We start from the raw sequence: 57,671 nt of genomic DNA, 5'->3' as shown, positions 1-57,671 counted from the left end.
GCGCCCGGCAGGACCTGCCCGCCGGGACCGTCCTGGCCATGGGCGGGCACCACCACGACGTGACCGGCGTCCAGGCCGTGCTGCTGCGCGACGAGGACACGCCGGACGACGTCGCCCCGCTCTACCTCGCCGCCCACTGCACGCTCGCCCACCCGGTCGCCGCCGGTGAACTCGTCCGGCTCGCCGACCTCGCGGACCCCGACGAGGACCTGCTGCGCGCCTGGACCCTGGGCCGCGCCTCCCGCGCCACCGCCACCGCCACCGAGAAGGTCCGCTGATGGACACGGACATCCAGCATCTGCTCCTCGGCGCTGCCGCCGTCGTCGTGCTGATCCTGCTGATCACCAAGGCGAAGCTGCACCCCTTCCTGGCGCTGAGCATCTCCGCGCTGGGTCTGGGGCTGGCCGCCGGGATCGGCCCGGGCAAGACCGTCGAGTTCTTCCAGAACGGTTTCGGCGACGCGCTCAGGAGCACCGGCCCCACCATCGGGCTCGGCACCATCCTCGGCGGCATCCTGCTGGGCTCCGGCGGCGCCGACCGCATCGCGACCGTCTTCATCGGGGCGCGGCCGGTCAAGTGGATCCCCACCGCGATCACCGCGGCGGCCCTGCTCATCGGCATGCCGCACCTGTTCGACGTCAGCTTCGTGATGCTCGTCCCGCTCGTGTACGCGGTCGCCAAGCGCACGCACACCCACCTGCTGTACGTCGGACTGCCGATGGCGGCCGGTCTCTACATCTCGCACGGCCTGCTGCCCCCGCACCCCTCACCGACGCTCGCCGTCTCCGCCTACGGCGCCAACACCGGCCTGACCATCCTGTACGGCCTGATCATCGGCATCCCGATCGCGGTCGTCAGCGGCCCGCTGCTCACCAAGGTCGCCGGCCGCTGGTTCGGGCCCGCCCCCGACCTCGACAAGGGGCCCGTCCCCGAGCCGGAGCCGCTGCCCGACAGCCGGCGGCGGCCCGCGTCCTTCACGCTCGCGCTGATCACCGTGCTGCTGCCCCCGGTCCTCATGCTGATCGGCACGGTCGGCACGTCCCACACGGCCGAGGGCACGCTCCCGTACGCGTTCTTCGAGGCCTGCGACTCCTCCGTGCTGTCGCTGCTGGCGGCGGTCGTGTTCGCCTTCTTCGCCCTGGGCGTCCGCTCCGGCTTCGGACTCGGACAGCTCCAGAAGATGGCCGGCAAGGGCCTCGGGCCGGTCGGCGGCATCGTCCTGATCCTCGGCGCGGGCGGCGGCCTCAAGGCCATGCTGACCGCCACCGGCATCGACAAGCTCATCTCGGACTACGCCGTGGACTGGTCGATACCCCCGCTGCTGCTGGCCTGGCTCGTCGCCGCGCTGCTGCGGATCTGCCTCGGCTCGGCGACGGTCGCGACCGCGGCGGCCACCGGCATCGTCGCGCCCCTGCTCGGCGCCTACCCGGGGCTCTCCCCGGAACTGATGGTGCTGGCCTCCGCCTCCGGCGCGGTCATGCTGTCCCATGTGAACGACTCGGGCTTCTGGCTCTTCAAGGAGTACTTCCAGCTCTCGGTGTCCCAGACCTTCCGCACCTGGACACTGATGCTGTCCCTGCAGTCGCTGCTCAGCCTCGGCGGAGTGCTGCTGCTCAGCACCTTCGTCGGCGGCTGACCGCCCCGGGCCGAGCGGGGGACGCCCGAACAGGGGCACAATCGCCAGCGACGACCTGGTGAGAGAACGGAAAGGACCACCGACGATGGCCGAGGAACGCTCCCTCCCGCTGATCCCCGACCAGCGGCGCGAGCAGTTGCTGAAGCACCTGCGCCGTGACGGAGTGCTCAGCGTCCAGCAGATCACCCAGCTCCTCGGCGTCTCGCACATGACGGTGCGCCGCGACATCGCCGAACTCGAGCGCCAGGGGCAGGTGTTCTCGGTGCCGGGCGGCGCCAGGATCGCCAGCCACCTGCAGAGCGAACCCACCCACCAGGCCAAGACGCTCATCGAGCAGCCCGAGAAGCACGCCATGGCCGCCAGGGCCGCGCGCCTGGTCGAGGACGGCATGACCGTCTACCTCGACGCGGGCACGACCCTGTCGGCCATGGTTCCCTTCCTCGTGCACCACACCGCGCTGACCGTCGTCACCAACGACTTCACGACCGTGGACCGGCTGATGACCGCCCCCCACCTCGACGTCATCCACGTCGGCGGCAAGGTGGAGCCCGCCAACCGGTCGAGCGTCGGCCGGCTGGCCGCCACCGTCCTGCGCCAGCTCGCCCTGGACGTGGCGTTCATCAGCACCAGTTCATGGGACCTGCTGCGCGGCGTGACCACCCCTTCCGAACTCAAGGTGGAGGTCAAGCAGGCGGCCATGGAGTGCACGGGTACGTCCGTACTCGTCGCGGGATCCTCGAAGTACGGCACCTTCGGCAAGTACCGGGTGGCCGCCCTCGGCACGTTCGACACGGTCATCACCGACAGCGCGCTGGCCGAGGCGGCGGCCGAGGGCGTACGCGCCTGCGGAACCGAACTGCACCAGGTGGATCCCCGGCAGGACGGCGGGTCCCCGGCCCCGTGACGGCGGAGCCGGGGACCCGTGGTCCGGTGGTCCGGCCGGTCAGCGGTTCATCCGGGCGGCCGACGCCCCGACGGGTGCGCCGCTGACGGTGAACTGCGACCCCGGCTCGATCAGTACGCTCCCTTCGGCCGAGTCGGTGATCGTGACGTTCGTCAGGGCGGCGCTGCCGCGCGCCCCGCTCATCGCGAGGATGCCCGAGCCGTTCCTGGACCCGTCGATCCGCACATCGGTGATCTTCACGCCCGGCATCGTGCCGCCCCCCGTCTTGAACTGGATGCCGTCGTACGTCGAGTCGAGGATCTCGGTGTCACGGATGGTCACCCCCGGGATGTCCTGGCCCTGCGCGAAGAGCGTGATGGCGCCGAACTCCTGGTCCTCGTTCCAGAACGCGCCGCCCGTGCGGTGCAGGGCGTTGCCCGCGATGAGGGTCTGCCCGGAGAACGGCAGCGGGTCGTGGTCCGTGGCCAGCATGATGCCCGGGTAGTTCATGGTGTCGGCGACGACGTTGTTCTCGATGGTGTTGCCGTAACCGCCGTACACCGCGATGCCGTTGGCCCGCCACGGCAGCTGGATCGTGTTGTTGCGGAAGTGGTTGTCGTGGCCGACGTCCACCGAGGTGTCCTTGACGTACTTGCTCGACCAGACGGCGAGCGCGTCGTCGCCGGTGTTGCGGAAGGACGAGTTGTACACGGTGGAGTTGCGGGTGCCGTTGGCGAAGTTGACGCCGTCGGCGTAGGTGTTGCGGATGCGTACGCCGGAGAACTCCAGCCCGTCGCCGGGGCCCCACAGTTCGGGGATGTTGGAGTAGTCGCGGCCGGCCCACACGCCGACGTTGGCGTGCTCGATCCACACGTTGGTGATCTTCGTGCCCTTGCCGAAGCGGCCGTTGAGACCCACACCGCCCTCGGCGTTGCCGTCACCGCCGCGGATGGTGCCCGAGCCGAAGATGGCGATGTCGGAGATCTGGGTGTTGTGGTCGATGTCGAAGCCGAAGTTGCCCTCGTGCGGATGGTTGATGCCGCCCGCCTGGTGGGGCGGGGTGAGCGTGTAGAGCTGGGAGTGCCACATGCCCGCGCCCTTGACGGTGACGTCCCGGATGCCGACCTGGTTGTACTGGCCGCGGTTCAGCGGGTCGTCGGTGAGGATCTTCTGTTCCTGGCGCCACTGGCCGGACGGGATCCACACGCAGGAGATCTGGCCGTTCTGGTCGGCGGTGACCGCCCGCTGGAGGGCGTCGGTGTCGTCGAGTCCGTCGTTCGGGACGGCCCCGTACTCGGTGATGGACGTGCAGTTCGCCGGCTTGTCGGCCGCGGGCGCGACCTGCTCCAGGTCGACCAGGTCGATGACGTAGAACGCGGCCGTGTCACCCGCGTCCCGCTGCAGACGGAACCTGGTGCCCGCGGGGTAGGTCTGCGTCAGCAGCGCGTGCGACTCGTCGAAGAGCCGCCGGGCGTCGCTGCCGGGGGTGTTGGTCAGCCCTTCGGGGTCGTCGGTGGTCCCGTACAGCCAGCTGTGCTTCGACGACAGGTCCAGCTTCCGTACGAAGGTGTCGTCGGCGTACAGGCTGATGGTGGCCGACGCCCCGCCACCGCTCGCGGCGTCCGGGATCGAGTTGCGCACCACGAGGGAGTTGGAGGGTGTGGTCGAGGTGAACTCGACGAACTGACCGGTGGAGTTCAGGCGGACGGACCTGCGGCCCGAGGACTCGGTGGCGAAGTTGGTGTGCCCGAAGGTCCGCTTGGCGTCGGCGGTGAGGAGGGTGCCCTGGTAACGGCCGTCCTCCGCCTCCAGTTCGGTGTACGGGACGGCGGCGCCGCGGCCCACCACGAGGGACTTGGCGAACACGTTGTTGTTCTCGTTGGTCTCGTCGACGACGCCGGTGGCGTCGGCGGTCGCGCTGAGAGTAGCCCCGCCGCCGGTCGCCGTCCACGTCCCGCTGATCGCCACGTTGGCCGTGGCTCCGGCCGCGATCTGGCCGGTGGTGCCGTTGAGCGTGGTGGAGCCGACCTGGAGCCTGGTCACGGAGCCGGCCGCGGCGGTGGTGCCGCGGTTGTGCACGGCCACGGTGAAGGAGACGGACGAGCCGACGGCCGGGTTGGCCGGGCTGGTGGTGATGCCGCCGACCTCCAGGTCGGGGCCGGGAGCCCGCCCGACGACCAGCCGGGTCGCGGCGGTGCGGCTGTTGTTGCCGTCGTCGAGTTCGGCGACCGTGCCGCGCGGGTCGACCACCGCGGAGACCGAGTAGTCACCGGCCGGACGGGTGTCCGCGGCGACGGCCACGGTGGCGGACGCGCCCGCGTCGAGCGCGGGTACATTGCCGCTGCCGGCGACCGTGCCCTCCAGACTGGCCTCGACGGTCGTGGCGGCCGAGCGTGCCGTACCCGCGTTGCGGACGGTGGCGTTCACGGTCACCGCGTCCCGCTCGGAGGGGGAGGCGGGCGTCCAGTCCAGTCCCGTGACGGTCAGGTCGGGCGCGGGCGCTGCGGTGCCGACGACCTGGAACTCGGCGACCTGGCCGCCGGGCGCCCCGGTGTTGGAGAAGAACCGCAGTCGTACGTCGGACACGCGGCCGGTGACCGGGACGGTCACCGAGTTGTTGTCCCTGGACGGGCTGAAGGCGTAGTCGGCGCGGTCGCGCAGCGAGGTGAAGGCACTGGCCGAGTTCGCCCGGCCGAGCACCTGGACGGCCTGGGTGCGGGCGCCCCACGCCTGGTCCGGATTGAGCTTGACCACGACGGCGCTGACGTCCGCGTCGGAGCCGAGCTTCACGGTCAGGTCGGAGGGGTGGCCCGCCGCCTCCCAGTAGGTGGAGGTGGAGTCGTCGGTGGCGTTGGCGGCGACGTACGACTGGACCGACGAGGTGGCCTCGACCGGCTTGTTGCGGGCCAGGTTGGTGCCGGTGGGCGGCGGGGTCGTGCCGCCGTCGTCGCCGATCACCTCCAGCTCGGAGAGCTGCGCGGCGTTCCAGCCGGTGTTCCCGGTGATGTTCACCCGGACGTAGCGCGCCTCGGCGGGGGAGGCGAGGTCGATCGGGACGGTGTTGGCCTGTGCGGGGCCGAACGCCCGGCCGGCCGAAGCGGCGAGGGTGCGGAAGGCGGAGCCGTCGGTGCTGCCCTGCAGTGACAGCGTCTGGTTGCGGCTCTCCCAGGCGGCGGGAAGCTTGAGCACCACCCGGTCGACGGTGCGGGTGGCGCCGAGGTCGACCTGGACCCACTGCGGGAAGGACCCGGTCGGCCCCTCCCAGTAGGACGCCTGGGCGCCGTCGGTGACGTTCCCGGCGGTGTACGGGCCGTTCGCACCGCCCGCGGTGGCCGGCCGCCCGAGCGCGAGGTTGACGGCGGCCGCCGCCTTCGGCCGCTCGGCCCCGGCCGGAGCGGCCGCCAGGGCGTTCGGCGTGAAGGCCAGCGGTATCAGCCCGGTCGTCATGAGCGCGGCGATGACGGCGCCGGTCAGTGACCGGCGGCCTGGGGGTCTCCATCTCATGGGGGTCCTCTGTTCCGTGGGGGAGCGGGAGAGCGTCGAGCGGGCCGGGGCAGGCACGGGGGGAAGGAGGGAGCGTCCGTCGAGGAATGCACCGGCGTTGCGCGCAAATTGAGCTGCTCAGTCGATTCTTTGCGGAAACTGTGCCAACAGAGTTCTAGTCCGTCTCCGCTTTGTCAACGGTCCCGGTAGCAGCGGTAGTTGAGGTGAAAACGGCTTGCATCACTTGCGGCCCCACTTGCGCTTTCATGACGATCCGCACGCAAGTGGCCGATGCGGTGCCGTGCCTGCTGAAGCAGGGTGGACGGACCGCGATTTAGGCGTGTTCACGCCATAGACGTATCGGCAGGTGTCTGCAACTCTCTGATCGATCGTCGCAAAAGATGGCGCCACTTCCGCACATTAGAGCGCGACGGACACCCACTCACACAGTCGCCCCGGCGCCGCCCAGACCCGGACCGGGACGGAGATCGGGGACACATGAGACCTCAACGCCGGGGATGGCGGGGGATTGCCGCCGTCCTCTCGACCGCCCTGTTCCTGCTCGGCCTGCCCGTACTGACCGCCGCCGCGGCCGCCGGGCCCGACCTCGCCGCCGGACGGCCCGCCACCGCCAGCAGTTCGCACGCCGAGTACGCGGCCCGCAACATCACCGACGGCGACCAGGGAACGTACTGGCAGAGCGCCGGGAGCAGCCTGCCCCAGTGGGTCCAGACGGACCTGGGCACCACCGCCCGGGTGGACGAGGTGGTGCTGAAACTGCCGACCGGCTGGGAGAGCCGCAGCCAGACCCTGTCCGTGCAGGGCAGCGCGGACGGCACCAGCTTCAGCACGCTGAAGTCCTCAGCCTCGTACGCCTTCAGCCCCGGCAGCGCCAACACCGTGACGGTGGCCTTCCCCGCCACGCAGACCCGGCACGTACGCATCGAGATCACCGCCAACACCGGCTGGCAGGCCGCCCAGCTCTCCGCACTGGAGGTCCGCGAGGCCGGTGACTCGTCGGTGAACCTGGCCCGTGGCCGCACCCTCACCGCCGCCAGCCACAACGAGACGTATGTGCCGGCCAACGCGGCCGACGGCAACAAGGCCAGCTACTGGGAGAGCCGCAACAACGACCTGCCGCAGTGGATCCAGGCCGACCTCGGCTCCTCCGTGCGCGTCGACCGGGTCGTCCTGCGGCTGCCCGACGGCTGGGGAGCCCGCAGCCAGACCCTGAAGATCCAGGGCAGTGCCAACGGCGCGGACTTCTCCGACCTGACCGCCTCCAAGGCCTACGCGTTCGCCCCGGGGAACGGCAACTCGGTGACGGTCTCCTTCGACGCGACCACCACCCGGTACGTGCGGGTCCTGGTCACCGCCAACACCGTCCAGCCCGCCGCCCAGCTGTCCGAACTCGAGGTCTACGGGCCGGCGACCGGCGACACCCAGGCGCCGGGCGCGCCCGCGGACCTCGCCTACACCGAGCCCGCCACCGGGCAGATCCGGCTGACCTGGAAGGCGTCCGACGACAACACCGGCGTGACCGGCTACGACGTGTACGCCGACAACGAGCTGCTCACCAGCGTCGCGGGCACGGTCACCACGTACACCGACAACCGTCCCGCCGGTGCCACGGTCTCCTACTTCGTGCGCGCCAAGGACGCCGCCGGCAACGTCTCCGGCAACAGCAACACGGTCACCCGCCGCGGGGAGAGCGGTGACACCCAGGCACCCACGGCCCCCGCGAACCTGGCCCTCACCGAACCGGCCGCCGGGCAGATCAGGCTCGCCTGGAACGCCTCCAGCGACAACACCGGCGTCACCGGCTACGAGGTGTACGCCGACAACAGCCTGCTCACCACGGTCGGCGGCGCGGTCACCACGTACACCGACAACCGTTCCGCGAGTGCCACGGTCTCCTACTTCGTGCGGGCCAAGGACGCGGCCGGCAACGTCTCCGGCAACAGCAACACCGTGACCCGCAACGGCACGTCGGGCCCCGGCTCCAACCTCGCGGTCGGCAAGCCGATCACGGCCTCCTCGACCGTGCACACCTTCGCCGCCGAGAACGCCAACGACAACAGCACCTCCACCTACTGGGAGGGCTCCGGTCACCCCGCCACCCTCACCGTGAAGCTCGGTGCGAACGCCGACGTCTCCTCGCTCGTCCTCAAACTCAACCCGGACAGCTCCTGGGGCGCCCGCACCCAGAACATCCAGGTCCTCGGCCGCGAGCAGGACGCCACCGGCCACACGAGTCTGGTCGCCGCCAAGGACTACGCCTTCAGCCCGTCGAGCGGCAACACCGTCACCGTGCCCGTCACCGCGCGCGTGGCCGACGTGCAGCTGCGCTTCACCTCCAACACGGGCGCGCCGGCCGGGCAGCTCGCCGAGTTCCAGGTGATCGGCACCGCGGCGCCCAACCCGGACCTGGAGGTCACCGCGCTGACCGCCGCGCCCGCCTCACCGGTCGAGTCCGACGAGATCACCCTCACCGCCACCGTCCGCAACAGCGGCGAGGCCGCCGCACCCGCCAGCTCCCTCGCACTGCGGCTGGGCGGCACCAAGGTCGCCACGGCGGCCGTCGCCGCCCTCGCGGCCGGCGCGACCCGGACCGTCAGCGCCTCCATCGGGGCACGCGACGCGGGCACCTATCAGCTCAGCGCCGTGGCCGACGAAGCCGGAGCGGTCATCGAGCAGAACGAGACCAACAACACCTACACCAGCCCCACTCCACTCGTCGTGCGGCCGGTCAGCAGCTCCGACCTGGTGCCGGTCCCGACCACCACACCGTCCGGCCCGGCGGACGGCGACACCGTCACCTTCAAGGTCGCCGTGCGCAACCAGGGCACCACCGCCTCGGCGGGCGGCGCGCACGGTCTCACCGTCGCGCTCGTCGACTCCAAGGGCGCCACCGTGCGGACCCTGACCGGCTCGTACGACGGCACGATCGCCGCGGGTGCCACGAGCGGGGCCGTCACGCTCGGCACCTGGACCGCCGCCAACGGCTCGTACACGGTACGCACCACCGTCGCCGCCGACGCCAACGAACTCCCGGTCAAGCGGGAGAACAACAGCGCCACCCAGTCCCTGTTCGTCGGACGCGGCGCCGACATGCCCTACGACATGTACGAGGCGGAGGACGGCACCACCGGCGGCGGCGCGGCCACCGTCGGGCCCAACCGGACCGTCGGCGACCTCGCGGGCGAGGCGTCGGGCCGTAAGGCGGTCACCCTCGACAGCACCGGTGAGTACGTGGAGTTCACCACCAAGGCCGCCACGAACACGCTGGTCACCCGCTTCTCCATCCCGGACTCCGCGGGCGGCGGCGGGATCGACGCCACTCTCGACGTCTACGTCGACGGCACCTTCCGCAAGGCGCTGCCGCTCACCTCGAAGTACGCCTGGCTGTACGGGGCGGAGTCGGGACCGGGCAACTCGCCGTCCGCGGGTGCCCCGCGCCACATCTACGACGAGGCGCACCTGATGCTGGGCGAGACCGTCCCGGAGGGCGCGAAGATCCGGCTGCAGAAGGACACGGCCAACACCTCCCGCTACGCGATCGACTTCGTCAGTCTGGAGAAGGTCGCGCCGGTCGCCAACCCGGACCCGGCCGCGTACGCCGTCCCGGCCGGTTTCGGGCACCAGGACGTGCAGAACGCCCTCGACCGGGTCCGCATGGACACCACCGGCAAGCTCACCGGGGTCTACCTGCCGCCCGGCGACTACGAGACGTCGAGCAAGTTCCAGGTCTACGGCAAGGCCGTGCAGGTGGTCGGCGCCGGGCCCTGGTACACGCAGTTCCACGCCCCGTCGGGCCAGGACAACACCGACATCGGCTTCCGGGCGGAGAACTCCGCCAAGGGGTCCGCGTTCAAGAACTTCGCCTACTTCGGCAACTACACCTCCCGCATCGACGGGCCCGGCAAGGTGTTCGACTTCGCGAACGTGTCGGACATGGTCATCGACAACACCTGGACCGAGCACATGGTCTGCCTCTACTGGGGAGCCAACACCGACCGTGTGACGATCAGCGATGCGCGCATCCGCAACACGTTCGCCGACGGCGTCAACATGACCAACGGTTCGACGGACAACCGCGTGGTCAACAGCGAGTCCCGGGCCTCAGGCGACGACAGCTTCGCGCTGTTCTCCGCGATCGACGCGGGCGGCGCCGACATGAAGGACAACCTCTACGAGAACCTGACCTCGATCCTCACCTGGCGGGCCGCGGGCGTCGCCGTCTACGGCGGTTACGACAACACGTTCCGCAACATCCACATCGCCGACACCCTGGTCTACTCGGGCATCACGATCAGCTCGCTGGACTTCGGCTACCCGATGAACGGGTTCGGCACCTCTCCCACGACCGTCGAGAACGTCTCGGTGGTCCGTTCCGGCGGCCACTTCTGGGGCAACCAGACCTTCCCCGGCATCTGGCTGTTCTCCGCCTCGAAGGTCTTCCAGGGCATCCGCGTCAACGACGTGGACATCGTGGACCCGACCTACAGCGGGATCATGTTCCAGACCCAGTACGACACGGGCGGGCGGCCGATCAACCCGATCAAGGACACGGTCCTCACGGACATCTCGATCACGGGGGCCCGCAGGAGCGGGGACGCCTACGACGCGAAGTCCGGCTTCGGACTGTGGGCCAACGAGCTGCCGGAACAGGGTCAGGGTCCGGCGGTCGGTGAGGTCACCTTCAACGGCCTGAGGTTCGGCGGCAACGCCGTGGACGTCCGCAACACCACCTCCACCTTCAAGATCAACGTCAACCCCTGACACCGGCCGGAAGGAGGCTCCAAGGTTGGCGCAAGCCGTTTGCGCGGCTTGCGCTAGCCTTGCGCTCATGACGCGACGACTTGCTCAGGTAGCCAAGAAGGTGGGAGTCAGCGAGGCCACGGTCAGCCGGGTCCTCAACGGCAAGCCCGGGGTCTCGGACGCCACCCGGCAGTCCGTGCTCACCGCGCTCGACGTCCTCGGCTACGAGCGTCCCACCCAGCTGCGCGGCGAGCGCGCGCGGCTGGTCGGCCTGGTCCTGCCCGAGCTGCAGAACCCCATCTTCCCCCTGTTCGCCGAGGTCATCGGCGGCGCGCTGGCCCAGCAGGGGCTCACCCCCGTGCTGTGCACGCAGACCAAGGGCGGCGTCTCCGAGGCGGACTACGTCGAACTGCTGCTCCAGCAGCACGTGTCCGGTGTGGTGTTCGCCGGCGGCGGCCTGTTCGCGCAGGCGGATGCGCCGCACGACCACTACCGGCAGCTCGCCGAACGGCGCATCCCGGTCGTGCTGATCAACGCCCCCATCGAAGGGCTCGACTTCCCCTGCGTCTCCTGCGACGACGCCGTGGCGGTCGAGCAGGCCTGGCGCCACCTCACCCTGCTGGGGCACGAGCGCATCGGCGTGGTCCTCGGTCCCGGCGACCACATTCCCTCCCGGCGCAAGCTGGCCGCCGCCCGGGCCGCCGCCGAAGCGGCCGGCGGATCGCTGCCCGACGCGTACGTGGAACGGTCGATGTTCTCCCTGGAGGGCGGCCAGGCGGCGACGACCCGCCTGCTGGGGCGCGGTGTCACCGGCGTCATCTGCGCCAGCGACCCGCTCGCGCTCGGTGCCATCCGGGCGGCCCGCAGGCGCGGCCTCGCCGTCCCCGAGCAGGTCTCCGTCGTCGGCTACGACGACTCCGCCTTCATGAACTGCACCGAACCCCCGCTGACCACGGTGCGCCAGCCCGTCGAGGCCATGGGGCGGGCCGCGGTGGACCTGCTGTGCGCCCAGATCCAGGGCGCCGAGGTCCAGCCCGGCGAGCTGCTGTTCGAGCCGGAGCTGGTGGTCCGCGGCTCGACGACGCAGGCCCCCCGGGGGTAGTCCGTACGACCCGAGCGCGGTGCGGCCGGACCCGGCCGCACCGCGCTTTCGCTTGCGCGCGGGCACCCCGCTGAGATCACTCGTATGCGTCCTGCTGTCAAACATTTACGAAAGCTGCGCGAGATATTGCGGTCATCTGTTCACGGTGGTTGAGTGTGCGGCGCGCCACCTCGCACCGGCGATGAGGGCGCCCTCCACGTTCATGCCCGAAGGGGACCACCCATGAGTAGAGCTCGGTTCCGCCGCACCCGCCGCGCCGGCGCGGTCACCCTCGCCTCCGCGCTCACGCTGACGGCACTCGCCGCCTGCGGCACGAGCAGCAGCAGCGACGACGACGGCGACAACGGCTCGAGCAACGCGAAAGCCGACCCCGCCGCACCCCTGGACCCGAAGACCAAGGTGTCCATCACCATCGACTGCATGCCCCCCGCGGCGAAGGCGGCCGAGCTCAAGCAGTGGAACGAGGACGTCAAGGAGTTCAACAAGAAGTACCCGAAGGTCACGGTCGAGGGCCGCTCCACGCCGGGACAGTGTCTCGAGCCGCCGCGCTTCACCGCGATGCTCAAGGCGAAGTCCCAACCCGACGTGTTCTACACCTACTTCACCGACCTCCCGCAGGTCCTCGACAACGACGGCGCCCAGGACATCACCGCGTACGTCAACGACAAGAGCGTCCCGCTGCTGGGGGACATCGACCCCGACGTCCTCGGCTCGCTGAAGAAGGACGGCAAGCTCTACGGCCTGCCCACCAGCAACTACCGCATGGGCCTGCTCGTCAACCGCAAGCTCTTCACGGAGGCCGGCCTCGACCCGGACGCCCCGCCGAAGACCTGGGACGAGGTCCGCACCGCGGCCAAGAAGATCGCGGGCCTCGGCGGCGGCGTCGCCGGCTTCGGCGAGTACAGCGCGGCCAACACCGGTGGCTGGCACTTCACCGCGCAGATGTACAGCCTCGGGGGCGACGTCGTCGACGCGAGCGGCAAGAAGGCCGCCTTCAACAGCGACATCGGCAAGAAGGTCGCGAAGAACCTGCACGCCATGCGCTGGGACGACGACTCCATGGGCAAGACCCAGCTGCTGAAGTGGGGCGACCTCCAGAAGCAGATCGCCACCGACAAGCTGGGCATGTTCCTCGCCGCGCCCGACGACGTCACGTACATGGTCCAGCAACTCGGCGCCAAGTACGAGAACTTCGGCATGGGGCCCATACCGGGCGGCGAGAACACGCTCGCCGGCGGCAACAACTACATGATCAAGAAGGGTATTTCGGCCGACAAGGTCAAGGCCGCCGTCGCCTGGCTGAACTTCAAGTTCACCACGGTCGGCAAGGGGCAGTACGACTGGAAGCGCCACAAGGCGGACGACCTCCCCGTGGGACTCCCGCAGCCCAACCTGTGGCTGAACGGCTCCAAGACCAAGGACGACGCCGCCCGCAAGGAGTTCGCCACCATGCCGGTGGAGAACTTCAAGGCCTTCACCGACAACCCGGTCCCCGGCAAGGCCGAGCCGCCGAAGGCCCAGGAGATCTACAAGGTCCTCGACAACGTCATGTCCGGCATCCTCACCAACAAGGACGCCGACATCGACAAGCTCCTGTCCACCGCCGAGTCCCAGGTCAACCAGGTCCTCGCCACCCAGTGACCGTGCGGCGGCCGGGCGGTGCCACCACACCGCCCGGCCCGTCCGCGCGCCGCCGCAGCACGTCAAGGAGCGAGCATGTCGGCCCCCACCCTCACCAAGGACCCGGCGGTCAGGGACCGCCGTCCCCGCAGGTCCCGTGCCCGTGCCCCACGTCTCCGGGATGGCGGGTTCGGCAAGGCACTGCGCCGCAACCTCGCCGCCCACGGCTTCCTCGTCGGCGCGGTCCTGTGCTTCGCCTTCTTCTCCTGGTACCCGATCGTCCGGGAGTTCCTCCTCGCCTTCCAGAAGACCGAGGACGGCCGCGTCAGCTGGGTGGGCTGGGACAACTTCGTCACCGTCTGGAACGACCCGGCCTTCGGCCAGGCCTGGCGCAACACCCTGTGGTTCACCGTACTGGCGCTGCTCCTCGGCTTCGTCGTACCGTTCCTCACCGCCCTGGTCATCAACGAGTTCCGGCACGGCCAGGGCTACCTGAGGCTCCTGGTCTACCTACCCGTGATGCTCCCGCCGACCGCGTCGGTCCTGCTCTTCAAGTACCTGTACGACCCCGGGTACGGCATGTTCAACGAGGTGCTCGGCGTCTTCGGCGTCCCCGCCCAGCAGTGGCTCCAGGATCCGGACACCGCCATGCTCTCCGTGGTCGTGGCCTCGACCTGGATGAACATGGGCGGCGCGACACTCGTCTACCTCGCCGCACTCCAAGGTGTGCCGGGCGAGCTGTACGAGGCCGCCGAACTCGACGGCGCGGGCCTGCTGCGCAAGGTGTGGCACGTCACCGTCCCGCAGACCAGGCTCATCCTGCTGCTGATGCTCCTCATGCAGATCATCGCCACCATGCAGGTCTTCATCGAGCCGTTCCTGCTCACCGGCGGCGCCGGGCCGGAGGGGTCCACCACCACCGTCGTGTACCTGATCTACCAGTACGCCTTCAACTTCAACAACTACGGCGCCGCGGCGGCACTCGGCCTGCTCCTGCTCGTCCTGCTGGCCGGCTTCTCGGCCGTCTACACCAAGCTCAACCGCGCCGACCAGGACTAGGACCGGGGGAGACAAGGACATGTCCACTCGCACGCTCATCTCACCCGCCCAGCTGGCCCGCCCGCGCGGCAAGGCCCTGTACTGGGTGTGCTTCGCGCTCGTCGTCGTCCTGTTCACGCTGGCCTTCCTCGGCCCGCTGTACTGGATGGTGTCCAGCGGGCTCAAGACCACCCAGGAAGCCGTCCAGACCCCGCCGACCTGGGTGCCGGGCTCCGTCCACGCGGAGAACTACCGACGCGCCTGGGAAGTGATGGACCTGGCCAAACTCCTGCTGAACACCCTCTACTACGCGTTCGGCGCGCTCGCCTTCCAGCTGGTGCTCGACGTGGCCGCCGCCTACTCGCTGTCCAGACTGCGGCCCGTACTGGGCAAGGCGATCCTCGGCCTGATGCTCGCCACGCTGATGATCCCGGCGACCGTCCTCGTCGTACCGCAGTACCTCACCGCGCTGGACGTGCCGATCGTCCAGCGCAACCTGCTCAACTCGCCCTGGGCGATCTGGCTCCCGTCGGTCACCAACGCGTTCAACATCTTCCTGCTCAAGCGGTTCTTCGACTCGATCCCCAAGGAACTGCTGGACGCGGCGTCGATGGACGGCGCCGGCTCCCTGCGCGTCCTGTGGTCCATCGTGCTGCCGGTCTCCCGGCCCATCCTCGGTGTCGTGTCCATCTTCGCCGTCGTCGGCGTCTGGAAGGACTTCCTCTGGCCGATGCTGGTCCTGCCCGACCCGTCGAAGCAGACCCTCGCCGTCGGCATCTACTCGCTCGCCACCAGCGTGCCCGAGAACGTGCTGATCGCCGCGCTGACCATCGCGTCCCTGCCCACGCTCCTCCTCTTCCTCCTCTTCCAGCGCAACATCATGAGCGGCCTGACGGCCGGCGGCCTCAAGGGCTGACCGGGCACGCGCAGCGACAGCACACCGTCCGGGCACCACCCCCGCGACCCCCGCGACCCCCCGCGGCGAACCCCACACGGTGCCCCCACCGATCCTCCGCCGCCGCCCCGTTCCCGACGCCTCGCTGTCCGGGGCGGCGGCGGAGAACCACCCCTGCCCCGAAAGGACCGACACGTGGCAGCCCCTGAGCCCGGTACGACGACCCCCGGCCACACCGACGACTGGTGGCGCGGCGCCGCCATCTACCAGGTGTACCCGCGCAGCTTCGCCGACGGCGACGGTGACGGCACCGGGGACCTCGCGGGCGTACGGTCGAGATTGCCCTACCTCGCCGAACTGGGCGTCGACGCGATCTGGTTCACCCCCTGGTACCTGTCCCCGCTCGCCGACGGCGGCTACGACGTCGCCGACTACCGCACCATCGACCCCGCCTTCGGCGACCTCGACGAGGCCGAGCGGCTGATCGCCGAGGCCCGCGGGCTCGGCATCCGCACCATCGTCGACATCGTGCCCAACCACGTCTCCGACCAGCACGCCTGGTTCCGTGCCGCGCTCGCCGCCGGTCCCGGCAGCCCGGAGCGCAAGCTCTTCCACTTCCGTCCCGGCCGCGGCGCACACGGCGAACTCCCGCCCAACGACTGGCCGTCGCAGTTCTCCGGACAGACCTGGACCCGGGTCGAGGACGGCGAGTGGTACCTGCACCTGTTCACCCCGCAGCAGCCTGACCTCAACTGGGCCCACCCGGCCGTGCGGGAGGAGCACGAGGAGGTGCTGCGGTTCTGGTTCGAGCGGGGCGTGGCGGGCGTACGCATCGACTCCGCCGCGCTGCCCGCCAAGGACCCGGACCTGCCCGAGTTCGTGGAGGGCCGCGACCCCCACCCGTACATCGACCGGGACGACCTGCACGAGATCTACCGCTCCTGGCGGCGGATCGCCGACGAGTACGGCGGCGTCTTCGTCGGTGAGGTGTGGCTGCCGGACTCCGAACGCTTCGCCCGCTACCTGCGCCCCGACGAACTGCACACCGCGTTCAACTTCACCTTCCTGTCCTGCCCCTGGGACGCGGACCGGCTGCGCGCCGCCATCGACGACACCCTCGCCGAACACGCCCCGGTCGGGGCGCCGGCCACCTGGGTGCTGTGCAACCACGACGTCACGCGCACGGTCACCCGCTACGGGCGCCACGACACCGGGTTCGACTTCGCCACCAAGACCTTCGGCACCCCGACCGACCTGCGGCTCGGCACCCGCCGGGCCCGTGCCGCCGCCCTGCTCACCCTCGCGCTGCCCGGCTCGGTCTACCTCTACCAGGGCGAGGAGCTGGGTCTGCCCGAGGTGGAGATACCCCGTGACCGCATCCAGGACCCGATGCACTTCCGCTCAGGCGGCACCGATCCAGGCCGTGACGGCTGCCGCGTGCCGCTGCCGTGGACGGCCGACGCCCCGTACGCCGGCTTCGGCGCACGCACCGAACCCTGGCTGCCGCAGCCGGACGGCTGGTCCGGCTACGCCGCCGACCGCCAGGCCGACGACCCGCGGTCCATGCTGAACCTCTACCGCGCCGCGCTGGAACTGCGCCGCGCCGACCCGGCCCTCGGTGACGGCCCGTTGGAGTGGCTGCCCGCCGACGACGGCGTCCTCACCTTCCGCCGTTCCCCGGACCTGCTCTGCGTGACGAACCTGGCCGCCGCCGCGGCCACCCTGCCCGACCACACGGAGGTCCTGCTCTCCAGCGGACCGCTGGACCCCGACGGCAGGCTGCCCTCCGACACGGCGGTGTGGCTGCGGAGTTGAGCGCCCACCGGCCGCCACCCGGTCAGAAGTGGGTGGCGATCCCGAAGACCCGTCGCAACTGCGCCATGTCGTGCCGGTCGCGGGCGGCCGGTTCGTACCCCTGGTGGAAGTAGACCTGCTGCTCCGCCGACAGACAGGGAACGGCCGCGCCCCGGACGGTGCCGCTGACGAAGCACGGCGCGGGATAGGCGAAGGGGCGGTGCGGGTCCGAGGACGCCTGCACCGCCGACCCGTCCGGCGCGAAGACCAGCGGGTGCAGGTCGATCTCGCGCCCGCGCGCGTCCGCGACCACGAACCGCACGGGACGCCGGTCGAGCGTCTCGGCGAACCCCGCCTCGGCGAGGGCCGCGACGACCGCCCGCTCCTGGTCCTCGCGGTGCATCAGGTCCAGGTCACGGTGGCGACGCGTCTGCTCACCGACCAGGGCGTCGATGCCCCACCCGCCGCCCACCCAGACGTCGACGTCCGCGTCACGCAGCACGGAGAGGACGGACAGCACGTCGTCGGCGGTCATCACGTGAGCACGGTAGCGGTCCGACGTCCGGGCGGGCGAACGACTTACCTGCCGGTCGCCGCGACGCCGGCCCGCGCGTACTTCTCGTCGAGGTCGCCGGACGGCGCGCCCGCCACGCCGATGCCCGCGACCGGCGCGTCCTTCGCGGTGACCGGCGCCCCGCCCGCGAGGAACAGGGTGCCGGGGATGTCCTTGAGGTTCGGGACCTGCTCCAAGCGCTTGGCCAGCTCCGAGGTCGGCGCGTTCCACGACACCGCCGTGTACGCCTTCTTCACGGCCGACTCGTAGGACTGCGGGCCGGCGCCGTCGCCGCGCAGGGTCACCACCGTGTTGCCGTCGCGGTCGACGACGGCGACGGAGACGCGCTGGTTGTCCTTGCGCGCCGCGTCGAGCGCCGCCCGCGCGGCCCGGTCGGCGGCGTCGACCGTCAGGTGGGTGGACCGCGTCAGGTTCTTGTCCGTGGCATCGGCCGCGACCGCGGCCCGGGCGGCGGGCGCCGTGGAGGAGGCGCTCGCCGAGTAGGCGCCGACGCCGCCGAGGGCGACCGCGGCGACCAGGGCGCCACCGGTGACGACGCGGGTACGACGGGAGGTCTTCTTGACGTGCTGCATGGCTGCCCACTCCTGGAGGTCTACGTGGATACGCGGATGGTGGCGGGCCCTGGCCGTGCGGGCCGCCCGCTCTGCCATCCATCGTGGGTCCGCGACGGGCGCCGACCGGTCGACGGTTCGGCTGCACCCGGCACGCGGGACGGCCGACACGGGCATCAGCCGATCGGTTGACCCGCGGGCCGTGCCCCTGGGCGAGAATGAAGGTGTTCGACCGGTTCAGGAGGTGTATGTGCGGCCCGACGACAGAGGTTCCCCCGCGGACGACGGCCCGGCCCGGGACGAGCGCCGGCTGGCCGTGGTCATGCACGTCGTCTTCTACGTGCTGCTGGCCACCTGCCTGACCCGTTACGTCCAGCGCCACGCGGCGGAGCCCCGCGCACCCTGGGTGATCGGCCTGGCCGCCGTACTGGCCGCCCTCTACGCGGCCGGCACCGCCCTGACCCGCAGAACACCTCCGGTGCCGAGCGACGCAGGCACCCGGCCGTCGGCCTCCCGGCTGATCCGGCTGGGCGCGGTCGTCGCCACCTGGACGGTGCTCGTCCTGTGCGCGCCGAGCTTCGCCTGGGTGGCGGTGCCGCTGTTCTACACCGCCCTGCGCGCCCTGCCGCGGGGCGCCGCGTACGTCCTCGTCACGTTCCTCACACTCCTCGTCGTCTTCGCGCAACTCGCGCTGGCGCCCCGGTTCAGCCTCGACCTGGTGATCGGCCCGTCGGCCGTCGCCGCCCTCGCGACCGCGGTCTTCGAGCACACGCGGCGCCAGGCGGCGCGGCAGCGCGCCCTCATCGACGACCTGCTCGGCACCCGCCGCGAACTGGCCGCCACCGAACGCCGCGAAGGCGTCCTCGCCGAGCGCCAGCGGCTGTCCATGGAGATCCACGACACCCTCGCCCAGGGGCTGTCGAGCCAGCAGATGCTGCTGCAGGCGGCGCTGCGGACCTGGGAGACCGACCCGGCCAAGGCGCGTACCCACGTCCGTACGGCCACCTCCGTCACCGAGCACAACCTCGCCGAGGCCCGCCGCTTCGTGCACGACCTCGCACCCGCCGACCTCGCCCGGGGCGGCGGCCTCGACGCGGCGCTGCGTACCCTCGCGGCGCGGGAGTCGGGCTCGACGCTGACCGTCCGCGTGCACATCGACGGCGGCGGGCGCACGTCCCCGCTGCCGGACCGCGCGCAGTCCGCGCTCCTGCGCATCGCCCAGGGCGCGCTGGCCAACGTGCGGGAGCACTCGGGCGCCACGGCCACGGCGCTCACACTCACCCGGCTCGACGACCAGGTGGTCCTCGACGTCGCCGACAACGGGCACGGCTTCGACGCCGCGGCCGTCACCGGTGAGCCGCCCGGTGAGCGGGGACATGGGATCCGGGCGATGCGTGCCCGGATGCAGCAGCTCGGGGGCACGCTGGCCATCGAGTCCGCACCGGGGGAGGGCGCCGTCCTGACCGCCGTCGTCCCGGTCGCCCCGCCCACCGGGGAGACGCCGCGATGACCGGCCCGCCCCGCCGGGCGGCGCCCCGTACGCCTCCTGGTCTGCGACGACCACGTCGTCGTACGGGCCGGTCTGCTCGCCCTTCTCGACAGCGAACCCGACATCGAGGTGGTGGGCCAGGCGGGGACCGGCGAGGAGGCGCTCGCCCTGGCCGCACGGCTCACGCCCGACGTGGTGCTGATGGACCTGCAGCTGGGCGCGGGCCTGGACGGGGCGGAGACCACCCGCCGTCTGACCGCCGCTCCGGCCGCCCCGCACGTCCTGGTGCTGACCACGTACGACACCGACGCCGACATCACCCGGGCGATCGAGGCCGGGGCGACCGGGTACCTGCTCAAGGCCGAGCGGCCGGAGGAGCTGTTCGCCGCGATCCACGCGGCGGCGCAGGGGCGTACGACGCTGTCGCCGCCCGTCGCCAGCCGGGTGATGGCCAATCTGCGCACGCCGCCGCCCGCGCTCACCGACCGTGAGCGGGACATCCTCGGGCAGCTCGCCCGAGGGCTCGGCAACCGGGACATCGCCCGGGCGCTGTTCATCAGCGAGGCGACGGTGAAGACGCACCTGGGCCGTATCTACGCCAAGCTCGGGGTGGAGACACGGGCGGGTGCCGTGGCCACGGCCAAGGAACGCCGCCTGCTGCCGTGACCGCCGCCCCCGACCGGCCTTCGTCCGCCGGCCGACCGTGGCTGGTCGCGCGGTCGGCCGAAACCGGGCCGGAACCGGTTCAGGGGGCTTCGGCGTCCACGGACTCCCGCAGCCGGCGGCTGGCCATCACCATGTGGTCCGCCATCGCCCGGTCCGCGGCCTCGGGGTCGCGGGCCCGCACGGCCCGCAGCACCGCGTCGTGCTCGCACAGCGTGCCGCTCACCGTGCCCTCGATGTCGCTGACCCGCTCCATCCACACCTGCAGCAGCGCCCGGATGCTGTGCAGGATGTCGCTCAGCACACTGTTGCGCGCGATGCGGGCCATCTCGAGGTGGAAGTCGATGTCCGCGTCGATGAACGCCTTGGCGTCGCCGCCCGCCGCCCGCATGTGCCGCAGGTGCTCCTCCAGACGCGCCAGGTCCTCGTCCGTCGCCCGCTCCGCGGCGAGGCGGGCGGACACCGCCTCCAGGTAGGTGCGCACCTCCACCAGGTCCTGGGTGCGCCGCTGCCCCAGCATCAGTCCCCAGTTGATCGCCCGGGGCAGGAACTCCGAGGTGCCCTCGCGCACGTACGAGCCCGAGCCGGGCCGGATCTCGATGATGCCGAGCACGTCGAGGGCGGACAGGGCCCCGCGGACGCTGGAGCGGGCCACACCGAGCGCCTCGGCGAGCTGGCGCTCGGCGGGCAGCCGGGTGCCGGGCTTGATGTCGCCCGCCGACAGGTGGTCGAGGAGCCGCTTGGCGACCTCGCTGACGGAGGACTCGCGCACCACGGGACGCAGCAGTTGCGCGAGGTCGGGGGCGGCCGCGGAGGTCTGGTCGTCGGGCTGACTGGTCACGGTCACCAGTCAACCAGATGTGGCGCCCAAGGAGCTGACCAGCCGGTTCCTCGGGGTCGAAGGCGGGTCCGGCGCCGGGTTTGTCAAGAGTTGCGAGAAGGTCGAAGATGAGACCGTCCTCACATTGGTAAATTGGTGACCAATTTGAGTCGTCGACATAGCGTGAAAACGTTCCGGTCGGCCGCCTGCTCGGCGAACCGTCCGGCCTGACCCACCCCGGACGGAGCTGTCCGGGCGAGCCGAGGAGTCGCCATGGTCGCCGACGCGCCATCCGCGGCAGTCGAGAGAACTGCCATCAAGAAGGTCTCAGTCCGCCTCGTGCCGTTCGTGGCACTGATGTTCTTCGTGAACTACCTGGACCGCACAGCCGTCTCATTCGCCGAGCCGAACGGCATGGGCCAGGACCTGGCCCTGACCGCGGCCCAGTTCGGCTTCGCCTCCGGGATCTTCTTCCTCGGCTACATCGTGCTCGAGGTCCCCAGCAACATGGCCCTGCACCGGTTCGGAGCCCGCCGCTGGCTGGCCCGCATCATGGTGACCTGGGGCATCGTCTCGCTCCTGTTCACCTGGGTGGACAGCACCGGCCAGCTCTACACCCTGCGCTTCCTCCTCGGCGTGGCGGAAGCCGGCTTCTTCCCGGGCGCGATCCTTTTCCTCAGCCAGTGGGTGCCCTCCCGGCACCGCACCAAGATCCTCGGGCTCTTCTACCTGGCGCAGCCGCTGACCACCGTCTTCGGCGCCCCGCTGGCGGGCTGGCTGATCGGCCGGCACGGCCTGTTCGGCCTCGAGGGCTGGCGCGTGATGTTCCTGTTCGTCTCGCTGCCCGCGATCCTCCTGGGTGTCATCGCGTGGTTCTACCTCGTCGACCGGCCCGCCGACGCCAAGTGGCTCACGCCCGCCGAGCGCACCTGGCTGACCGGCGAACTCGCCGCGGAGAACGCGCAGAAGACCGGCCATGAGGACAAGCACGCCAAGGGCCACCTCAAGACGGCCTTCGGCAGCGGCCGCGTCTGGGTCCTGGCCCTCATCTACTTCGGCTTTGTCTACGGCCTGTACGCCCTCGCCTTCTTCCTGCCGACGATCATCAACGGCTTCCAGGAGCAGTACGGCACCACGTTCAGCGTGATGGACAAGGCCTGGATCACCGCCATCCCGTACCTGCCCGCCGCGATCGTCCTGTTCTTCTGGACGCGCCACGCCACCAGGCACGGCACCCGCGTCTGGCACGTGGCCGGACCCGCCGTGGTCGGCGGTGTCACCATCCCGCTCGCCCTCTACATGGGCTCCCCGACGGCCACGGTCGCCGTGATCACCGTGACCGCCTGCTCCATCTTCGCGGCCCTGCCCGTCTTCTGGTCCCTGCCCTCCCGCTTCCTGACCGGAGCCGCGGCGGCCGCCGGCATCGCCCTCATCAACACCGCGGGCAACGTCGCCGGATTCGCGTCCAGCTACATCACCGGCTGGCTCAAGGACTGGACCGGCGCCTACTACGTCCCGCTCTACCTGGTCGGCTTCTTCATGCTCCTGTCCGCCGCGCTGATGCTCCTGCTCTCCAGGCGGGGCGGCACCGGCGAACCGGAACCCGCAGCAGAGCACAAGCCCATGGAGGCCCTCCGATGACCCGGCTCTTCAACGACCCCGCGGCCTTCGCCGACGAGGCACTCGAAGGCTTCGCCGCCGCCCACCGCGGCTGGGTGCGCCCCGTCACGGGCGGCGTCGTCCGCGCCGCCGGAACCCCGGCGGGCCAGGTCGCCGTCGTCGTCGGCGGCGGATCGGGCCACTACCCGGCCTTCTCCGGACTGGTCGGCCGCGGCCTCGCGCACGGCGCGGCCGTCGGCAACGTCTTCGCCTCGCCCTCCGCCCGGCAGATCCGCTCCGTGGCGCGGTCCGCGCACGGCGGCGCCGGCGTCCTGCTGATGTACGGCAACTACGCGGGCGACGTGCTCCACTTCGGGCAGGCCGCCGAACGTCTGGCCGGCGACGGCATCGAGACCCGTACCTTCGCCGTCACCGACGACATCTCCTCCGCCGGGCCGCAGGAGTCGGCCAAGCGCCGCGGCATCGCCGGCGACCTGCCCGTCTTCAAGGCCGCCGCCGCGGCGGCCGAGGAGGGCCTGCCGCTGGACGAGGTGCTGCGCATCGCCGAGCACGCCAACGCCCGCACCCGCTCCTTCGGCATCGCCTTCTCCGGCTGCACCCTGCCCGGCGCCGACCACCCCCTGTTCACCGTCCCCGAGGCCCGGATGGCCGTCGGCCTCGGCATCCACGGGGAGCCCGGCATCGGCGAGGAGTCCCTGCCCACCGCCGACGAGGCGGCGCGGCTCATGGTCACCGCCCTCCTGGAGGAACTCCCCGAGGACGTCGACACGCCCGCCGGACAGCGCGCCGCGGTGATACTCAACGGCCTGGGCTCGGTCAAGTACGAGGAACTGTTCGTCGTCTACCGCAAGGTCGCGGCCCTGCTCGGCAACGCGGGCGTGGACATCGTCGACCCCGAGGTCGGCGAGCTCGTCACCAGCTTCGACATGGCCGGCGTCTCCCTCACCCTGACCTGGCTCGACGACCGCCTCGAGCAGCTGTGGCGGGCCCCGGCCGACGCACCCGCGTACCGCAAGGGCGCGCCCGCCCCGCAGGAGGCGGCGGCCGGGGCGGCCTTCGTCGCCGAGGCCACGGACGACACCCGTGTGCCGGCCGCCACCGAGCGGTCGCGCGCCGCCGCCGACACCGTCCTCGCGGCCCTGAACGCCCTGGCCGGCACCGTCGACACGCACGCCGGCGAACTCGGCCGCATCGACGCCGTGGCCGGCGACGGCGATCACGGCATCGGCATGCAGCGCGGCTCCACCGCCGCTTTGCGGGCCGCGGTCCGTGCCCACGACCTGGGCGCCGGCGCCGGAACCGTGCTCGTCCACGCCGGGGACGCCTGGGCCGACCGGGCCGGCGGCACCTCCGGCGCCCTGTGGGGCACCATCCTGCGCGCCCTCGGTACGCGACTCGGCGACCAGGACACCCCGGACGCCGAGGCGGTCGCCCGGGGAGTCTCGGAGGCCTCCGACGCCGTACGCCGCCTGGGCGGGGCCGAGGTCGGCGACAAGACGATGGTCGACGTCCTCGTGCCCTTCGCCGGCACCCTCGCCGAGGCCGCGGCCGCCGGCGACCCGCTCCCCGAGGCCTGGCGGCGCGCCGCGCTCGCCGCCGGGAGGGCCGCCGCCGCCACCGCGGACCTGCTGCCCCGCAAGGGCCGCGCCCGGCCGCACGCCGAGAAGTCCCTCGGCACCCCCGACGCGGGCGCCCACTCGCTCGCCCTCATCACCCGCGCCGTGCACGGAGCCCTGCCCGACGCCCCGCACGATCGCCACCAGCACGACCACCAGCACGACCACCAGCACGACGACCCGTCCGACCAGCCGTCCGACCAGCACTGAGGAAAGCCGCCATGACCGACAAGCTCCGTATCGTCGTCGGATCCGACGACGCCGGCCACCAGTACAAGGAAGCCCTCAAGCAGGACCTGCTGGGCAGTTCACTGGTCGCCGAGGTCACCGACGTCGGCGTCGACGCCGACGGCCACACCGCCTACCCCAAGGTCGCCATCGCCGCCGCCGAGATGGTCGCCCGCGGCGAGGCCGACCGGGCCCTCCTGGTGTGCGGCACCGGCCTCGGCGTGGCCATCGCGGCCAACAAGGTCAAGGGCATCCGCGCCGTCACCGCCCACGACTCCTTCTCCGTCGAGCGGGCGGTCCTGTCCAACAACGCGCAGATCCTGACCTTCGGCCAGCGCGTCGTCGGCCTCGAACTCGCCCGCCGCCTGGCCGCCGAATGGCTCACCTACCGCTTCGACGAGACCTCCGCGTCGGCGGCGAAGGTCCAGCTCATGTGCGACTACGAGGACGCCCCCGACGCCGGGGCGGCCGCCTGATGCCCGCCCCGGCCCGTCCGCCCCTCCTGCTGGGGGTGAGCCTGAAGATGTACTTCGGCCACCACCAGACCCTCGACTGGGCCCGGCGGATCGCCGGCCTCGCCGCCGAGCACCCCGCCGTGACCTCCGGCGAGGCCCGCCTCCTCGTCCTGCCGGCTTTCCCCACCCTGATCCCCGCCGCGGGAATCCTCGCGCCGTACGGCATCGCGCTCGGCGCCCAGGACATCGCCACCGAGGACTTCGGCCCGTACACCGGCGAGGTCGGCGGCCCCCTCCTCAAGGAGATCGGCTGCCGCTACGCCGAGGTCGGCCACGCCGAGCGCCGCCGCCTGTACGGGGAGGGCGACACGGTCGTCGCCGCCAAGACGGCCGCCGCCCTGCGCAACGGCCTCACCCCGGTCCTGTGCGTCGGCGAACTCGACCGCGGGACACCCCGGGAGGCGGCCGAACGCACGGTCGCCGAGGCCGCCCGCCTGCTGACCGGACTGGACGGCACCGTCGTCCTCGCCTACGAGCCCCAGTGGGCCATCGGCGCGCCCGAGCCTGCCTCCGCCGAGCACATCACCGCCGTGTGCACGGCCCTGCGGGACTGGCTCGGCACCCGCCCGCAGCACGCCGGTTCGCAGGTCATCTACGGTGGCAGCGCGGGCCCCGGCCTGCTCACCCGCCTCGCGGGAGCGGCGGACGGCCTCTTCCTCGGCCGCTTCGCCCACGACCCGGGCAACGTCCGCGCCGTCCTCGACGAGATCCGCGCACCGGCCACCGCGGCGGTGGTGTGATGGCCTGCGGAATCAGCACGTACGCGTACTTCTGGCGCTTCTCCGACCGGGCACCCCGGCCGATGACGCTCCCCGAGATGCTGCGCGACACCGCCGAACTGGGCGGCCAGGTCTTCCAGATCTGCGACTACCCACCCGTCGAGTCGTACGACGCCGCACAGTTGGCGGACGTGAAGGCCACCGCCGCCGACCTGGGCCTGACCCTGGAACTCGGCACCCGCGGCGTCCGCACCGCCCATCTGCTCAAGTACCTCGACATGGCACGGCGGTTGGACGTCACCCTGGTCCGCTCCATGCTCAACACGGCGGGCCACCGGCCGGACACCTCCGAGGCCGTGGCCCTGCTCGGGGAGTCGGTGCCGCGCTTCGAGGACGCCGGCGTGACCCTGGGCCTGGAGACCTACGAGCAGGTGTCGACCGACGACCTGCTGGCTGTCGTACGCGGGGTCGGCAGCGAGCGGCTCGGCGTCGTCCTGGACCCGGGCAACAGCGTCGCCCGCCTGGAACGCCCGGTGGACGTGGTCGCCGCGACCGCGCCGCACGTGGTCAACATCCACGTCAAGGACTTCGCCTTCACCCGCCGGGACGGCTGGGTCGGCTTCACCTACGCCGGCTGCCCCCTCGGCGAGGGCCTCCTGGAGTACGACGCCATGATCGCCGCCGTACGGGCCGCCCGGCCGGACGCGGACGGCATCAACCAGATCGTGGAGCACTGGCTCCCGTGGCAGGACGAGGGCTTCGACGCCACCGCCCGGCTCGAACACCAGTGGACGCAGCACAGCATCGACACCCTTCTGAGGAGCGAGTAATGGCCACCGAGATCCAGACCCAGGCCGACGTCAGGACCGTCGCCGTCATCGGGGCCGCCGGCAAGATGGGCCAGCGCGTCTCCGACAACCTGGTCGAGAGCGACTTCCGGGTGCTCTTCAGCGAGGCCTCGTCCAAGGGCCAGGAGCTGATCCGCGGCCTCGGCCGCGAGCTGACCGGGTCCGCCGACGCCGTCGCCGAGGCCGACGTGGTCATCCTCGCCGTCCCCGACGTCGTCCTCGGCAAGGTCTCGGAGGAACTCGTCCCGCTGATGAGGCCGGGCACGGTCGTCCTCACCCTCGACCCGGCCGCCGCCTACGCCGGCCTGCTCTTCGACCGGGACGACATCCACTACGCGTGTGCGCACCCCTGCCACCCGTCGGTGTTCCTGGAGCGCACCACCAAGGAGGAGTGGCAGGACACCTTCGGCGGGATCGCCGCCCCGCAGGAGGTCGTCGCCGCGTACGAGGGCGGGGACGAAGCCAAGCGGGAGCTGGCCGACTCCGTCATCCGCGTGATGTACGCGCCCGTGGTCGACGTCCACTGGGTCACCGTCAAGCAGCTCGCCGTCCTGGAGCCGACCCTCGTCGAGACCATCGCCTGCATGGTGGGCGCCCTGCTGACCGAGGCGCTGCACGAGACCGTGCACACCGTCGGCGTCCCGGAGAAGGCGGCCCGCGCGATGCTCCTGGGCCACACCCAGGTCGCCCTGGCCAACACCCTCAAGGGCTCCAACCCGTTCTCGGACGCCTGCCTGATCGCCATGGACTACGGCCGCGAGTCCATCGTGCGCGACGACTGGAAGAAGGTCTTCGAGGACGACGAGCTCGACAAGGTCATCACGCGCATGCTGAAGATCAAGGAGATCACACGCTGATCACGCGCTGAGCAGCGCTGACGCGCCCCGTTCCACCGAAGCCGGTACCGGCCGCCTGACAGGCCCGTACCGGCTTCGGGCGTACGCACCCGCACGCCGCTCGTCAGGAGCCGTGCGGACCGGACGCCGGAGCGGGCAGCCCGTTCAGTACGTCGCGCACGGTGAAGTGCCCGAGCTCGGTCGCCACCGCACCCGCGACCGTCCGGTCGAGCGTGTCCAGGGTCTTCTGCACGGCGCGGCCCACCACGCAGGTCGGGGCGGGCTCGTGCAGGCCGAGTACCGGGTCGGCGCCCTGGAGCAGCAGCCAGACCCGGTCGAGCCCGATCTCCGCGGCGTCCACCGCCAGTTGCCAGCCCCCGTGGACACCGGGCCGCGACCGCACCACACCCGCGCCCCGCAGCGGGCCCAGCACCCGGCGTATGTGGGCGGCGTTGACGTGGGTGCTCTCGGAGAGCTCCTCCGAGCTGACGGTGCGGCCCTCCAGGACGCCGGCCAGATAGGTCAGCACATGGACGGCGACAGCGAACCGGGTGTTGGTCGAGCGGGCCATACGGCCATCTTGCCATTCCGTAGTCATCGTAGCTACAGTTCTAATTCGTCTTCATGATGACTACAGATTGGTGCGATCATGATCGGCATCACCGGTGCCTCCGGTCCCCTCGGACGTGCCACCGCCGAGCTGGTGCTGCGGACCGTCGATCCGCGTGGGGTCGTCCTCACCACACGTACGCCGGAGGCGCTCGCCGACCTCGCCGACCGCGGCGCGCAGGTGAGGCGGGCCGATTTCGACGACCCCCGCACCGTCGCCGCCGCACTCGTCGGCGTCGAACGACTGCTGCTCGTCTCCACCGACGCGGTGGGCTCCCGCCTCGACCGGCAGCGGGCGGCAATCGCGGCGGCGGCCGGAGCGGGGGTTTCGCACATCGCGTACACCTCCGTTCCCGAGCCGGTGCCCGCCAATCCCGCCGTCGTGGTCGCCGACCACGCCGGCACGGAACAGGCACTGCGGGAGAGCGGACTGCGATGGACCGCGCTGCGCAACAACCTGTACGCGCACATGCAGGTCTCCGTCGTCGAACAGGCCGCCGCCACCGGCCGACTGGTGACGAACAGCGGCGCCGGCGCGGCGGCGTACGTCACCCGTGAGGACTGCGCGGCGGCGGCAGCGGCGGTCCTCACCCAGGACGGGCACGAGAACCAGGTCATCGACATCACCGGTCCGGAGGCGGTGAGCGTCCTCGACCTGGTACGGCTCGCCCGCGAGATCGGCGGCCGTGAGGTCGAACCGGTCGACGTCGACGACCACGCGTTCGCCACCGCACTCGAGGAGGCCGGCCTGCCGCAGCCGCTGTCGGAACTGGTGACCTCGTTCGGCGCGTCGACGCGCGGCGGGTTCCTCGCCCGGGTCGGCAGCGGGGTGGCCGACCTGACCGGCCGCGAACCGAGGTCCTTCGCGGACGTGGTGCGGGCGGCACGGAAGCCCTGATCCGGTGACCGTGGAAAAAGCGGTGCCCACGCGGACCGGCGGTGGGGGAGGCGCCGTCCGCCGGATCCGTGTGCTCGTGCTCCTCGCGGCCCTCAGCGCCCTCGGACCGCTGTCCATGGACGCCTGCATGCCCGGTCTGCCCCGGCTGGCCGACAGCCTGCACAGCCCGGCGTGGGCGGTCCAGCTCACCGTCACCGCATGCCTGATGGGCCTGGCCGTCGGTCAGCTCGCGGCCGGTCCGCTGAGCGACGCCCTGGGCCGGCGCCGGCCGTTGCTGTTCGGGCTGACCCTCTACACGGTGGCGGGACTGCTGCGTGCCCTCGCGCCGACCGTCGGGCTCCTCGTCGTGCTGCGGGGAGTGCAGGGGCTCGGCGGCGCGTTCGCCCTGGTGATCGCCTACGCGTACGTCAGCGACCTGCACGAAGGAAGGGCGGCGGCGCTCCTCGGCTGCGGACAGTTCCTCTTCGGCGGCCTCGCCGCGCCGCCGGCCGGACTCCCCGGCGCGCACGGCGCCGTACCCATGGCCACGGTGACGGCCGTCCTCGGACTGGCCGCCGTGACCGTACTCATCACCCTGACCCCCGACCCCTGAACCCTGCCACCGAGGCAGACGAACACATCCGAACGAGCGGCCACAGGCCGCACGAGGAGGTCCACCATGACCACGGACACCGTCACCGACACACCGCGCCTGCGCCGTCTCGGGTGGGCCGGCGTCGAGATCGCCCTGGGCGACACGCTCCTGCTGATCGACCCGCTCGAGAACACCGCCCCGCTCGCACCCGTGATGGGCCTGCCACGGCGGCCCCTGCCTCCCGTCGACGCCCCGGCCGGAACGCATGCCCTGATCACCCACCTGCACCCCGACCACTACGACCGCGAGCTGATCGCGCGCCTGGCCGTCTCGGGGACCGTCGGCTGCCACACCCCCACCGCGTCGGCGCTGGCCGAGCACGGCGTCACGGCCGAGGCGCAGGAACTGGGGGAGGCCCGCCGTATCGGCCCGCTGACGGTCACCCCCGTCGCCTCGCTGGACTGGCGCGGCAGCGACTGCGACCAGGTCGCGTGGATCGTGGAGGGCGCCGGAGTCCGGATCATCCACTGCGGGGACACCATGTGGCACGGCAACTGGTGGCAGATCGCCCGCGACCACGGCCCGTTCGACGTGGCGTTCCTGCCCGTCAACGGCGTCATCGCCAGATTCGAGGGCTACGAGGCCAACGTGCCCGTCACGCTGACACCCGAGCAGGCGGTGGAGGCCGCGGCGGCTCTGGGCGCCACAGCGGCCTGCGCCATCCACTACGAGCTGTTCGACAACCCTCCCGCCTATGTCGAACAGCCCGACATCGCCGCCCGGTTCGGCCGTGCCGCCCGGGAGAGGGGCATCACGCCCCACCTCGTGGCCGACGGTGAGGCCGTACCGCTCGGCGGCGGGCACGTCATCCCGGCGTGACCGCCGCCGCCCCTTCGAGCCCGCCCCGCGGCCCCGGGTGGCCTCGCGACCCCGGCCGTCCCGCCCCCACGTCCTGCCCCGGGGCCTCTTGCACGGTCCCGATAGGATCCGGGCCATGCCGCTGACCGTGCAGGACGTGGACCGGTTCGAGAGCCTGAGGCCCCGGCTGGAGGCCATCGCGTACCGCCTCCTGGGGTCCGCGGGCGAGGCCGAGGACGTCGTGCAGGAGACCTTCCTGCGCTGGCAGGCCGCCGACACCGGACACATCGAGGTCCTGGAGGCCTGGCTGACGCGGGTCCTCACCAACCTGTGCCTCAACCTCCTGACGTCGGCCCGCGCACGGCGTGAGCGGTACGTGGGGCAGTGGCTTCCCGAACCGCTGCTGGAGGGGGACGCGATGCTCGGCCCCGCCGGCACCGTCGAGCAGCGCGAGTCGGTCTCGTACGCCGTCCTGACCCTCATGGAGCGGCTGTCCCCCAACGAACGCGCGGTGTACGTGCTGCGGGAGGCCTTCGACTACCCGCACCGGGAGGTCGCCGAGATCCTCGGCATCACGGAGGCCGCCAGCCAGCAGATCCTCCACCGCGCGAAGAAGCACCTCACGGACGGCAGGGCCCGTGCCGAGATCGACAGGGCCGCCGCCCGGCGGATCGTGGAGGAGTTCCTGTCGGCCGCCACGACCGGGGAGACCGAACCACTCGTACGGCTGCTCACCGCCGACGTGGTCTCGGTCGGTGACGGCGGCGGGAAGGTCCCGGCCCGGACCAGGCCGTTCGAAGGCGCCCTGGCCGTCGCGAAGTTCATGCGGGGCCTGTTCAGGCCGGCGCGGTCCAAGCGCGCCCTGGTCGGCGGCTCGCCCGCGATCCACGCCTGGACCGCCAACGGCGACCCCGCCGTCGTGGCGGTCGTCGACGGCCGGGTCGTCGGCATCGTGTGCCTGGAGGTCACCGCCGACGGCATCGCCGCGTTCCGCGCCCAGGCCAACCCCGACAAGCTGGAGCGCGCGACCGGGCTGTGGGCGGCGACCGACCACGGAGAACCCCTGTTCCACGCCTTCTGACCGCCGTGCGGCGGTGTGATCCGCTTCACACGAGGTTCCTGTCAGGGAACGGCGTGCTGTCCGGTTCAAGGGCCGACACCGCGCTCGACACGGGTCGGACCCGCGCAGACAGGAGCTAGGACATGCAGCAGCACCGCATCATCGTTCTCGGCGCCGGATACACCGGAGCCATCGCGGCCGGCCGCCTCGCCAGGCGGCTGCACCGTGACGACGTCGCCATCACCCTCGTCAACGCCGAGCCCGACTTCGTCGAGCGCGTCCGGATGCACCAGCTCGCGGTCGGCCAGGACCTCAAGCACCGGCCGCTCGCCGGGATGCTCGCCGGCACCGGTGTCGAGCTGAAGCTCGCGACCGTCACCGGCGTCGACGCCGACCGCAAAACCGTCACCGTCGAGCCGAACCACGGCACCGAAACGGACCCCGCCGCCGAGCAGCTCCCGTATGACACCCTCGTGTACGCCCTCGGCAGCGGCTGGGACCACCAGGGCGTCCCCGGCACCACCGAGCACGCCCACCAGATCGCGAGCCGGTCCGGAGCGCTGCGGCTGCGTGAGCGGCTGGCCGGCCTGGACGCCGCGCAGTCCGTGGTCGTGGTCGGCGGCGGCCTCACCGGAGTGGAGGCCGCGACGGAACTCGCCGAGGCCCGCCCGGACCTCGCGGTCGCTCTCGTCGCCCGCGGTGGACTCGGCGACTGGCTCTCCGACAAGGGCCGCCGCCATCTGCGGAAGGTCGTCGACGGGCTCGGCATCGTCGTGCACGAGCAGGCCGTCGTCACCCGCGTCGAGGCCGACCGCGTCATCACCGGGGACGGCCGCGCCGTCCCCGCCGCGGTCACCGTGTGGACGACCGGCTTCGCCGTCCACCCGATCGCGCGGGCCACCGCCCTGGAGACCACCGACACGGGCCGGATCGTGGTCGACGACAGCATGCGCTCGGTCTCGCACCCGGACGTGTACGTCGTCGGCGACGCCGCCCTGGCGATGGGTCCCGGCGACAAGCCGCTGCGGATGTCGTGCGCCTCGGGCACCCCTGCCGCCTGGCGCGCCGCCGATGTCGTCGCGGCCCGGCTGACGGGCGGGAAGCTCCCGACCGGGACGATCCGCTACTTCAACCAGTGCATCTCGCTGGGCCGTTCCGAGGGCCTGATCCAGTACGTCACCGCGGACGACCGGGCCGTCGACGCGGCGCTGACCGGCCGGCTCGCCGCGTTCTACAAGGAACTGGTCTGCAAGGGCGCGGTCTGGGGTGTCGCGAATCCGACCCTCGGCGTGCCGACCCGCCGTCGCCGGGTCGTCGACCGGGCGGTCCGGACGGACCGGGCCGCCGCCGGGACGCCGGCCTGACGGAGCCATCGGGCCGGCCGCCGGATCAGCCACTGCTTCGACCGCCGTACGTGCGTACGCAGTGGAAGCGGGCCGTCGCCCCGGCGGTGTCGAGCGACACCAGGCCGATCCGCAGCGCCTGTTCCCTCGGCAAAGTCCACACGCCGGTCCACGTCCAGTGCACGCCGTCCGTGCTGGTGGCGGCCCGCACCGCGTGCTCCCCGCCCGCCTCGTCGGCGTGGTGCGCCGGCCGCATCCGGAGTTTCCCGGCGGGCGGTCCGCCGGACATCGGACCGTACGCCACGGCGGCCGGCGGGGTCGTCGCCGCCGTACAGCACCAGCCCGGCCTGCTGGTCGGCCGGACCGTTGGCCAGGCCGAGCCCGGTCTCCACGGTGAGGTCACCGGCCGACGAGGGCCGGGTGAGGACCGACGCGATGTTGGTGCCGAGGTGCGGTTCGGCGTTCCGGATGGGCCAGGACAGCACACCGTCACCGGTCGCGGCACCGGCGGCCGGACCCCGTACCCAGCCGAGCGCCTGGATCTGGATGGGCCCGTCGACGAACGTCTTGTACGAGGCCGGCAGGCCGTGTTTCCTCCACAGGCCCTGGTCGTCGGCGACGGCCGGCGCCGTTGTAGTCGGCGATGTAGCCGAAACGGATCCTGGTCGCACCGCCGTCGGCACTGTCGTCCGAGGAGCAGGCGGACGGACGGTCGGCCCCGGGGACGGTCCGGACGCGCCCCGGTCGACCGACGGCGCGCAGCAACTCCTGGACTCCGCCTCGTCCACGGGGCCTTCTTCGAGGAGTGGTCTTCTCCCGAGGCTTGACACCGTGGGGCGGCCGCCACGGCTCGCTTCCGGGAATCCGCGTTCATGGGCGAGCGGCCGAAAACATGTGGCGATCACGCGGAACCCGCAGCAAGCAATGGTCAATTCAAGCCTTTGTATTGTCACATCCATGACAAGCCTGTGTGCCTGGTGTCACTCTGCTGTCGAACGTTCACCCTTCATTCACGCCACCACACCCCCCACTCACACATCCCCCGCACTCCCACGTCTCACGCGCCGCCGAGTTCTCCGGCGCCTTTCGTGTGCCACCTCGTGCTGCGCTCTCTCCCGCCCCACCCCCCTGTCGCGGTCCGGCCCCACCCGGTCGGCCCGCTCACCGCCGGCCCCCACCAGGAGCCGGCCGTCGCTGGAGGAGAAGACATTGTCCCGGCACCAAAGCTCCGCCCGCCGTCGCAGACGCGCCGCAGCCCTGGCCCTCACGACCGCGAGCTCGCTGCTCGCCCTCGGAGTCCAGGGCGGACCCGCCTCCGCCGCGCCCGCCGATCCCGGCTCCTCGAAGATCGTGGCCGCCCCGCGGGCCGGCGCCGCCCAGCCCGCCCTGTCTCCCGCCGCGCGCACCGCGCTCATCAAGAGCGCGACCGCCGGGTCCGGTGACGCCGCGAAGGCCCTGCGCCTCGGCGCCAAGGAGAAACTGCTCGTCAAGGACGTCGTCAAGGACGCCGACGGCACGACGCACACCCGGTACGAGCGCACCTACGCAGGGCTTCCGGTCCTCGGCGGCGACCTCGTGGTGCACCAGAAGAAGAACGGCACCAGCACCACCACCAAGGGCACCCGCGCCACCATCACGGTGCCGACCACCACGCCGAAGATCTCCGCGACCCGCGCCGCCGACAAGGCGCTGGCGCTCGGCAAGGCGGCCGACGTGGAGAAGTCGGAGGTCGAGGGCAAGCCCCGGCTGGTCGTCTGGGCCGCCGCGGGCAAGCCGGTGCTGGCCTGGGAGTCCGTCGTCGAGGGGGTCCAGGAGGACGGCACACCCAGCGAGCTGCACGTCGTCACCGACGCGAGCACCGGAAAGGTCGCCAGCCGGTACGAGGGCGTGCACACCGGTACGGGCACGGGCCAGTACAACGGCACGGTCTCCGTGGGCAGCACGCCGTCCGGTTCGTCGTACCAGCTCGTCGACGGCGACCGCGCCGGGCAGCGCACGTACGACCTGAACCAGGGGACGTCCGGCACGGGCACACTCTTCAGCGATGACAACGATGTCTGGGGCGACGGCACACCGGGCAACCGGCAGACCGCCGGCGTGGACGTCGCCTTCGGCGCGGCGGCGACCTGGGACTACTACAAGGACGTCCACGGCCGCAACGGCATCCGCAACGACGGCGTGGCCGCCTACAGCCGCGCCCACTACGGCAACAACTACGTCAACGCCTTCTGGCAGGACTCCTGCTTCTGCATGACGTACGGCGACGGCGCGGGCAACGCGGCGCCGCTGACGTCGCTGGACGTGGCGGCCCACGAGATGAGCCACGGCGTCACGGCCGCCACCGCCAACCTGACGTACTCGGGAGAGTCGGGCGGCCTCAACGAGGCGACCTCGGACATCTTCGCCGCGGCCGTGGAGTTCAACGCCGACCTGACGGCGGACGTCCCCGACTACCTGGTCGGCGAGAAGATCGACATCAACGGCAACGGCACGCCGCTGCGCTACATGGACAAGCCCTCCAAGGACAGCCGGTCCCGCGACTACTGGGACGCCTCCCTGGGCGGCATCGACGTCCACTACTCCTCCGGGCCGGCGAACCACTTCTTCTACCTGCTGGCCGAGGGCAGCGGGGCGAAGACCCTCAACGGGGTCGACTACGACAGCCCGACCGTCGACGGCGTGGCGGTGACGGGCATCGGCATCGAGAACGCGGCCGACATCTGGTACCGCGCGCTGTCGACGTACATGACCTCGTCGACCAACTACGCGGGCGCCAGGGTCGCCACCCTGCAGGCCGCGAGCGACCTCTTCGGGGCCTACAGCGACACCTACCTCGCCGTGGCCGCCGCCTGGGCCGGCATCGACGTGGGTGACCGCATCGCGGTCGGCACCAATGTCGCCCCGATCGCCGACCAGACCTCCGGCGTCGGCCAGGAGGTGTCCCTGCAGATCGAGGCCTACACCACCAACTCGGACGCGGCCCTGACCTACGAGGCCACCGGCCTGCCCGACGGACTGACCCTGAGCGACAGCGGGTTGATATCCGGGATCCCGACCACCACCGGCACCAGCGAGGTGACCGTGAAGGTCACCGACGGCACCGGTTCGAGCGTGTCGGAGACCTTCGAGTGGCGGGTGGCGTTCATCTACGCCAACTCCACCCGTGTCGACATCCCCGACAACGGTGCCGCGGTCGAGTCGCCCGTCACCATCACGGGCCGTCCGGGCAACGCCTCGGCGACCACCGAGGTGTACGTCGACATCGTCCACACGTACCGGGGCGACCTGACGGTCGACCTGGTGGGCCCCGACGGGACCGTGTACTCGCTGCTGAACCGCAGCGGGGGTTCGGCCGACAACGTCAACCAGACCTTCACGGTGAACGCCTCGGCGCAGCCGGTCGACGGCACCTGGAAGCTGCGGGTGCGTGACGTCGCGGCGATCGACGTGGGCTACATCCAGCAGTGGCGGATCACTCCCTGACGCTGTCCTGCCTGCCTGCCTGCCTGCCTGCCTGTCTGTCCGTCCGCCTGTCGGTCGGTCCAGGTGCCTGACCACCGAGTGACCGACCGACCGCCCGTCCGGACCGTGCCATGGTCCGGACGGGCGCTGGCGTGCGCGGGGCGGGGCGGATCGTATTCGGGCTCATCGCCCACGCGCTGCGGCCGCTGGGGGACACGCTCGGCACGACGAACCCGGACGCGTTCGCCCAGTTCGAACGCGGTCCGGCGGTGGTGGTCGGCGCGGAGGCCCTTTCGTCCTCACGGGCCTGTGCACACTCGCCTCCGACGTAACGGCCGAGGCTGCCCGGAGGGAGCCGTTACAAAGGAACGCCGACCGTTCCACAGCTTCTTGAGTGGATCTCGGACGGTATCGTAAGGGCACCATGACGACTTCTGCGGACGACTCCCTCCTCGCCCGGGCCATCGCCCGGCCCGAGACGGAGGAGAAGGTGGCGCGGCGCATTCTGGACGCCGCGCTGGAAGAGTTCACGACCTTCGGCCTGCGCCGCACCTCCATGGACGACGTCGCCAAGCGCGCCGGGGTGTCGCGGGTCACGGTCCACCGCCGTTTCCGGACCAAGGACGGGCTGGTCGAGGCCTGCCTGCTGCGTGAGGGGAGCAGGTTCTTCCAGAAGCTGGACTCCGCGGTGGGAGCGCTGCCGACCATGGAGGAACGGGTCGTCGAAGGGTTCGTGGTGGCGCTGCGGCACACCAGGGCCCACCCGCTCTTCGGCGGTCTGCTGCGCCTCGAACCGGAGGTGGTGCTGCCCTATCTGACCGTCCAGGGCGGCCCCTCGCTCGAGGCCACCTGCGACTACCTGACGGCACATCTGGTGCGTGCCCAGCAGGTCGAGGGGCGGGGTGACTCCGACCCCAGGCCGGTCGCCGAACTCATGATCCGCGTCGCCGTCTCCTTCCTCCTGAACCCGTCGAGCTGCATCGAGATGGAGGACGAGGAACAGGCCCGCGCCTTCGCCCGCCGTTACCTCGCACCACTCCTGAACGCCTGAACGTCCGAACGCCCGATGTACGAGGGCCGGGGCCGGGCACGGGCGGGGTCACCGCGTCCTGGTCCGTGTCGGTCACCGAGGCTCGCGCCGGGGCGGACGCTCACCGGTCGGTGGAGTGCCGCCCGTCTCGTCCTCGTCCTCGTCCGGCAGCGGGCGCAGCGGCCGGGAGTGCGACCAGTGCGGGCCGAGGTCGTCCAGCGTCCAGCCGAAGGGGTAGCTGCGGGGCTTGGGCCGGTACGGCAGCCGGTCCGGCCGGGGAGGCAGATGGCGCACCAGGGCGGCCCTGGCCCGCAGGGCGCGGCGCACGGCGATCCGTACCCGGCGCGGCTGCGGGCGAAAGCCCAGCGCGGTGAGCAGCGAGTCGTCGAGGACGGCGAGCGAGGCCCGCGCCACCAGTGCCCGTAGCCCTCTGGGGTACCACTGGGTGACGACCCGCAACGTGGCAGCGGCGACGCGCCGGTTGGCGGGATCGTAGGCGAACATCCGTTGCTCGTACGCGTCATGGAGGCGGGCGAACCCGGCGTAGTCGGCGGGCAGTCCGGCGATGCCCATCATGTCGCCCATGTGCCGCCCCACCAGTGCGAGGCTCTCGGTCTCCTGCGGGGACAACGGCCGCCAGCCGTACCGGTCGATCCACCGCTTGGGTCCCACCACGGTGGTGGCCAGGACGTAGAGATAGTCCTCGTCGGCTATGCGGTAGCGCCCGTGGATCCGGTTCAGGTGCCGGACCGCGGCGCGGCCTCCTTCCGAGTCCATGCCGTCGCGCACCATCTCGTGGGCGATCAGAATGGTGTCGTCGTACCGCTTCTGTCCCACCCGCTCGAACTCCTGCGTGCGGTCCAGGAGTTGCGATATGCGTGGTACGCCGTAGTCCCGCAGGAAGGCCACCGAGACGCCCTGGAGGTAGTCCCAGGGGAACTCGTACGCGGTGATCAGGCGGAAGATCTCCTCGTAGTCCTGCCGCGGGTCCATCCGCTCGATGCGGTGCAGCCGGCTGTAACGGCCCATGGATCACGTCTCCTGTCGGTACCTGCTGCGGACGTTCAGGTCGGACGTTCGGATCGGAGAAGCGCACGGGTCCGACGGCGGTTCCGGAGGCCGTCGGTGAGGCGAAGATACAAAAACTATTGACATGTTTCAGTCCGCGTCAACAGTCCCGACACGATGGAGACGGAATGCCTGCTCGGCAGGGGAGGGCCGCGCGGGTCGGCCGACCGCACCGTGGCGGCAGCCGCCCCTTGGACGGTGAGCCGGACGAAGCGTCCGAAGATGCGCTCGGCGTCCTCGGTGGGCACGCCCGGTCCGTCGTCGTGCACCGTGAGGACGACCCAGGCGTCCTGGTTCCCGAGGGTGATCCGCCCTGCCGGTCATGGCGGCCGCAAGGGGCGCTGGTACCGCTGGTACCGCTGGTAAACGAAACACCGTTCAGAGGGGCCCCGTCGGCCATGGCCGACAGGGCCCCTCTGCGGACTCCGTCACGCCATCTGCCGGCTTGCCCGTTCGGCCGCCTCCAATGCGTCGCCTCCGCCGTGACGGGTGGTTGGACCTGTTTCCCGTCTCCCACGGCTCCGCACCGGCACGGTGCCTGGCGAGCGGGATCCTGAAACCCGGACGGGACGATATGGGTCTTCCCCATGGTCGGCATGCGGCCACGACCTGGGTGTACATCGAGCACCGCTTCGTCCGGCTGGTCAGCCCGCCCGTGCCGGCTTCGGCAGCGGCGTACCTCGAAAGGCTTCCGCTCCATGGGCGGAGCGCGGCGGAGATGGACTGTGTTCGCGCTGCTCCGGGAGCACTGCCCGACAGGGCGGTCCAGGATGGAAGGTGCCGACCCGCTGGGCGAGACCGCTGCTGTCGAACGCCCGCAGCTCCGCCCGGCCCAGGGTCGTCGTCGCGTCGAAGGCGGTTCCCGATGCCGGCGCAGCCGTGCAAGGACGCCGAACTTCCGCTGTCGAGCGCACTCGTCACCGCATCGGCCTCGCTATGCGGGCGCGGTGGTCGTACGTGTCTTCCTCGCGGCCTGGCGCGGCACCTCCGATTCCTCCTGGAGGTCGGCGGCGAAAACCTCGGCCGTCGCCTCGGCGGCGATATCGCTCAGGTCTTCGTTGATTCCGTGGGCCACTCGCTAGTTCGGCCAGCAGGAAGGTGCCGACGAACCCCGTGGCTCCGGTGAGCAGGATCTCGCGCGGGCCGTCCGCTTCTTGTGGTGCGGGGGTGAACCGCAGGGCGGGACTCAGCCGCGCCTCCGTGTCCGGCACCCACGACCGTGTGGCCGAAGGAGATGTCTCCGCGTCCAGGTACCGCGCCAGTCCGGCCGGGGTCGGTTCCTCCAGGAGAGTCGACAGACCGAAGGGAACCGCCAGCGTCCGGGCGATCCGGCGGGCCAGGCGCTCGGGGCCGAGTTCCCGCCGGGTGCGCGTCGCGGTGAAGCTGTCGACGGACAGGCGTCCGGCCCACGGGCCCCACGGGAGCCACGGGCGCCGGAGGAGGCGGGCACGAGGAAGGCGGGCCCGCACCAGGGGCCCGCCTCCGTATGGTCACCTTCCCTGAGGTCGGAACTCCATGGGCCGGAGCCCCGTGGGTCAGACCTCCGTCGGGCTCTTCTCCGGCAGCGGCCGCGCCACGGGTACGCCGGCGGCCACCGGCTCGGGCCCGCCCTCACTGAGGCCGTAGCGGTTGTGGAACGCGCGGAGGAAGCCGGGCGCGTACCAGGCGGAGCGTCCGAGCAGGCGCATCGCGGCGGGCACGAGCACTCCGCGTACGGCGACCGCGTCGAGGAGGATGGCCAGCCCGCTGCCCAGACCGAACATCTGCATGAAACTGAGCTTGGCCGTTCCGAAGGCGAAGAAGCTCACCGCGAGCAGGCAGGCCGCCGCGCTGACGATGCGTCCGGTGTGCCCGAGACCGTTGGTCACGGCGGACTCGTTGTCCTCGCCCTGGTCGTGGAGCTCCTTGATCCGGCTGGTGACGAACACCTCGTAGTCCATCGAGAGACCGAAGGCGATGCAGAACATCAGCACGGTCATCGACACGTCCATCGGCTGCGCGGTGAAACCGAGCAGGGAGGACAGATGGCCGTCCTGGAAGATCCAGGTCATGACGCCGAGGGTCGCTCCCAGGCTGAGCAGGTTCAGGGCCAGCGCACGCAGCGGCTGCACGACACTGCCGGTGAACAGGAAGAGCAGGACGAACGTCGTCAGGGCGACCAGTGCCACCGCGAGCGGGAGCCGGTCGGCGACGGAGTCCTTGGAGTCGACCAGCACGGCGTCGGTCCCGCCGACCAGGGGGTCCACCCCGGCGGGCGCATCGACCGAGCGCACCTCGTCGACCAGGCTCTGCGCCTCGTCCGACTTCGGCGCCAGGGCGCTCACCACGTTGATCTGCTGTGCGTCGGGGCGGCCGAGGGCCGCGTTGGCCGGACCCGGCGCCGTGGAGCGGCCTTCGGCGTAGGTGCCCGTGCTCGCCTCGACGCGGACGACCCCTTCGAGCTCGGACAGCCTGGCCGCGTACGACTGCAGCGGGTCCTTGTCCACGGCCTTGCCGAGGACGATGTGCATGGCCGCGTCGTCGCTGCCGGAGAAGTCGCTCCGCAGTACCGAGGACACCTGGCGGCTGTTGGCGTCCTCGGGCAGGACACGTTCGTCCGGCGTGCCGAAGGTGATGCCCAGCAGGGGAGCCGCCGCCACGAGCAGGACCGCCAGCACCGGCAGCGCGGTGAGCGCGGGCCGCCGCATGACGGTGCGGGCGAGACGCCCCCAGAGCGGCAGCCGGCCGTCGGACTGCTTGGACCTGGCCCACGGCAGCCGCCCGCTGTTGACGCGGTGCCCCAGGACCACGAACAGGGCCGGCATGACGAACAGGGTGCTGACGGCCGCGATGGCGACGACACCGACACCGGCGTAGCCGAACGAGCGCAGGAAGTACTGCGGGAACACCATGAGCGCCCCGAGCGCCGCCGCCACGGTCGCGGCGGAGAACGCGATCGTACGGCCGGCCGTGCTCACCGTCCGCCGGACGGCGTCGTCCACACTCGCGCCGCCCGCGAGCTGTTCCCGGAACCGGCTGACCATCAGGAGGGCGTAGTCGATGCCGAGGCCCAGCCCCAGCGCCGTGGTCAGGTTGACCGCGAAGACGGAGACGTCGGTGACGCTGCCGAGGAGGAAGAGCTCCGCGAACGTGCCCATGATCGCGATGATTCCGATCACCAGCGGCAGCAGGGCGGAGACCACGCTGCCGAAGACGACCAGGAGCAGCAGCAGCGTCAGCGGTACGGCGATGGCCTCGGCCAGCAGGAGGTCCTTGCCCGACTGCTCTCCCATCTCGCTGTTCACGGCGGCGCCGCCACCGGCCTTGACCGTCAACGCCTCCTCGTACGTGCCCGCGTAGTCGTCGATGACGGCCGTGGCGTTCTCGTCGCGCTCGGTGCCCTCACCCTTCACATGGGCGAGCACCATGGCCTCGCGGGCGTCCTTGGAAAGGAGGTTGGGGCTGTCCGTGTCCCAGTACGAGATCACGTTCTGCAGGTTCTCGTCCTTCTTGAGGTCGGCCACCAGGGCCCGACCGCTCTTCTCCGCCGCGGGAGCGTCGACGCGGCCCTCCTCGGCGCGGACCAGCAGGACCAGGTTCGTCTCCCCGCCGAACTTCTCGTCGATGACCTTTGCGGCACGGCTGGACGGGGAGGCCGGGTCGTCGTAGCCACCCCCCAGCAACTTGCCGAACGCGCCGGCGCCCGCGACACCCATGAGGGCCAGCGCCACGACGGCGACGACGAGTATGAGCCGGGAGCGACGGATCGCCAGTTCGGCCATGCGTTCAAACACGGACAGTCTCCTTTGAGTCCCAACATGAAAGCGACGCGATGCGTACGGCGCTGTCGCGAGGCCGACACAACGGCCCACAGCGGTACTTGATCCCGGCGGACGCCGGAACGGGAGACCGTTGTGAGGCCGTCGTGAGGCCATTGCGATGCCGAGGCGAAATGCCGTCGCGGGCCCCGTGCGAGAGGCCTTCGCGAGAGATGACACGCATGTCGTCGCCGTGCCGACGTTAGTGAGACGACGGAAGATTTGGCAGTGTCAGATTTACTTGACACCGTTCGACATCGGGCTGTGCGCGCCCGGTTGCCGACGTACGGTCGTGGCATGACCGTCGACCGAGAAGCAACCGCCCCGTTCACCCTGCGCGAGCGGCGGCGCGCCGCCGCCGTGCGGGAGATCCTGGAGGCCGCCGAGCGCCAGATCGCCGAGGACGGGCCGGCGGCCCTGTCCCTGCGCGCGGTCGCCCGGAGCCTGGGGATGACCGTGCAGGCGCTGTACCACTACTTCCCGAGCCGGGACGACCTCGTCACCGCCCTCATCGCCAAGGCGTACGACGCGCTGGCCGAGGCCGTACGGACCGCCATCGAGACCGCCGAGGACGACTCGCCCGTGGAGCGCGTGATCATCGCGGCAGAGGGATACCGCCGATGGGCCATCGCCAACCCCGAGCGGTTCCAACTCCTCTACGGCACACCGCTGCGCTACTACGCGGCCCCCGCCGAGGGTCCGACGACGCAGGCGACGCGCCGGATGTCCGCGCTCTTCGAGCAGGAGCTGTTCGGCGGGTTCACCGAACTCCAACTGGCCGCGGCCAGCACCCCTGACCTCTCGCCGTCGTTCGTGGAGTACCTGGACCGGTTGCCGCCCACCGGCCGGCGGAAGCTGCCGCCGGCCGCGACCGCTCTTCTCATGAGCGCCTGGGGGCACATGCACGGCATGGTGGTCCTGGAGGTGTTCGGGCACACCGCGTTCCTCGGCGACCACCAGGCCGAGGTCTTCCGCATGTCGATACGGAACCTGGTCGAGGACGCCCACCGCCGGATAACGCTCCCCGAGGCCGGGAGGGAAGGCGTCACGAACGCCGCCGGGTGAGCGCGCGAACCGGTGGGCCGCCACGGCGCGCGGCTCGCCCCGGTGGTCCGCAGGGGCCGCGCGCTCGCGCTCACTCGCCCGGTGCCGCCTTGCGCAGGGCGGTGATGCACGTGCTGATGGCCTCCTGGAGTTCCTCCAGGCGCTGCAGCATGTCGTCCTCGTAGATGGTGTCGAGGTCGTCGACGTCGTCGAAGGTCAGTTCCTCGAAGACCTTGGTCGCCTTCGTCAGGCTGCTGTAGAACTTCGTGCGGCGTTCCTGCAGGCGGAGTTCGGGGTCGGCCTGGATGGTCTGCGCGACGATGTCCTTCACGGAGTCGTACGCCTCGGAGGCCCACTCGCTGGTGTCCTCGTTCGCGTCCAGCTCGTCGATGAGGGAGAGATGGCGCTCGGCCTCGGCGCGCAGCTCGGCGGGAGCGTCGATGGTCTGCCCGGCCGGGGTCTTGACCTGGCCGTTCTCCACGATCTGACGGACGTAACCGATGCGGCTCGCCGCCTGCGTCTCGGTCGCGACCGCCTTCTTCAGGTCGTCGGTACGGGCGATGTCACGGGCCAGTTCCGTCTGCAGCGCCGGGTCCTCCTGGAGCCGGTCGAGGAGCGCGGCCCTCGCCGCCTGCGCGGTGGAGGGGTCGGCCAGGATCGCGGCCCGCAGCGCGGTGGGGTTCTCGGCGACCTCCAGGGCCTTGGTCGGCCGGATGCCCTCGGCCTCGGCCGCCGCGGTGATCGCCGTACCGCGCTCGGAGGCGGCGCTGGAACGGGAGACGTAGTAGGAGTGCCAGAGGTCGGAGTCCGGCAGCTCCACCTCCTGGCCCGGGGCCAGCGCCTCGAAGTACGGGACGAGACCGTCGTCGGCCGCCTTGTCCCACGCCTTGTAGTAGCGCATGACCCGCTCGGGCGAGCACCCGGCCAGCTCGGCGAAGCCCTTCGCCGAGACCTTCGCCGTCTCTCCCGCGAGCTCACCCCCGGGCCGCACGCTGCGTGCCACCTTCAGCGCGAACGCCCAGCCGCCGGCCCGCACGTACGCCCCGAAGTCGGCGGCGTCCCGGGCGACATCGGCGTGCACGTCACCGATGGCGTCACCGATCGCGTCATCCGCACGCTCGTCCGCCGGAACCTCGGCGTGCGCATCGTGGGCATCGTCCTGCGCATGGTCCGTCGGCGTCTCTCCCGCGGACGTCGCCGGCTCGACCCAGAACTCCCCCGTTTCCGCGGTCGACTGGCCGGGCACCTGGTCGGCGGACGGGACGGCCGGTTCGGGCTGAGTGGTCACTACGGTCACGGGGCGGCTCTCCTGGGCAGGGGCAAGGCTGAGGGACAAGGCTGGGGGACAAGACTACAAAAGGCAGCCTGCGCAGCCTATATGAACCCATCCATGACGGTTTGTTCTCCTCCCGGGTCGCTCGCCCGGTCTCCCGCCGGGTGTTCCGCCGCGCTCCCGGCCCACGGGATCACGGGCGCACCGGTAACTCTCCGGTTTCACTCAAGTACGCTTGGTGAATGAACGTTTCGAGCGCGGACCTCCAGGAGACGTCGGGACCGGCCGCCGTGGTGACCGGTGTGGGTTCGTATCTCCCGCCCCGTCGGGTGACCAACGACGAGCTGTGCGCCCGGCTGGACAGCAGCGACGCGTGGATCCGGGAGAGAATCGGCATCCAGGAGCGTCGCCGCGCGGACACGGCGGTGTCCACGGGGGATCTCGCGCTGGAGGCCGCCCGGCGGGCGATGCGATCGGCGGGTGTGCCGGACGTCGACGCCCTGGTCCTGGCCACGACCACCCCGGACCACCACTGCCCGGCCACCGCTCCCGCGGTCGCCCACCGCCTCGGACTGCGCGACGTGATCGCCTTCGACGTCACCGCGGGGTGCGCGGGCTTCGTGTACGCGTCGGCCGTGGCCGCCGGTCTCATCAGCGCGGGCAGCGCCCGGCGGGTCCTGGTCGTGGGCGCGGAGACGATGTCGGCCATCATCGACCCGGACGACCGTGCGACGGCGCCTCTTTTCGGTGACGGCGCGGGAGCCATGGTCCTGGAGGCCGGGGCCGAGGGGCAGGAAGGCCGCCTCGGACCCTTCGTCTGCGGCAGCGACGGCTCGCTCGCGGACGCCATCGTCATCCCCGCGGGCGGGGCCCGCGAGCGCCACCGGCGGGACACCGCGCCCGCGAGTGACTTCTTCGTTCACATGCGCGGTAACGAGGTGTTCCGGCACGCCGTGCGCCGCATGAGCCAGGCCGCCCGGGACGCGGCCGCGGCCGCGGGATGGACACTCGACGAGGTCGACCGCCTGATCGTCCACCAGGCCAACGGGCGTATCGCCGCCTCCGTCGCCGACGCGCTCGGCATCCCGCCCGAGCGCACGCCCTCCAACATCGCCGCCGTCGGCAACACCGCCGCGGCCTCCGTCCCGCTGCTGCTCGCCCACGCCGCGGACGAAGGTCTGCTGAAACCTGGGCACCGCGTGCTCGTTGTCGCTTTCGGCAGCGGGCTCGCCTGGGCCGCCACCACGTTCGTGTGGCCTCCGGGCGTCACCGCGCAGTTGTAGGGATCCATCAGGCCGGGAGCGTAAGGAAATGAAGCACGTGCTCGAAGAACTCAAAGGCATCCTCACCACACAGGCCGGGCTGCCCCCCACGCCCATCACCGCCGACGCGACCCTGGCCGACGCGGGTATCGACTCCATGGCCGTGACCGTGCTGTCCATGCAACTGGAGGACCGCATGGGCCTGTTCCTCACCGAGGACGAACTCTCGTGCGCCCCCACCGTCACAGCCCTGGCCGACCTCATCGCGAGCCGAGCCGCCGGGAGCCGGTGATGCCGACCACCCGCGCCGCGTGGAAGCCGCCCGAATGGAACGTGCCCGAGCGGACCAGGGAGGAACTCGTCCCCCTGCGATGGCGCGGTCTGCGCTACACCTGCCGTGTCATCACCTCGGACCGGCCGCCGGCCACCGAACCCCTGCTGCTGCTCGGCGGCGCGCTGCAGGACATGTACGCATGGCCCCGGCTGGAGCGCAGGCTCAGCGCCCACATGCCCCTGGTGTTCGTCGACCTCCCCGGTGTCGGGACCGCCGACGACCTGCCCGTCGAGCAGGGTTTCGACGCGCTGGCCGAAGCCGCCCTGGCCGTCGCCGACCGGCTCGGGTACGACCGGATCAATCTGCTGGGGGCCTCGTACGGCGCACCGATCGCCTACCGCGCCGCCCTGAGCCGCCCGGCGACGATCGCGCGGCTCGTGCTGGCCGGCGCCACGCACCGGATGAACCCGCGCCTGGTGTCCGACTGCGAACAGGTGTGGAGTGCCCGTGCCGCACTCGCGGACGACGCCGACGGGAGTGTGTCGGACTCCGGTTCGCACGAGATCGCGGCCCACGCCGTCGCCGCGCTGCTGAACACCGGCGCCGGGGACCGGGTCGCGCAGGGTCCCGCCGTGGCCCGGATGCTGCACCGGCAGTTCGCCCGGATCACTCCGGCCGAGGCCCGCCGCCACGCGGTCTGCCACCAGCGGCTGCGTGCCGCGGACCTGCTGCCGTCCGCGGCCGTCGACGCCGTGCGCGCACTGGTGTTCACCGGCGAGCACGACGACGTCAGCACGCCGGACGAGAACCGTGCCGTGGCGGCCGCCATCGCGCATTCGACGTTCCTCCTCGTCCATGACGCCGACCACATGGTGCATCTCGAACGGGAAGCCGAATACGCCGACCTGGTCCTGCGCTTCCTCACCGACCTGCCGCTCGACGACCTTCCCTACGCGACCGCGCCGGAATATTTCGGACGGAGTGTCCCGGGAGCCCGCTGAAAAGCAACCGGGTCGTTTGCACGTGCTCCGGGATTCGGCGGGGCGGGGCGGAACGCCGTCGTCCTCCCGCTCCGTGCCGAATGCGAACGGACCGTAACCGGAGAGAGACCGCCAAGTCCCGTGGAAACACTTACGGTTGGACTTCCGGGTGCGGCCTTCCGGGAGAAGTCACCGCCGCTTTCGGGAAAAAAGTCGGGAGGAGTGCGCCATGAGTGCCAACAGCCGTATGAGTCTGGCCGTGCACATCCTGACCTGGCTGGCGTACGACCGCCGGGGGACCGGCAAGGAGGTCGCGACGTCACAGCGCATCGCGACGAGCGTGCAGACGAATCCGGTGGTCATCCGGCGCTGTCTGGGACAGTTGAAGGACGGCGCGCTGGTGACGGTCACCCACGGCCGGGGCGGTGGATGGAACCTGGCGCGCCCGGCGGCGGACATCACCCTCCTGGACGTCTACCGGGCGCTGCCCGACGAGCCGGTCTTCGGGATGCCCGCCTCGACCCCCGACCTGGAGTGCGACGTCGGCGCCGGTATCGAGTGCGCGTTGTCGGACGTCTACCGGCAGGCGACCGAGGCCCTGTGCGGGTCCCTGCGGGAGATCACGCTCGCCGACGTGCTGCGCAGGACGACGGCGGCGCGCGCCGCGGCCGCCCACGCCCGCTGACCACCGTTCGACCCCGCACCTTCGGACTCTTTCCGCGCATCCAGCTGTGCGTTCTTCTCCGCCGGGAGCCACCGGTGACCTGGGCTCACTCCTTCGGGTTGTTTCCGGCGCCGCGCGGCCGGCCGATGCTTGAGCGGCGGCCCGCCGGGGAGTAACGGAGCGTGAGATCGTCGCCTCCGCCGTCCGCGGACGTGCACCTCCGTCGAACAGCGAGGAGCCGGCCTGTGTCCGACATCGTCTTCACGGCCGATTTCGGTTCGTGCAGCCAGTGGGTGGCCGGCCGCTCATGGGCCTATCCCGAGGGCGGTCCGGTCAATCCGTTCGACGACAAGCTCGACCACCTGGTGTCCGACCCGGCCTACTCCCGCACCGGAACCTTCCGCGCCACCCGGCGGCCGGACGGTCTGTGGAACACGGGCCTGCTGACCACCGAGGGGAGCGAGGAAGACTTCGTCGTACGCGCGGGGGACGTCCTGGAGACCCGGGTGCGCCTGCCCACCGAAGTGGGGGCCTGGCCGGCGGTGTGGACCTGGCGGGACGGTGGCCAGGAGATCGACGTGTTCGAGTACCACCCCGAACATCCGGACCTGCTGGAGCTCTCCAACCACGTGCGAGGCGGGCACCTCTACCACCGTGACGAAACCGTCCGTCCCGGCGGACACGTCGATCTGCGGGTGGAGTTCGGCGCCCACTCCGTCGTCTGGTGGGTGAACGGGGTGGAGACCTTCGCCGACGGACGTGGCGTCGGCCCGAACTGGCACGCCTATCTCATCGTCAACCTCTCGGTCTGCGCCGGGCGCTACCACCCGCCGCCCGACCCGCGGACCGAGGAGATGTCGTACACCGTGGAGCACCTGCTCGTACGCCGTCCGGCAGGTGGTGACGCCGCTGCGCACTGAAGGGCCACCGTGAGGAGGGGAGAGCGGGGGACGGCGGCCCCGAAGGGCGCCGCCCCCCCCCGCACGCTCAGGGGGCCCAGGGCGCTTCGACGGCCCAGGTGGTGTCCTCGGTGAACGAGGCCGGGTTGTCCCAGGCGTGGGCACCGCCCGGAGTGGCCAGCCACAACTCGGCGTTGTAGTGGCGCAGGTACTGCTCGGGGAAGTTCGACGCGGACAGCCGGACCCCGCCGCCCGCGCCGCGCACGGCGCAGAAGGTCGCGTCGGCCTGGAACACGGCCCCGCTGCCCGACTCCTTGTACACGCGGTACTCACGGTGACGCAGGTACTGGCCGGGGTAGTTGCGTGACTCGAAGGAGTAGCAGGCACCGTTGGCGAGGCCCGGTACGACCTTCCAGGTGGCGTCGTTCTTGAGCAGGCCGTCACTGTTCGCGTCGACCACGTCGGTGTACGCGGCCCCGTCCCGGTGGCGCAGATAGCGGTTCGTGTAACCCGGCGTGGTCACCCGCAGGGACCTGTACTGGCCGGTGGGCAGGGTGACGGGCGTGACCGGCGCCCGGGAGGTGTCGATGAGGGCGCGGTTGGCGGCCTGGACCCGCGCCGCGTCCACCTTGACGACCTGCCGGTCGTAGGTGAGGAGCCCGTTCGCCTCGTTCTCCACATCGGTGATCTCCGTGTAGACGGAGGCGGAGAGACCGGCCGGCAGGCGCAACTCGCGCAGGGCGTCGATGAGTCCGACCAGTCGGTTGTTGAGACGGCCCTGGTCGGCCTGGTCCTCGTAACTGAAGCCACCGCCCGGATACCACTCGTGACCGGCGACCTTGAACCCCAGTCCGCCGTACTCGCCGAGGACGGCGGCGCGGGTCGCGCTGGGCACGGTGGTGCCGGGTCCCACGTAGACGTGATGGTCGAGGACGTCGCCGTTCCCGCCGTCGACGGCGCCGCAGCAGTTGATGCCGCTCATGTTGTTCACCAGCCGCGAGGGGTCGTACGCCTTCACGTGATCGGCGATACGGGCCTGGTCGTACTGCCCCCAGCCCTCGTTCTGGTCGACCCACATCACCACGGACGGTGAGCTGCGGTGCTGGTCGATGATGCGGTCGTACTCGGCCTCCCACTGCGTCCGGGCGGCGCCGTCCGGCGTGCGGGTGTCCATCGCGGGCATGTCCTGCCAGACCAGCAGCCCCAGCCTGTCCGCCCAGTAGAACCACCGCTGCGGCTCGACCTTGATGTGCTTGCGCACCATGTTGAAGCCGAGGTCCTTGTGTTTCTGCAGGTCGTACTTGAGGGCGTCGTCGGTCGGCGCGGTGTAGATGCCGTCCGGCCAGTAGCCCTGGTCGAGGGTGCCGGTCTGGAAGACGAACTTCCCGTTGAGGACGGGGCGCAGGACGCCGTCGACCCGCGCGGTCCCCACGGAGCGCATCCCGGTGTAGCCGCCCACGGAGTCGACCGTCGCCGAACCGGAGAGCAGGTCCGCCTTCACGTCGTACAGGAACGGGTCCTCGGGCGTCCACAGACGCGGGTTCGGGACGGGCACCGTGAACGTGGCGCCGACCGCGCCGGTCGCACTGCCCACCGTGGTCGAGCCGGTGGACACGGTCACCCTGGCGCTCTGCCCCGAGACGCCGTCACCCCTCACGGTGACCTTCAGGGTGTTGTTCGTGAGGTCGGGCACCATGTCCAGCCGCGTGATGTGCGCCGCGGCCGTCGGCTCCAGCCACACCGTCTGCCAGATGCCGGAGGCCGCGGTGTAGAAGATGCCGCCCCCCGGATGCGGGGTCACGTCGCTGATGCGCTGCTTGCCGACCGCCTGGCCGCCCGTCTGGGTCGGGTCCCAGACCGACACCACGACCGTGTTGGTGCCGCCGTTGAGCAGGCTCGTGATGTCGTACGAGAAGGAGTCGTAGCCCCCGCTGTGCGTGCCGCCGGCCTGCGTGCCGTTGACCCAGACCGTCGTACGCCAGTCGCTGGCACCGAAGTTGAGCTGGACGTGGCGGCCGTTCCAGCCCGCGGGGACCGTGAAGGTGCGCTTGTACCAGAGCTTGTCGTTCTGGGTGATCCTGCGCTGGATGCCGGAGAGCGCGGACTCGGCGACGAAGGGCACCCGGATCTGGTCGGAGAACGAGGACGGCTGACCCGCGTCCGCCCCGGTGACCGCGAAGTCCCAGATGCCGTTGAGATTGGCCCAGTCGGGACGGGTGAGCTGCGGGCGCGGGTACTCCGGCAGCGGCTTGTCGACCGGGACCTGGTTCGTCCACGGGGTGGTCATGGGGGAGGGCTTGGGGGTCCATGCGGCCGGTGCGGCCTGGGCGCCCGTGGCCGTCAGCGCGGCCGTGCACACCAGCGCGAGCGTGGCGAGCGTGGTGGTGACGCGTCGTGCCCGCCGTCTCAGCCAGGCTGCCCGGGGGCGGGGGACCGGAGTGCTGCGCATCGTGACTCCTTGGGTCGCGGGTGTGGGGGCGAGGACGCGCACGTACGGAGAGCGGCAGGGGCGGCCGAGACACCTGGCGGTTCGCCGCGTCGGCCTGTACAACGTTGGAAAGGGCGGTAGTTGGCATGACAGCACGACCCGGGGCCCCTGTACAGGTGCATGACAAAATGAAGTGAGGACGCTCACCGGACGGCCGGCCACCGGCTGGTGCCGGGGCCGGCCGTGGTTCTGCGTCGGCGCACGGACCGCTCACCACGGCCGGTCCGGCGGCGGGGCGGCGCGCACCGGCGCCGCCCCGCCGGCGTGCTCAGGGGCGGGGGCGGGTGGCGGTGTCGAGGTAGAAGGCGTCGATGCTCTGGACGGCCCGCTCGAACTCCTCGAGGTTGACGGGCTTGGTCACGTAGGCGTTGGCGTGACTGCTGTACGCGCCCGTGACGTCGTCCGGAGCGGTGGACGTGGTGAGGACGACCACGGGGATCGTCTGGAGGTCGTCGTCGCCCTTCAGCACCTTGAGCAGGTCACGGCCGTTCATCCGGGGCATGTTCAGGTCGAGGACGATCAGGTCGGGCCGCGGGGTGCCCGGGGTCCGCAGGTGTTCCAGCGCGGCGACGCCGTCGGTGACCTGGACCAGGTTGCGGGCACCGCGCTCGGAGAGGGCTTCCTCGATGAGCATGGCGTCGGCGATGTCGTCTTCGACGAGCAGGACGTCGAAGGGACGGATGGGGCTGGTCATTGTCGGGTGCTCCGTGGGTTTCTCGGTGGAGTGGTTGAAGAGCCCCGGCCAGCGCCGCCGGGCGCCCTGCCGGGTCATGCCGCAGGCGGCGCCGATCTGCGGGTAGCCGGCACCCGCGCGGGCGGCCGCCACGGCCGCTTCCTGCTGCAGCCGTTCGGTGGCCTGCTTCAGATGGTCCAGTACGTGGAGCAGGGCCAGAGCTTGTGCGGGGTCGTCCGGCGGGGGTGACGGGGCTTCCAGCAGCCGGTGGGCAAGGCGCTGCGCGAGCCGGCCGACCGCCGCGTCAGCGATGGTGGCCGTCTCCTGCGGAGTGATCCGCGGTACGAAGTCCTTGCCTGGCATACCCGGCACTTTAGGTCCCTGAGCAGCCGCGCGACAACAAGGGTTGTCGCCCCTTAAAGTGTGCTGCCGAAACTTTCACGGCACTGGCACAGCGAGGAGCCCACAGAATGAGCGGCGATGAGCGGCGATCGCGTACGCGAGGGCTGTCCACGTGGACGACCAGGCGGTGGCTTCGCGTCGGGGTGGCCGCGTCCTTGGTGGTCCTGGCCCTGCTCGGGACGGCCGGCGCGTATGTCCTGAGCCGGACCGGGACGATCAGCAGGGACCTCGTGGACGTACGCTCTCCCGCGCTGACTGTCGCGATCCGCCTGGAGACGGCCGTGCTCGACCAGGAGACCGGCATCCGCGGCTTCGGGCTCACCGGTACGAAGGACTTCCTCACGCCCTACCGGCAGGGGGTCACCGAGCAGAAGACGTACACCGCGCAGCTCACCGAACTGCTCGAGGACGACGGCGTGGGGCTCGAGGACCTGAAGGCCGTCCAGGACGCCGTGCGGAAGTGGCAGGAGCTGATCGCCGAGCCCGTGGCCGCCCAGCCGCCCGGCTCGCCCTCGCCGCTGGCCACCGAACGGGCCACGGAGGGCAAGGCGGCCTTCGACGACGTACGCGCCGCCCTGAGCCACCAGCAGGAGACCCTGCGCGCGGACCGCGCGCGGGCGAGGGACGACCTGATGACCACGATGGCCGTGCGCAACTGGGTGTTCAGCGCCATCGCCGTACTCATCGTCGTCCTGACGGCGCTGGTCTTCGAGGGACTGCGCCGCGGCATCAACCGGCCGCTGGAGCAGCTCGGCGCGGACGCCCGGGCCATCTCCGGCGGTGACTTCGACCACCCCATCACCCCGACCGGCCCCGCGGACCTGCGGCGCCTCAGCGGCGAGATCGACTTCATGCGCCGCCGTCTCGTGCGGGAGCTGGCCAGCAGTGAGGAGACGAGGCTACGGCTGGACGCGCAGGCCGCCGACCTGCAGCGTTCCAACGCCGAGCTGGAGCAGTTCGCGTACGTGGCCTCCCACGACCTGCAGGAACCGCTGCGCAAGGTGTCCAGTTTCACCCAGCTCCTCCAGCGGCGCTACGGAGGACAGCTCGACAGCCGGGCCGACCAGTACATCGACTTCGCGGTCGACGGGGCGAACCGCATGCAGGTCCTCATCAACGACCTGCTCGACTTCTCCCGGGTCGGACGGGTGCACAACGCCCACCAGAGCGTCGACCTGGACAAGGTGCTGGAAGGGACCCTGTCCTCGCTGAGTGTCGGCATCGAGGAGGCCGGCGCGACGATCACGCACGATCCGCTGCCGACCCTGGTCGCGGACCCCACCCAGCTGGGCATGCTCTGGCAGAACCTGATCGGCAACGCCGTCAAGTTCCGCCGCCCGGACGAGGCGCCGAAGGTCCACATCACGGCGGCCCGGGAGGGCGAGCTGTGGCGGTTCACCGTCACCGACAACGGCATCGGCATCGCGCCGGAGTACGCCGACAAGATCTTCGTCATCTTCCAGCGGCTGCACACCAAGGACGCCTACGCCGGGAGCGGCATCGGCCTCGCCATGTGCAAGAAGATCGTCGAATTCCACGGCGGCACCATCGGCGTCGACCCCGAGTACCGTGACGGCGCACGCATCACCTTCACCCTCGCACCCCGGCCGCCGGAGGTGGCCGGCGCCTCCCCCCTGCCCGAGGCCACCCGCGCCGACGCGGAGCCGGCACGATGACGACAGCCATGACGGGTGTTCCGGAAGCGGTCTCCGGCGATCCCACGTACCGCATCCTCCTGATCGAGGACGACCTGGGCGACGCCCTGCTGGTGGAGGAGCTCCTCCACGACACGGGACTGCGGTTCACGCTCACGACCCGGACCACGCTGGCCGAGGCGCGCGCCGAACTGGCCGGGAGCCCGCTCGACTGCGTGCTCCTCGACCTGCACCTGCCCGACGTGTCGGGCATCGACGCGGTGACCGCCGTCCGGCAGCTGGCTCCGCACATCGCGGTGATCGTCCTGACCGGGCTGTCCGAGGACCGGGCGGGCACCGACGCCATGGCCGCGGGCGCCCAGGACTACCTCGTCAAGGGGAAGGTCGAGGCCGACCTGCTGCAGCGGACGCTGCGGTACGCCGTCTACCGCAGCCAGACCGAACGCGCGAGCGCCGAGGCCCAGGCCATTCGGCTGCGGGCGGAGGAGAACGCCCGCCTGGAACGCGGGCTGCTGCCTCAGCCGATCCTCGACACGTCCACGGTGCGCGTGACCTCCCGCTACCTGCCCGGCGCCGAGATGGCTCTGCTCGGCGGGGACTTCCTCGACGTGGTGGAGGGGGACGACGGGCTGCTGCACGCGGTGGTGGGCGACGTCAGCGGCCACGGACCCGACGCCGCCGCGCTCGGAGTCTGCCTGCGGATCGCCTGGCGTTCCCTCGTGCTCGGCGGACACCGCGGGGACGACCTGCTGCACCTGATGGAACGCATCCTGGTCGCCGAACGCGGCAGCCAGCAACTGTTCGCCACCTGCTCCCTCCTCACCCTCGACCAGCGCGCAGGCACCGCCACCCTCCATCTGGCCGGCCACCACGAACCCCTCCTCACCACGGCCGAGGGGACCTGGGAACTGACCGCCGCGCACGGCATCGCCCTGGGGATCGTTCCCGAGGTCCGCAGCTGGCCCTCCACGGTCATCCCGCTGCCGCCCGCCGGAGCCCTGACGCTCTACACCGACGGCCTCACCGAAGGGCACAACGGGACGGACAGCGACCGGCTCGGTGTCGAGGGGCTGCTCGCGTTGATCGTGAAGCTGCCGACGGCGGACCCGGCCGCCCATGTCGACCTGCTCATAAAGGAGACCCACGCGCTGAACGCCGGCCGGCACACCGACGACCTGGCCGTGCTCCGCCTCGACTGGAGCGGTCTGCCCGCCCGCCTCGGCTGAGAACTCGGTGCGGCGCTACCCGCGGCCCGCACGGCCGGTCGCGGGGGTGTCGTCGGGGGTGGCGCAGAGGGGGAGCAGGCCGGGTGCGGCCAGGCGCACCAGCTGGCGGACGCGCGGCTTGTCGACGACCAGGCGGACCCAGCCGTCGCGGGAACGGGCACGGCAGTGAGCGCGGTGCAGCAGGTCCAGTCCGCTGGAGTCGATGAAGGTCACGGGCCGCAGGTCGATGAGGACGTGGGGTGCGTACGGCTCGGTCGCGGTGTCGAGTTCGGCGCTGAGCGCGGCAGCGGTGCAGAGGTCGATCTCCCCGTGCAGCTCCACCACGGTGGTCTCGCCGCGTCGGAAGCGTCGCGCGTGGGCGCCGGGCAGGTGCGTGACCGGAAGGGAAGCGGAAAGGGAAGCGGAGTTGAGCAACGACATGAGGGCCTCACCATGGACGTCATCCGGGTCTCCTCCGCTTCGTCACAGCGGTACGGAGGCGACCGATCGGTTGCTGCCGGCTGACAGGGGCAAGGTCGCCGCAGTTGCACGCTAGGGCGCGACGGATGCGCAGAAACGATGCATCCATTCGGGATGTCATCCGAACGAGTGAGTAACCACCAAACCGATTGCGAACGGCGGATCGCCTCGATATTGGTACGCACGGCGCCGGCCGCGCCGGCTCCCCGCCGCCCCTCAGGCCTGGGTGGCGGTCCTGCTGTCGGGGTGCACGGAGAAGATCTGGTCGAGGCCGACGACGCGGAGAACGCGCAGGGTGTTGTCCGGGACACCGGCGAGCGCGATGTCGGCGTCGGCGGCGAGCGCGGCGTTGCGGGCCGCGATCAGCGCGGCGATACCGCTGGAGTCGCAGAACTCCATGGCCGTCAGGTCCAGGACGAGGCGCCGGCCCGGCCGGAGGGTGAGCGCGGCGAGCCGTTCGCGCAGCTCGCCCGCGGTGTCGTAGTCGAGCTCGCCCGCGACCTCCAGCACCGGGCCGGTGGCGGCCTCCCGGACGGTGACGGTCAGCGGGCTCATCCGGCGACCGCCGTCGTGGAGGCGGCGCCGGGGTGGGCTGGGACGCCGAGGGCGAGCAGGGCGGTGTCGTCGTCGAGACCGTCACCGAAGCCGTCCAGCAGGCCGGTCAGGGCCTGGACGACGGCATGCGGGGGCTGTCCGGCGTAACCGGTCGTGAAGGTACGCAAGGCCTCGTCTCCGTAGAGGGTGGTGCGGTCCTCACCGGTACGTGCTTCGGTGAGGCCGTCGGTGTAGAGCAGGACGGTGTCGCCGGGAGCGAGCGTGGTGACGGCTGTGACGAAGGGCGCCTCGGGCAGCACACCGACTATTAGGCCGCCGCGGGTCCGCAGGAAGTCGCTCGTGCCGTCGGCCCGCAGGACGAGCGCCGGCGGATGGCCGCCCGAGGCGAGGCGGACGGTGACCCGGCCGGTCACGGGGTCGGGCTCCAGGATGCCGAAGATGACGGTGCAGTAGCGCGGATCGCTGCCCGTGTAGCGCTCGTGCAGCACCTTGTTGAGGGTCGTCAGTGCGGAGACGGGGTCGGCGTCGTGCAGGGCTGCGGTGCGCAGGGTGTAGCGGGTCAGCGAGGTGAGGGCGGCGGCCTGCGGACCCTTGCCGCACACGTCTCCGAGGAAGAAGGCGAAGCGCGTGCCGTCGACGGGGAAGAGGTCGTAGAAGTCGCCGCCGAGCCGGTCGGGGGAAGCGGCGCGGTAGTGGACGGCTGTCTCCACCCCGGGCACCGGCGGCAGGGTGGCGGGCAGCAGCGACTCCTGCAGCACGGCCAGGGCGTCCTGCAGCCGGGCGCGGTCTGCCTCCGCCTGTCTGCGTGCCTCGTCGGACGCCCTGCGGGCTTCCTCGGCCGCCTTGCGGGCCCGCAGGAGCTCCTCCTCGTAGGCGCGGCGGTCCCGGGCATCGAAGACCGTGGTGCGGATCAGCAGGGGCTCGCCGGTGCTGCCGTGCTTGACGGCGGAGCTGACCAGTACGGGCAGCCGGCCGCCGTCGGCCTGCTTGATGTCGAGGGCGATGCCCTGGATCCGGCCCTGCATCCGCAGCAGCGGTGCGAAGTGCGTCTCGTGGTACAGCCTGCCGCCCACCGTCAGCAGGTCGGTGAACCGCATCCGGCCCACCACCGACTCCCGCTCCAGGCCGAGCCAGCCCAGGAGGGTGCGGTTGATCTTGGCGATGGTGCCGTCCATGAGCGTGGACAGATAGCCGCAGGGCGCGCTCTCGTAGAGTTCCTCGGCGCTGCCCTCCAGCAGCGCCGCGAACGCCGCGTCCGATGTTCTCCCGGCGTCCATGTCCATGCCCATGTCCATGCCCATGTCCATGCCCACGTCGGTGTCGGCGTTGTGCGGGTCGGGCTGCTGCCCGGGAGGGCACATCACCGTAGGCCCGCCAGGAAGCCGGTGATCGCCGCGTTGGTGGCGTCCGGCGCCGACAGGTGCGGG

General features: G+C 71.3%; 47 protein-coding genes and 1 pseudogene (2 of these 48 running past the window's edge). 32 read left to right on the top strand and 16 right to left on the bottom strand.

The window, feature by feature from the left end; all coding sequences use genetic code 11:
- The 3 genes from QFZ75_RS01410 to QFZ75_RS01400 form a co-directional block, all read left to right on the top strand.
- Positions 1–278, top strand: partial view of a homoserine dehydrogenase gene (locus QFZ75_RS01410; protein ID WP_307533400.1) — the 3' end only. Its footprint begins 1,129 nt before the window's first position; the window shows 278 of its 1,407 coding nt (coding positions 1,130–1,407); its start codon lies beyond the left edge, outside the window; it ends in the stop codon at positions 276–278.
- Positions 278–1,636, top strand: coding sequence for a gluconate:H+ symporter (locus QFZ75_RS01405; protein WP_307533399.1), 1,359 nt, complete (start codon positions 278–280; stop codon positions 1,634–1,636). The genes QFZ75_RS01410 and QFZ75_RS01405 overlap by 1 nt, the downstream gene beginning before the upstream one ends.
- A gap of 85 nt (positions 1,637–1,721) precedes the next feature.
- Complete coding sequence (locus tag QFZ75_RS01400; protein WP_307533398.1) at positions 1,722–2,540, top strand: DeoR/GlpR family DNA-binding transcription regulator; 819 nt, start codon at positions 1,722–1,724, stop codon at positions 2,538–2,540.
- Positions 2,541–2,579: 39 nt separating this feature from the next.
- On the opposite strand, the gene QFZ75_RS01395 is transcribed toward QFZ75_RS01400, so the two are convergent.
- Entirely contained in the window at positions 2,580–6,023 is a 3,444-nt protein-coding gene (locus tag QFZ75_RS01395) for a CARDB domain-containing protein (protein ID WP_307533397.1), read from the bottom strand.
- 477 nt (positions 6,024–6,500) lie between these two features.
- Between QFZ75_RS01395 and QFZ75_RS01390 the strand changes: the two genes are divergently transcribed.
- From QFZ75_RS01390 to QFZ75_RS01365, 6 genes are all read left to right on the top strand, one after another.
- Complete coding sequence (locus QFZ75_RS01390; protein ID WP_307533396.1) at positions 6,501–10,784, top strand: discoidin domain-containing protein; 4,284 nt, start codon at positions 6,501–6,503, stop codon at positions 10,782–10,784.
- Positions 10,785–10,851: 67 nt separating this feature from the next.
- A complete protein-coding gene (locus tag QFZ75_RS01385; protein WP_307533395.1) occupies positions 10,852–11,865 on the top strand; it encodes a LacI family DNA-binding transcriptional regulator in 1,014 nt (337 codons plus the stop codon).
- 222 nt (positions 11,866–12,087) lie between these two features.
- Complete coding sequence (locus QFZ75_RS01380; protein WP_307533394.1) at positions 12,088–13,506, top strand: ABC transporter substrate-binding protein; 1,419 nt, start codon at positions 12,088–12,090, stop codon at positions 13,504–13,506.
- Positions 13,507–13,581: 75 nt separating this feature from the next.
- Positions 13,582–14,544, top strand: a complete 963-nt coding sequence (locus QFZ75_RS01375; RefSeq protein WP_307533393.1) for a carbohydrate ABC transporter permease — start codon at positions 13,582–13,584, stop codon at positions 14,542–14,544.
- A gap of 19 nt (positions 14,545–14,563) precedes the next feature.
- A complete protein-coding gene (locus QFZ75_RS01370; RefSeq protein ID WP_307533392.1) occupies positions 14,564–15,439 on the top strand; it encodes a carbohydrate ABC transporter permease in 876 nt (291 codons plus the stop codon).
- A gap of 174 nt (positions 15,440–15,613) precedes the next feature.
- Entirely contained in the window at positions 15,614–17,233 is a 1,620-nt protein-coding gene (locus QFZ75_RS01365; protein WP_307533391.1) for a glycoside hydrolase family 13 protein, read from the top strand.
- Positions 17,234–17,255: 22 nt separating this feature from the next.
- Here the strand turns inward: QFZ75_RS01365 and QFZ75_RS01360 are convergent, their stop codons facing one another.
- Together QFZ75_RS01360 and QFZ75_RS01355 are read right to left on the bottom strand one after the other, a co-directional pair.
- Positions 17,256–17,747, bottom strand: coding sequence for a nucleotidyltransferase domain-containing protein (locus QFZ75_RS01360; RefSeq protein WP_307533390.1), 492 nt, complete (start codon positions 17,745–17,747; stop codon positions 17,256–17,258).
- Between the two features lie 44 nt (positions 17,748–17,791).
- The gene (locus tag QFZ75_RS01355) at positions 17,792–18,358 is read right to left on the bottom strand and encodes a heme-binding protein (protein ID WP_307544167.1); all 567 of its coding nucleotides are present in this window, start codon (positions 18,356–18,358) and stop codon (positions 17,792–17,794) included.
- Between the two features lie 301 nt (positions 18,359–18,659).
- Between QFZ75_RS01355 and QFZ75_RS01350 the strand changes: the two genes are divergently transcribed.
- Positions 18,660–19,847 (top strand): sensor histidine kinase, encoded by a 1,188-nt coding sequence (locus QFZ75_RS01350; RefSeq protein ID WP_307544166.1) that lies wholly within the window; start codon positions 18,660–18,662, stop codon positions 19,845–19,847.
- A gap of 36 nt (positions 19,848–19,883) precedes the next feature.
- Entirely contained in the window at positions 19,884–20,492 is a 609-nt protein-coding gene (locus QFZ75_RS01345; protein ID WP_307544165.1) for a response regulator transcription factor, read from the top strand.
- 79 nt (positions 20,493–20,571) lie between these two features.
- On the opposite strand, the gene QFZ75_RS01340 is transcribed toward QFZ75_RS01345, so the two are convergent.
- The gene (locus tag QFZ75_RS01340) at positions 20,572–21,336 is read right to left on the bottom strand and encodes a FadR/GntR family transcriptional regulator (RefSeq protein WP_307533389.1); all 765 of its coding nucleotides are present in this window, start codon (positions 21,334–21,336) and stop codon (positions 20,572–20,574) included.
- Between the two features lie 246 nt (positions 21,337–21,582).
- On the opposite strand from QFZ75_RS01340, the gene QFZ75_RS01335 reads away from it, so the two are divergent.
- From QFZ75_RS01335 to QFZ75_RS01310, 6 genes are read left to right on the top strand one after another with little or no spacing between them, the layout of a single operon-like run.
- The gene (locus tag QFZ75_RS01335; RefSeq protein ID WP_307533388.1) at positions 21,583–22,950 is read left to right on the top strand and encodes an MFS transporter; all 1,368 of its coding nucleotides are present in this window, start codon (positions 21,583–21,585) and stop codon (positions 22,948–22,950) included.
- Positions 22,947–24,755: a dihydroxyacetone kinase family protein gene (locus QFZ75_RS01330; protein WP_307533387.1), complete on the top strand. Its 1,809-nt coding sequence runs from the start codon at positions 22,947–22,949 to the stop codon at positions 24,753–24,755. Before QFZ75_RS01335 ends, QFZ75_RS01330 begins: the two co-directional genes overlap by 4 nt.
- A gap of 11 nt (positions 24,756–24,766) precedes the next feature.
- Entirely contained in the window at positions 24,767–25,249 is a 483-nt protein-coding gene (locus tag QFZ75_RS01325) for a ribose-5-phosphate isomerase (RefSeq protein WP_307533386.1), read from the top strand.
- Complete coding sequence (locus QFZ75_RS01320; RefSeq protein WP_307533385.1) at positions 25,249–26,028, top strand: triose-phosphate isomerase family protein; 780 nt, start codon at positions 25,249–25,251, stop codon at positions 26,026–26,028. The genes QFZ75_RS01325 and QFZ75_RS01320 overlap by 1 nt, the downstream gene beginning before the upstream one ends.
- Positions 26,028–26,837 (top strand): sugar phosphate isomerase/epimerase, encoded by an 810-nt coding sequence (locus tag QFZ75_RS01315; protein ID WP_307533384.1) that lies wholly within the window; start codon positions 26,028–26,030, stop codon positions 26,835–26,837. The genes QFZ75_RS01320 and QFZ75_RS01315 overlap by 1 nt, the downstream gene beginning before the upstream one ends.
- Positions 26,837–27,712 carry a phosphogluconate dehydrogenase C-terminal domain-containing protein gene (locus tag QFZ75_RS01310; protein WP_307533383.1) on the top strand — a complete coding sequence of 292 codons (876 nt, stop codon included), beginning with the start codon at positions 26,837–26,839 and terminating at the stop codon, positions 27,710–27,712. Before QFZ75_RS01315 ends, QFZ75_RS01310 begins: the two co-directional genes overlap by 1 nt.
- Positions 27,713–27,815: 103 nt before the next feature.
- Here the strand turns inward: QFZ75_RS01310 and QFZ75_RS01305 are convergent, their stop codons facing one another.
- Positions 27,816–28,262, bottom strand: a complete 447-nt coding sequence (locus QFZ75_RS01305) for an Rrf2 family transcriptional regulator (protein ID WP_307533382.1) — start codon at positions 28,260–28,262, stop codon at positions 27,816–27,818.
- Positions 28,263–28,340: 78 nt separating this feature from the next.
- Here QFZ75_RS01305 and QFZ75_RS01300 point away from each other — a divergent pair, with 78 nt between their 5' ends.
- The 5 genes from QFZ75_RS01300 (at position 28,341) to QFZ75_RS01280 (ending at position 33,054) form a co-directional block, all read left to right on the top strand.
- Positions 28,341–29,198 (top strand): NAD(P)H-binding protein, encoded by an 858-nt coding sequence (locus tag QFZ75_RS01300; protein WP_307533381.1) that lies wholly within the window; start codon positions 28,341–28,343, stop codon positions 29,196–29,198.
- Positions 29,199–29,220: 22 nt separating this feature from the next.
- The gene (locus tag QFZ75_RS01295) at positions 29,221–29,790 is read left to right on the top strand and encodes an MFS transporter (RefSeq protein ID WP_307533380.1); all 570 of its coding nucleotides are present in this window, start codon (positions 29,221–29,223) and stop codon (positions 29,788–29,790) included.
- Positions 29,791–29,856: 66 nt separating this feature from the next.
- Positions 29,857–30,651 carry an MBL fold metallo-hydrolase gene (locus tag QFZ75_RS01290; RefSeq protein WP_307533379.1) on the top strand — a complete coding sequence of 265 codons (795 nt, stop codon included), beginning with the start codon at positions 29,857–29,859 and terminating at the stop codon, positions 30,649–30,651.
- Between the two features lie 115 nt (positions 30,652–30,766).
- Entirely contained in the window at positions 30,767–31,711 is a 945-nt protein-coding gene (locus tag QFZ75_RS01285; RefSeq protein ID WP_307533378.1) for an RNA polymerase sigma-70 factor, read from the top strand.
- Between the two features lie 122 nt (positions 31,712–31,833).
- Positions 31,834–33,054, top strand: a complete 1,221-nt coding sequence (locus QFZ75_RS01280; protein ID WP_307533377.1) for an NAD(P)/FAD-dependent oxidoreductase — start codon at positions 31,834–31,836, stop codon at positions 33,052–33,054.
- A gap of 25 nt (positions 33,055–33,079) precedes the next feature.
- Here the strand turns inward: QFZ75_RS01280 and QFZ75_RS01275 are convergent, their stop codons facing one another.
- Positions 33,080–33,289, bottom strand: coding sequence for a hypothetical protein (locus QFZ75_RS01275; RefSeq protein WP_307533376.1), 210 nt, complete (start codon positions 33,287–33,289; stop codon positions 33,080–33,082).
- Positions 33,290–34,242: 953 nt separating this feature from the next.
- On the opposite strand from QFZ75_RS01275, the gene QFZ75_RS01270 reads away from it, so the two are divergent.
- Both QFZ75_RS01270 and QFZ75_RS01265 read left to right on the top strand, forming a co-directional pair.
- Positions 34,243–36,516, top strand: coding sequence for a M4 family metallopeptidase (locus QFZ75_RS01270; RefSeq protein ID WP_307533375.1), 2,274 nt, complete (start codon positions 34,243–34,245; stop codon positions 36,514–36,516).
- Positions 36,517–36,919: 403 nt separating this feature from the next.
- Positions 36,920–37,546, top strand: coding sequence for a TetR/AcrR family transcriptional regulator (locus tag QFZ75_RS01265; RefSeq protein ID WP_307533374.1), 627 nt, complete (start codon positions 36,920–36,922; stop codon positions 37,544–37,546).
- 72 nt (positions 37,547–37,618) lie between these two features.
- Here QFZ75_RS01265 and QFZ75_RS01260 read toward each other — a convergent pair whose 3' ends face one another.
- The 3 genes and pseudogenes from QFZ75_RS01260 to QFZ75_RS01255 form a co-directional block, all read right to left on the bottom strand.
- Positions 37,619–38,554 (bottom strand): oxygenase MpaB family protein, encoded by a 936-nt coding sequence (locus tag QFZ75_RS01260; RefSeq protein ID WP_307533373.1) that lies wholly within the window; start codon positions 38,552–38,554, stop codon positions 37,619–37,621.
- A 239-nt stretch (positions 38,555–38,793) separates the two neighbouring features.
- A pseudogene (locus QFZ75_RS41020) lies at positions 38,794–38,904 on the bottom strand (ATP-binding protein); the annotation flags it as partial.
- A 1,224-nt stretch (positions 38,905–40,128) separates the two neighbouring features.
- Positions 40,129–42,366: an MMPL family transporter gene (locus tag QFZ75_RS01255; protein ID WP_307533372.1), complete on the bottom strand. Its 2,238-nt coding sequence runs from the start codon at positions 42,364–42,366 to the stop codon at positions 40,129–40,131.
- A gap of 321 nt (positions 42,367–42,687) precedes the next feature.
- Here QFZ75_RS01255 and QFZ75_RS01250 point away from each other — a divergent pair, with 321 nt between their 5' ends.
- A complete protein-coding gene (locus tag QFZ75_RS01250; RefSeq protein WP_307533371.1) occupies positions 42,688–43,455 on the top strand; it encodes a TetR/AcrR family transcriptional regulator in 768 nt (255 codons plus the stop codon).
- A gap of 70 nt (positions 43,456–43,525) precedes the next feature.
- Here the strand turns inward: QFZ75_RS01250 and QFZ75_RS01245 are convergent, their stop codons facing one another.
- Positions 43,526–44,536 (bottom strand): hypothetical protein, encoded by a 1,011-nt coding sequence (locus tag QFZ75_RS01245; protein ID WP_307544164.1) that lies wholly within the window; start codon positions 44,534–44,536, stop codon positions 43,526–43,528.
- A 413-nt stretch (positions 44,537–44,949) separates the two neighbouring features.
- Here QFZ75_RS01245 and QFZ75_RS01240 point away from each other — a divergent pair, with 413 nt between their 5' ends.
- From QFZ75_RS01240 to QFZ75_RS01220, 5 genes are all read left to right on the top strand, one after another.
- Entirely contained in the window at positions 44,950–45,990 is a 1,041-nt protein-coding gene (locus QFZ75_RS01240) for a beta-ketoacyl-ACP synthase III (protein ID WP_307533370.1), read from the top strand.
- 28 nt (positions 45,991–46,018) lie between these two features.
- Complete coding sequence (locus QFZ75_RS01235) at positions 46,019–46,261, top strand: acyl carrier protein (RefSeq protein WP_307533369.1); 243 nt, start codon at positions 46,019–46,021, stop codon at positions 46,259–46,261.
- A complete protein-coding gene (locus QFZ75_RS01230; protein WP_307533368.1) occupies positions 46,261–47,244 on the top strand; it encodes an alpha/beta fold hydrolase in 984 nt (327 codons plus the stop codon). The genes QFZ75_RS01235 and QFZ75_RS01230 overlap by 1 nt, the downstream gene beginning before the upstream one ends.
- A 208-nt stretch (positions 47,245–47,452) precedes the next feature.
- On the top strand, positions 47,453–47,908 hold the full coding sequence (locus QFZ75_RS01225) for an Rrf2 family transcriptional regulator (RefSeq protein WP_307533367.1): 456 nt from the start codon (positions 47,453–47,455) through the stop codon (positions 47,906–47,908).
- Between the two features lie 224 nt (positions 47,909–48,132).
- On the top strand, positions 48,133–48,807 hold the full coding sequence (locus tag QFZ75_RS01220; protein ID WP_307533366.1) for a beta-glucanase: 675 nt from the start codon (positions 48,133–48,135) through the stop codon (positions 48,805–48,807).
- Positions 48,808–48,874: 67 nt separating this feature from the next.
- Here QFZ75_RS01220 and QFZ75_RS01215 read toward each other — a convergent pair whose 3' ends face one another.
- Positions 48,875–51,235 carry an AbfB domain-containing protein gene (locus tag QFZ75_RS01215; RefSeq protein ID WP_307533365.1) on the bottom strand — a complete coding sequence of 787 codons (2,361 nt, stop codon included), beginning with the start codon at positions 51,233–51,235 and terminating at the stop codon, positions 48,875–48,877.
- A gap of 307 nt (positions 51,236–51,542) precedes the next feature.
- On the bottom strand, positions 51,543–52,310 hold the full coding sequence (locus QFZ75_RS01210; RefSeq protein WP_307533364.1) for a response regulator: 768 nt from the start codon (positions 52,308–52,310) through the stop codon (positions 51,543–51,545).
- Positions 52,311–52,417: 107 nt separating this feature from the next.
- Between QFZ75_RS01210 and QFZ75_RS01205 the strand changes: the two genes are divergently transcribed.
- Positions 52,418–54,025 carry an ATP-binding protein gene (locus QFZ75_RS01205; protein WP_307533363.1) on the top strand — a complete coding sequence of 536 codons (1,608 nt, stop codon included), beginning with the start codon at positions 52,418–52,420 and terminating at the stop codon, positions 54,023–54,025.
- Positions 54,022–55,230 carry a PP2C family protein-serine/threonine phosphatase gene (locus QFZ75_RS01200; RefSeq protein WP_307533362.1) on the top strand — a complete coding sequence of 403 codons (1,209 nt, stop codon included), beginning with the start codon at positions 54,022–54,024 and terminating at the stop codon, positions 55,228–55,230. The genes QFZ75_RS01205 and QFZ75_RS01200 overlap by 4 nt, the downstream gene beginning before the upstream one ends.
- A gap of 15 nt (positions 55,231–55,245) precedes the next feature.
- Here the strand turns inward: QFZ75_RS01200 and QFZ75_RS01195 are convergent, their stop codons facing one another.
- From QFZ75_RS01195 to QFZ75_RS01180, 4 genes are all read right to left on the bottom strand, one after another.
- On the bottom strand, positions 55,246–55,650 hold the full coding sequence (locus tag QFZ75_RS01195; RefSeq protein WP_307533361.1) for an STAS domain-containing protein: 405 nt from the start codon (positions 55,648–55,650) through the stop codon (positions 55,246–55,248).
- 255 nt (positions 55,651–55,905) lie between these two features.
- Positions 55,906–56,244 carry an STAS domain-containing protein gene (locus tag QFZ75_RS01190; RefSeq protein WP_307533360.1) on the bottom strand — a complete coding sequence of 113 codons (339 nt, stop codon included), beginning with the start codon at positions 56,242–56,244 and terminating at the stop codon, positions 55,906–55,908.
- Positions 56,241–57,605, bottom strand: coding sequence for a PP2C family protein-serine/threonine phosphatase (locus QFZ75_RS01185; protein WP_373465792.1), 1,365 nt, complete (start codon positions 57,603–57,605; stop codon positions 56,241–56,243). The genes QFZ75_RS01190 and QFZ75_RS01185 overlap by 4 nt, the downstream gene beginning before the upstream one ends.
- Positions 57,605–57,671 carry the 3' portion of an alpha/beta fold hydrolase gene (locus tag QFZ75_RS01180; RefSeq protein WP_307544162.1) on the bottom strand. Its footprint extends 737 nt past the window's final position, so only the last 67 of its 804 coding nucleotides appear in the window; its start codon lies beyond the right edge, outside the window; the stop codon is at positions 57,605–57,607. The genes QFZ75_RS01185 and QFZ75_RS01180 overlap by 1 nt, the downstream gene beginning before the upstream one ends.

This window comes from Streptomyces sp. V3I8 (genome assembly GCF_030817535.1).
Lineage (GTDB): Bacteria > Actinomycetota > Actinomycetes > Streptomycetales > Streptomycetaceae > Streptomyces.
Note: the sequence above shows the minus strand (reverse complement) of the source record. Positions and strands in the feature narration are given on the sequence as shown.

Coding starts and splice junctions, on each gene's coding strand:
- QFZ75_RS01240 (WP_307533370.1), top strand. CDS start 44,950: ATGAACGTTTCGAGCGCGGACCTCCAGGAGACGTCGGGACCGGCCGCC.
- QFZ75_RS01315 (WP_307533384.1), top strand. CDS start 26,028: ATGGCCTGCGGAATCAGCACGTACGCGTACTTCTGGCGCTTCTCCGAC.
- QFZ75_RS01370 (WP_307533392.1), top strand. CDS start 14,564: ATGTCCACTCGCACGCTCATCTCACCCGCCCAGCTGGCCCGCCCGCGC.
- QFZ75_RS01285 (WP_307533378.1), top strand. CDS start 30,767: ATGCCGCTGACCGTGCAGGACGTGGACCGGTTCGAGAGCCTGAGGCCC.
- QFZ75_RS01195 (WP_307533361.1), bottom strand. CDS start 55,650: ATGTCGTTGCTCAACTCCGCTTCCCTTTCCGCTTCCCTTCCGGTCACG.
- QFZ75_RS01250 (WP_307533371.1), top strand. CDS start 42,688: ATGACCGTCGACCGAGAAGCAACCGCCCCGTTCACCCTGCGCGAGCGG.
- QFZ75_RS01400 (WP_307533398.1), top strand. CDS start 1,722: ATGGCCGAGGAACGCTCCCTCCCGCTGATCCCCGACCAGCGGCGCGAG.
- QFZ75_RS01325 (WP_307533386.1), top strand. CDS start 24,767: ATGACCGACAAGCTCCGTATCGTCGTCGGATCCGACGACGCCGGCCAC.
- QFZ75_RS01310 (WP_307533383.1), top strand. CDS start 26,837: ATGGCCACCGAGATCCAGACCCAGGCCGACGTCAGGACCGTCGCCGTC.
- QFZ75_RS01190 (WP_307533360.1), bottom strand. CDS start 56,244: ATGAGCCCGCTGACCGTCACCGTCCGGGAGGCCGCCACCGGCCCGGTG.
- QFZ75_RS01260 (WP_307533373.1), bottom strand. CDS start 38,554: ATGGGCCGTTACAGCCGGCTGCACCGCATCGAGCGGATGGACCCGCGG.
- QFZ75_RS01335 (WP_307533388.1), top strand. CDS start 21,583: ATGGTCGCCGACGCGCCATCCGCGGCAGTCGAGAGAACTGCCATCAAG.
- QFZ75_RS01300 (WP_307533381.1), top strand. CDS start 28,341: ATGATCGGCATCACCGGTGCCTCCGGTCCCCTCGGACGTGCCACCGCC.
- QFZ75_RS01185 (WP_373465792.1), bottom strand. CDS start 57,605: ATGTGCCCTCCCGGGCAGCAGCCCGACCCGCACAACGCCGACACCGAC.
- QFZ75_RS01355 (WP_307544167.1), bottom strand. CDS start 18,358: ATGCAGCACGTCAAGAAGACCTCCCGTCGTACCCGCGTCGTCACCGGT.
- QFZ75_RS01280 (WP_307533377.1), top strand. CDS start 31,834: ATGCAGCAGCACCGCATCATCGTTCTCGGCGCCGGATACACCGGAGCC.
- QFZ75_RS01350 (WP_307544166.1), top strand. CDS start 18,660: ATGCACGTCGTCTTCTACGTGCTGCTGGCCACCTGCCTGACCCGTTAC.
- QFZ75_RS01390 (WP_307533396.1), top strand. CDS start 6,501: ATGAGACCTCAACGCCGGGGATGGCGGGGGATTGCCGCCGTCCTCTCG.
- QFZ75_RS01215 (WP_307533365.1), bottom strand. CDS start 51,235: ATGCGCAGCACTCCGGTCCCCCGCCCCCGGGCAGCCTGGCTGAGACGG.
- QFZ75_RS01360 (WP_307533390.1), bottom strand. CDS start 17,747: ATGACCGCCGACGACGTGCTGTCCGTCCTCTCCGTGCTGCGTGACGCG.
- QFZ75_RS01205 (WP_307533363.1), top strand. CDS start 52,418: ATGAGCGGCGATGAGCGGCGATCGCGTACGCGAGGGCTGTCCACGTGG.
- QFZ75_RS01230 (WP_307533368.1), top strand. CDS start 46,261: ATGCCGACCACCCGCGCCGCGTGGAAGCCGCCCGAATGGAACGTGCCC.
- QFZ75_RS01380 (WP_307533394.1), top strand. CDS start 12,088: ATGAGTAGAGCTCGGTTCCGCCGCACCCGCCGCGCCGGCGCGGTCACC.
- QFZ75_RS01385 (WP_307533395.1), top strand. CDS start 10,852: ATGACGCGACGACTTGCTCAGGTAGCCAAGAAGGTGGGAGTCAGCGAG.
- QFZ75_RS01235 (WP_307533369.1), top strand. CDS start 46,019: ATGAAGCACGTGCTCGAAGAACTCAAAGGCATCCTCACCACACAGGCC.
- QFZ75_RS01320 (WP_307533385.1), top strand. CDS start 25,249: ATGCCCGCCCCGGCCCGTCCGCCCCTCCTGCTGGGGGTGAGCCTGAAG.
- QFZ75_RS01265 (WP_307533374.1), top strand. CDS start 36,920: ATGACGACTTCTGCGGACGACTCCCTCCTCGCCCGGGCCATCGCCCGG.
- QFZ75_RS01225 (WP_307533367.1), top strand. CDS start 47,453: ATGAGTGCCAACAGCCGTATGAGTCTGGCCGTGCACATCCTGACCTGG.
- QFZ75_RS01290 (WP_307533379.1), top strand. CDS start 29,857: ATGACCACGGACACCGTCACCGACACACCGCGCCTGCGCCGTCTCGGG.
- QFZ75_RS01210 (WP_307533364.1), bottom strand. CDS start 52,310: ATGCCAGGCAAGGACTTCGTACCGCGGATCACTCCGCAGGAGACGGCC.
- QFZ75_RS01305 (WP_307533382.1), bottom strand. CDS start 28,262: ATGGCCCGCTCGACCAACACCCGGTTCGCTGTCGCCGTCCATGTGCTG.
- QFZ75_RS01395 (WP_307533397.1), bottom strand. CDS start 6,023: ATGAGATGGAGACCCCCAGGCCGCCGGTCACTGACCGGCGCCGTCATC.
- QFZ75_RS01275 (WP_307533376.1), bottom strand. CDS start 33,289: ATGCGGCCGGCGCACCACGCCGACGAGGCGGGCGGGGAGCACGCGGTG.
- QFZ75_RS01405 (WP_307533399.1), top strand. CDS start 278: ATGGACACGGACATCCAGCATCTGCTCCTCGGCGCTGCCGCCGTCGTC.
- QFZ75_RS01330 (WP_307533387.1), top strand. CDS start 22,947: ATGACCCGGCTCTTCAACGACCCCGCGGCCTTCGCCGACGAGGCACTC.
- QFZ75_RS01375 (WP_307533393.1), top strand. CDS start 13,582: ATGTCGGCCCCCACCCTCACCAAGGACCCGGCGGTCAGGGACCGCCGT.
- QFZ75_RS01200 (WP_307533362.1), top strand. CDS start 54,022: ATGACGACAGCCATGACGGGTGTTCCGGAAGCGGTCTCCGGCGATCCC.